The organism is Methylobacterium iners, from assembly GCF_022179305.1.
Classification (GTDB): Bacteria; Pseudomonadota; Alphaproteobacteria; order Rhizobiales; family Beijerinckiaceae; genus Methylobacterium; species Methylobacterium iners.
Genome location: NZ_BPQP01000019.1, coordinates 1 through 55,183, shown reverse-complemented (window position 1 = coordinate 55,183; position 55,183 = coordinate 1). Strand labels below are relative to the sequence as shown.

52 protein-coding genes and 1 tRNA gene are annotated in these 55,183 nt (G+C 69.9%); 26 read left to right on the top strand and 27 right to left on the bottom strand.

Annotation, left to right across the window (positions count from 1 at the left end; genetic code table 11):
* Positions 1–754 precede the first annotated feature (754 nt).
* The 4 genes from MFF55_RS06835 to MFF55_RS06820 are packed head-to-tail and all read left to right on the top strand — an operon-like array spanning position 755 to position 2,308.
* On the top strand, positions 755–1,003 hold the full coding sequence (locus MFF55_RS06835) for a helix-turn-helix domain-containing protein (protein WP_238243332.1): 249 nt from the start codon (positions 755–757) through the stop codon (positions 1,001–1,003).
* Positions 1,004–1,027: 24 nt separating this feature from the next.
* Positions 1,028–1,459, top strand: coding sequence for a hypothetical protein (locus MFF55_RS06830; protein WP_238243331.1), 432 nt, complete (start codon positions 1,028–1,030; stop codon positions 1,457–1,459).
* 36 nt (positions 1,460–1,495) lie between these two features.
* Entirely contained in the window at positions 1,496–1,705 is a 210-nt protein-coding gene (locus MFF55_RS06825) for a hypothetical protein (protein ID WP_238243330.1), read from the top strand.
* 48 nt (positions 1,706–1,753) lie between these two features.
* Positions 1,754–2,308, top strand: a complete 555-nt coding sequence (locus MFF55_RS06820) for a hypothetical protein (protein WP_238243329.1) — start codon at positions 1,754–1,756, stop codon at positions 2,306–2,308.
* Between the two features lie 132 nt (positions 2,309–2,440).
* Here the strand turns inward: MFF55_RS06820 and hyoA are convergent, their stop codons facing one another.
* Both hyoA and MFF55_RS06810 read right to left on the bottom strand, forming a co-directional pair.
* The gene (gene hyoA, locus MFF55_RS06815) at positions 2,441–6,766 is read right to left on the bottom strand and encodes an NACHT domain-containing antiphage protein HyoA (RefSeq protein ID WP_238243328.1); all 4,326 of its coding nucleotides are present in this window, start codon (positions 6,764–6,766) and stop codon (positions 2,441–2,443) included.
* Positions 6,767–6,975: 209 nt separating this feature from the next.
* Entirely contained in the window at positions 6,976–7,203 is a 228-nt protein-coding gene (locus MFF55_RS06810; RefSeq protein ID WP_238243327.1) for a helix-turn-helix domain-containing protein, read from the bottom strand.
* 297 nt (positions 7,204–7,500) lie between these two features.
* Between MFF55_RS06810 and MFF55_RS06805 the strand changes: the two genes are divergently transcribed.
* Both MFF55_RS06805 and MFF55_RS06800 read left to right on the top strand, forming a co-directional pair.
* A complete protein-coding gene (locus MFF55_RS06805; protein ID WP_238243326.1) occupies positions 7,501–8,367 on the top strand; it encodes a hypothetical protein in 867 nt (288 codons plus the stop codon).
* Positions 8,364–8,633 (top strand): hypothetical protein, encoded by a 270-nt coding sequence (locus MFF55_RS06800; protein WP_238243325.1) that lies wholly within the window; start codon positions 8,364–8,366, stop codon positions 8,631–8,633. The genes MFF55_RS06805 and MFF55_RS06800 overlap by 4 nt, the downstream gene beginning before the upstream one ends.
* 93 nt (positions 8,634–8,726) lie before the next feature.
* Here the strand turns inward: MFF55_RS06800 and MFF55_RS06795 are convergent.
* A tRNA-Lys gene (locus MFF55_RS06795) sits at positions 8,727–8,802 on the bottom strand.
* Between the two features lie 114 nt (positions 8,803–8,916).
* Entirely contained in the window at positions 8,917–10,467 is a 1,551-nt protein-coding gene (locus MFF55_RS06790) for a 2-isopropylmalate synthase (protein WP_238243324.1), read from the bottom strand.
* A 543-nt stretch (positions 10,468–11,010) separates the two neighbouring features.
* On the opposite strand from MFF55_RS06790, the gene MFF55_RS06785 reads away from it, so the two are divergent.
* Both MFF55_RS06785 and MFF55_RS06780 read left to right on the top strand, forming a co-directional pair.
* The gene (locus MFF55_RS06785) at positions 11,011–11,496 is read left to right on the top strand and encodes an SRPBCC family protein (protein WP_238243323.1); all 486 of its coding nucleotides are present in this window, start codon (positions 11,011–11,013) and stop codon (positions 11,494–11,496) included.
* Between the two features lie 347 nt (positions 11,497–11,843).
* A complete protein-coding gene (locus tag MFF55_RS06780; RefSeq protein WP_238243322.1) occupies positions 11,844–12,158 on the top strand; it encodes a hypothetical protein in 315 nt (104 codons plus the stop codon).
* A gap of 222 nt (positions 12,159–12,380) precedes the next feature.
* Here the strand turns inward: MFF55_RS06780 and MFF55_RS06775 are convergent, their stop codons facing one another.
* Complete coding sequence (locus tag MFF55_RS06775) at positions 12,381–13,154, bottom strand: Crp/Fnr family transcriptional regulator (RefSeq protein ID WP_238243321.1); 774 nt, start codon at positions 13,152–13,154, stop codon at positions 12,381–12,383.
* 323 nt (positions 13,155–13,477) lie between these two features.
* Between MFF55_RS06775 and MFF55_RS06770 the strand changes: the two genes are divergently transcribed.
* Entirely contained in the window at positions 13,478–13,969 is a 492-nt protein-coding gene (locus tag MFF55_RS06770; RefSeq protein WP_238243320.1) for a response regulator, read from the top strand.
* Positions 13,970–14,310: 341 nt separating this feature from the next.
* Here the strand turns inward: MFF55_RS06770 and MFF55_RS06765 are convergent, their stop codons facing one another.
* The 11 genes from MFF55_RS06765 to MFF55_RS06715 all read right to left on the bottom strand — a co-directional run bounded on the left by MFF55_RS06765 (position 14,311) and on the right by MFF55_RS06715 (position 26,750).
* Complete coding sequence (locus MFF55_RS06765) at positions 14,311–15,603, bottom strand: ATP-binding protein (protein ID WP_238243319.1); 1,293 nt, start codon at positions 15,601–15,603, stop codon at positions 14,311–14,313.
* A 15-nt stretch (positions 15,604–15,618) separates the two neighbouring features.
* Positions 15,619–16,662 (bottom strand): lysylphosphatidylglycerol synthase domain-containing protein, encoded by a 1,044-nt coding sequence (locus tag MFF55_RS06760; protein ID WP_238243318.1) that lies wholly within the window; start codon positions 16,660–16,662, stop codon positions 15,619–15,621.
* Positions 16,663–16,807: 145 nt separating this feature from the next.
* On the bottom strand, positions 16,808–17,437 hold the full coding sequence (locus MFF55_RS06755; RefSeq protein ID WP_238243317.1) for a uracil-DNA glycosylase: 630 nt from the start codon (positions 17,435–17,437) through the stop codon (positions 16,808–16,810).
* The gene (locus MFF55_RS06750) at positions 17,424–18,194 is read right to left on the bottom strand and encodes a PIG-L deacetylase family protein (RefSeq protein WP_238243316.1); all 771 of its coding nucleotides are present in this window, start codon (positions 18,192–18,194) and stop codon (positions 17,424–17,426) included. Before MFF55_RS06750 ends, MFF55_RS06755 begins: the two co-directional genes overlap by 14 nt.
* A 200-nt stretch (positions 18,195–18,394) precedes the next feature.
* Complete coding sequence (locus MFF55_RS06745; protein WP_238243315.1) at positions 18,395–19,621, bottom strand: glycosyltransferase family 4 protein; 1,227 nt, start codon at positions 19,619–19,621, stop codon at positions 18,395–18,397.
* Complete coding sequence (locus tag MFF55_RS06740; protein WP_238243314.1) at positions 19,618–20,448, bottom strand: sugar phosphate isomerase/epimerase family protein; 831 nt, start codon at positions 20,446–20,448, stop codon at positions 19,618–19,620. Before MFF55_RS06740 ends, MFF55_RS06745 begins: the two co-directional genes overlap by 4 nt.
* Before the next feature lie 184 nt (positions 20,449–20,632).
* On the bottom strand, positions 20,633–22,219 hold the full coding sequence (locus MFF55_RS06735; RefSeq protein ID WP_238243313.1) for a YcaO-like family protein: 1,587 nt from the start codon (positions 22,217–22,219) through the stop codon (positions 20,633–20,635).
* Between the two features lie 28 nt (positions 22,220–22,247).
* Entirely contained in the window at positions 22,248–23,252 is a 1,005-nt protein-coding gene (locus MFF55_RS06730) for a Gfo/Idh/MocA family protein (protein ID WP_238243312.1), read from the bottom strand.
* Positions 23,252–24,430, bottom strand: coding sequence for a class I SAM-dependent methyltransferase (locus MFF55_RS06725; protein ID WP_238243311.1), 1,179 nt, complete (start codon positions 24,428–24,430; stop codon positions 23,252–23,254). Before MFF55_RS06725 ends, MFF55_RS06730 begins: the two co-directional genes overlap by 1 nt.
* 25 nt (positions 24,431–24,455) lie before the next feature.
* Positions 24,456–25,334 carry a hypothetical protein gene (locus MFF55_RS06720; RefSeq protein WP_238243364.1) on the bottom strand — a complete coding sequence of 293 codons (879 nt, stop codon included), beginning with the start codon at positions 25,332–25,334 and terminating at the stop codon, positions 24,456–24,458.
* Positions 25,335–25,559: 225 nt separating this feature from the next.
* Complete coding sequence (locus MFF55_RS06715) at positions 25,560–26,750, bottom strand: inositol-3-phosphate synthase (RefSeq protein ID WP_238243310.1); 1,191 nt, start codon at positions 26,748–26,750, stop codon at positions 25,560–25,562.
* 315 nt (positions 26,751–27,065) lie between these two features.
* Here MFF55_RS06715 and MFF55_RS06710 point away from each other — a divergent pair, with 315 nt between their 5' ends.
* From MFF55_RS06710 to MFF55_RS06700, 3 genes are all read left to right on the top strand, one after another.
* Complete coding sequence (locus MFF55_RS06710; protein ID WP_238243309.1) at positions 27,066–28,286, top strand: transglycosylase SLT domain-containing protein; 1,221 nt, start codon at positions 27,066–27,068, stop codon at positions 28,284–28,286.
* Between the two features lie 71 nt (positions 28,287–28,357).
* Positions 28,358–29,008 (top strand): HdeD family acid-resistance protein, encoded by a 651-nt coding sequence (locus MFF55_RS06705; protein WP_373874741.1) that lies wholly within the window; start codon positions 28,358–28,360, stop codon positions 29,006–29,008.
* Between the two features lie 64 nt (positions 29,009–29,072).
* Positions 29,073–31,562: a transglycosylase domain-containing protein gene (locus MFF55_RS06700; protein ID WP_238243308.1), complete on the top strand. Its 2,490-nt coding sequence runs from the start codon at positions 29,073–29,075 to the stop codon at positions 31,560–31,562.
* Positions 31,563–31,572: 10 nt separating this feature from the next.
* On the opposite strand, the gene MFF55_RS06695 is transcribed toward MFF55_RS06700, so the two are convergent.
* Entirely contained in the window at positions 31,573–33,174 is a 1,602-nt protein-coding gene (locus MFF55_RS06695; protein ID WP_306421389.1) for a methyl-accepting chemotaxis protein, read from the bottom strand.
* 268 nt (positions 33,175–33,442) lie between these two features.
* Positions 33,443–34,936, bottom strand: coding sequence for an AMP nucleosidase (locus tag MFF55_RS06690; protein WP_373874740.1), 1,494 nt, complete (start codon positions 34,934–34,936; stop codon positions 33,443–33,445).
* 150 nt (positions 34,937–35,086) lie between these two features.
* Between MFF55_RS06690 and MFF55_RS06685 the strand changes: the two genes are divergently transcribed.
* The 4 genes from MFF55_RS06685 (at position 35,087) to MFF55_RS06670 (ending at position 38,251) form a co-directional block, all read left to right on the top strand.
* Complete coding sequence (locus tag MFF55_RS06685; protein WP_238243307.1) at positions 35,087–35,638, top strand: 2'-5' RNA ligase family protein; 552 nt, start codon at positions 35,087–35,089, stop codon at positions 35,636–35,638.
* A gap of 6 nt (positions 35,639–35,644) precedes the next feature.
* Positions 35,645–36,403 carry a phosphatase PAP2 family protein gene (locus MFF55_RS06680; RefSeq protein WP_238243306.1) on the top strand — a complete coding sequence of 253 codons (759 nt, stop codon included), beginning with the start codon at positions 35,645–35,647 and terminating at the stop codon, positions 36,401–36,403.
* 98 nt (positions 36,404–36,501) lie between these two features.
* Positions 36,502–36,873: a PilZ domain-containing protein gene (locus MFF55_RS06675; RefSeq protein WP_238243305.1), complete on the top strand. Its 372-nt coding sequence runs from the start codon at positions 36,502–36,504 to the stop codon at positions 36,871–36,873.
* A gap of 79 nt (positions 36,874–36,952) precedes the next feature.
* A complete protein-coding gene (locus MFF55_RS06670; RefSeq protein WP_238243304.1) occupies positions 36,953–38,251 on the top strand; it encodes a Gfo/Idh/MocA family protein in 1,299 nt (432 codons plus the stop codon).
* 39 nt (positions 38,252–38,290) lie between these two features.
* Here MFF55_RS06670 and MFF55_RS06665 read toward each other — a convergent pair whose 3' ends face one another.
* The 5 genes from MFF55_RS06665 to MFF55_RS06645 all read right to left on the bottom strand — a co-directional run bounded on the left by MFF55_RS06665 (position 38,291) and on the right by MFF55_RS06645 (position 43,614).
* The gene (locus tag MFF55_RS06665; protein WP_238243303.1) at positions 38,291–39,184 is read right to left on the bottom strand and encodes an NAD(+)/NADH kinase; all 894 of its coding nucleotides are present in this window, start codon (positions 39,182–39,184) and stop codon (positions 38,291–38,293) included.
* Positions 39,185–39,194: 10 nt separating this feature from the next.
* On the bottom strand, positions 39,195–40,178 hold the full coding sequence (locus MFF55_RS06660) for an SPFH domain-containing protein (RefSeq protein ID WP_238243302.1): 984 nt from the start codon (positions 40,176–40,178) through the stop codon (positions 39,195–39,197).
* A gap of 16 nt (positions 40,179–40,194) precedes the next feature.
* On the bottom strand, positions 40,195–40,923 hold the full coding sequence (locus MFF55_RS06655; protein ID WP_238243301.1) for an NUDIX hydrolase: 729 nt from the start codon (positions 40,921–40,923) through the stop codon (positions 40,195–40,197).
* A gap of 118 nt (positions 40,924–41,041) precedes the next feature.
* Complete coding sequence (locus MFF55_RS06650) at positions 41,042–42,577, bottom strand: acyl--CoA ligase (RefSeq protein ID WP_238243300.1); 1,536 nt, start codon at positions 42,575–42,577, stop codon at positions 41,042–41,044.
* Between the two features lie 26 nt (positions 42,578–42,603).
* The gene (locus MFF55_RS06645; protein WP_238243299.1) at positions 42,604–43,614 is read right to left on the bottom strand and encodes a ketopantoate reductase family protein; all 1,011 of its coding nucleotides are present in this window, start codon (positions 43,612–43,614) and stop codon (positions 42,604–42,606) included.
* A 587-nt stretch (positions 43,615–44,201) separates the two neighbouring features.
* On the opposite strand from MFF55_RS06645, the gene MFF55_RS06640 reads away from it, so the two are divergent.
* From MFF55_RS06640 to MFF55_RS06625, 4 genes are all read left to right on the top strand, one after another.
* The gene (locus tag MFF55_RS06640; RefSeq protein WP_238243298.1) at positions 44,202–44,414 is read left to right on the top strand and encodes a CsbD family protein; all 213 of its coding nucleotides are present in this window, start codon (positions 44,202–44,204) and stop codon (positions 44,412–44,414) included.
* A 168-nt stretch (positions 44,415–44,582) separates the two neighbouring features.
* Positions 44,583–45,374: a creatininase family protein gene (locus tag MFF55_RS06635; RefSeq protein WP_238243297.1), complete on the top strand. Its 792-nt coding sequence runs from the start codon at positions 44,583–44,585 to the stop codon at positions 45,372–45,374.
* A 175-nt stretch (positions 45,375–45,549) separates the two neighbouring features.
* Positions 45,550–46,119: an RNA polymerase sigma factor gene (locus tag MFF55_RS06630; RefSeq protein WP_238243296.1), complete on the top strand. Its 570-nt coding sequence runs from the start codon at positions 45,550–45,552 to the stop codon at positions 46,117–46,119.
* Complete coding sequence (locus MFF55_RS06625; protein WP_238243295.1) at positions 46,112–46,789, top strand: NrsF family protein; 678 nt, start codon at positions 46,112–46,114, stop codon at positions 46,787–46,789. Before MFF55_RS06630 ends, MFF55_RS06625 begins: the two co-directional genes overlap by 8 nt.
* On the opposite strand, the gene MFF55_RS06620 is transcribed toward MFF55_RS06625, so the two are convergent.
* On the bottom strand, positions 46,786–47,292 hold the full coding sequence (locus MFF55_RS06620) for a YciE/YciF ferroxidase family protein (RefSeq protein WP_238243294.1): 507 nt from the start codon (positions 47,290–47,292) through the stop codon (positions 46,786–46,788). The two genes, MFF55_RS06625 and MFF55_RS06620, sit on opposite strands and share 4 nt — an antisense overlap.
* 206 nt (positions 47,293–47,498) lie before the next feature.
* Here MFF55_RS06620 and MFF55_RS06615 point away from each other — a divergent pair, with 206 nt between their 5' ends.
* Entirely contained in the window at positions 47,499–47,852 is a 354-nt protein-coding gene (locus tag MFF55_RS06615) for a hypothetical protein (protein WP_238243293.1), read from the top strand.
* 4 nt (positions 47,853–47,856) lie between these two features.
* Here MFF55_RS06615 and MFF55_RS06610 read toward each other — a convergent pair whose 3' ends face one another.
* Positions 47,857–48,393, bottom strand: coding sequence for a YcgN family cysteine cluster protein (locus MFF55_RS06610; RefSeq protein WP_283206707.1), 537 nt, complete (start codon positions 48,391–48,393; stop codon positions 47,857–47,859).
* A 294-nt stretch (positions 48,394–48,687) separates the two neighbouring features.
* On the opposite strand from MFF55_RS06610, the gene MFF55_RS06605 reads away from it, so the two are divergent.
* The 3 genes from MFF55_RS06605 to MFF55_RS06595 are packed head-to-tail and all read left to right on the top strand — an operon-like array spanning position 48,688 to position 52,197.
* Positions 48,688–50,919 (top strand): transglycosylase domain-containing protein, encoded by a 2,232-nt coding sequence (locus MFF55_RS06605; protein ID WP_238243292.1) that lies wholly within the window; start codon positions 48,688–48,690, stop codon positions 50,917–50,919.
* A 4-nt stretch (positions 50,920–50,923) separates the two neighbouring features.
* Entirely contained in the window at positions 50,924–51,601 is a 678-nt protein-coding gene (locus MFF55_RS06600) for a DUF1214 domain-containing protein (protein WP_238243291.1), read from the top strand.
* The gene (locus MFF55_RS06595; RefSeq protein WP_238243290.1) at positions 51,598–52,197 is read left to right on the top strand and encodes a DUF1254 domain-containing protein; all 600 of its coding nucleotides are present in this window, start codon (positions 51,598–51,600) and stop codon (positions 52,195–52,197) included. Before MFF55_RS06600 ends, MFF55_RS06595 begins: the two co-directional genes overlap by 4 nt.
* Positions 52,198–52,204: 7 nt before the next feature.
* Here the strand turns inward: MFF55_RS06595 and MFF55_RS06590 are convergent, their stop codons facing one another.
* Both MFF55_RS06590 and MFF55_RS06585 read right to left on the bottom strand, forming a co-directional pair.
* Positions 52,205–53,011, bottom strand: a complete 807-nt coding sequence (locus tag MFF55_RS06590; protein ID WP_238243289.1) for a hypothetical protein — start codon at positions 53,009–53,011, stop codon at positions 52,205–52,207.
* A gap of 76 nt (positions 53,012–53,087) precedes the next feature.
* Positions 53,088–53,306: a hypothetical protein gene (locus MFF55_RS06585; protein WP_238243288.1), complete on the bottom strand. Its 219-nt coding sequence runs from the start codon at positions 53,304–53,306 to the stop codon at positions 53,088–53,090.
* 455 nt (positions 53,307–53,761) lie between these two features.
* On the opposite strand from MFF55_RS06585, the gene MFF55_RS06580 reads away from it, so the two are divergent.
* Both MFF55_RS06580 and gshB read left to right on the top strand, forming a co-directional pair.
* Positions 53,762–54,076: a hypothetical protein gene (locus tag MFF55_RS06580; protein WP_238243287.1), complete on the top strand. Its 315-nt coding sequence runs from the start codon at positions 53,762–53,764 to the stop codon at positions 54,074–54,076.
* A 39-nt stretch (positions 54,077–54,115) separates the two neighbouring features.
* Complete coding sequence (gshB, locus tag MFF55_RS06575; RefSeq protein WP_238243286.1) at positions 54,116–55,072, top strand: glutathione synthase; 957 nt, start codon at positions 54,116–54,118, stop codon at positions 55,070–55,072.
* The last annotated feature ends 111 nt before the right edge of the window (positions 55,073–55,183 follow it).

The window sequence follows — 55,183 nt, the reverse complement described above, 5'->3', positions numbered from 1 at the left end:
CGCAGGTCAGAAAATTCCAGGCCGGAAGTTTTCAGGGTCCGTCGCGCGCTTGAGTGAGGAACTGACGATTCCGCCGCCATTTTCCCTCCCCCGGCATCCCCAGGGGGCCTTCGCGCAGGATTGGCCGCCGTCTGGATCCGCGCCTGCCCTGATGCTCCCCGGCCGGGCACTGCGCGCCCACCTTCTCGGCTCTCGAGGGAGCTGAGATCCAGCCGATCGCGCTGAGCCACTGAACCGCAATCAGTAGCTACCGGCTGAGCGAGCGAGACGATCCGAAGCGATATCAATGGCTTGCGGCGGTGCTGCAGCCTTGCCCGCTGTCTGGCGCTTCGTTGGGAAGCGTATGGGAGGATCCTGCCCGTTTTCTCCAGTTCTCAAACTGGAGTGGAGGTGGAGTGGAGAGCCGGAGTTCTCCAGTTCTCCAGTTCTCCAGTCCCCTTTAGGGGGACTGGAGTGGTGGAGGTGGAGAACGGGCCGTCTCTGACCGGCCAGGGCAGGCGAGGCTGAGCGCGAATGTCTGGCGCCCCCGCTCTCGCCCTGAACACCACCATTCCCGCCTGATCCTCCCCTGAAACACTTCCCTTGAGCATAAATTGCGTGCGCAGACGGCGGCTTAGCCCTGACGTGGCGCTGGCGTGATCGTGGCGGGGCGGACGGTCATTCAAGCGACCTCCCAAACCGTCACCCGCAGTCGCTCGCAATACCTGTGCGGTGCGGCCCGATCCGCTCTGCGCGAAGCTCCTGAAGTGACCCGATGGAGCGACGGCAGGTGACATCGACCAGGATAATCACAGCACCGCTGGATGGGGCGGAAGCGGCTCAATTCCTCGGCCTCGCGAGGGCGACGCTGCGGAACTGGCGCTCGCGCGGCGTTGGCCCGTCATACCGGAAGCACGGCGGCAAGGTTCTCTACCCGCTTGCCGGCTTGGAGGCGTGGTCCGCCGCCCAACAGCGGCCGGCACCACCGCCGCCGGTTCAGCGGCCCCGCCCCAGCCTCATCTAACCCGACGCGAATAGGAGCCCATCCATGGCCAAGCGGTACTTCCCCCTCGACACCCTGACCAAGTTCACGGAGGACGCCACGCTGACAGCGTCCGGTGTGATCCAGCGCTTTGGATCGGATGTGGTCCTCAAGCTCGGCGCCGGCCGCCAGGACACCAGCCTTGTCCTCGACGTTGAGGCCATCAAGACCACCGCCGGCAATGAGCGGTGTGTGCTGGTCCTTCAGGGCTGCAACAACGACAGCTTCACCTTCGCGCCAATCGAGAACCTGGCTCACATCGAGCTCGGCGCATCCGGCGCGCGCATCGGTGGCGCTAGGACGAGCCCGGACGGCCGCTATGCGCTCGACGTCTCAAACGAACAGGGCGGCACCGAATACACGTTCGTTCGGCTGAACGCGGTCCTCTTCGGGACAGCGCCCTCCATCAAGCTTTCCGCCTACCTCAGCGAACGCTGATCCCATCCCACGCGGGCATGAAGCAGGAGACCAGCAATGCCGAAAAAGGTGATCGCCTATCATGTCAAGGACGGCCCGGTGGAGATGTACTCCATCAACGTCCGTGAAGCCGTGACGACCCATCCCGACGAGTGGTCGATGCGGCCCTTCACCAAGGCGCAAGCGACCGCGCCCGTGACGCGAATGTTCATCGTCGGCGGCACGCTGCCGGCCATTCCCACCAGCGCTTACCCAATCGACCGCTGAGACGGCAGCGTGCCCTCGCTGAAACCTAGCTCGGATGCTCGAGCTCCAGTGCTCATCGAAACGTACGCCGATCTTGTCGCCAACTTCGTCGCGCGGCGGCACCAACTCGGGCTTTCGCAAGCGGCGGTCGATCACATTGCGGGGTGGCCGGACAGCTACTGCAGCAAGGTTGAGATTAGCGCGAAGCCTAATCGAGCTCGAAACGCCCGAGCGATTGGACAGGAGACCCTCCCGCTGATCACAGGAGCTCTTGGGGTCCGCCTCATGCTCGTCGACGACGGCAAGTGTCGATTGCTAACTCATGCCGAGCACGCCCTGTCTCTTGCCACCGGAAATCTGCTGGAGACTGCAATCATGCTGAGCGCTGGTTCAACCAACCTCGAAGCTGAGCCTATCAATGAAATCGAGACCACAGGGGGCGACGAGCTCGCCTGGTCGGACACCCTACGGGCCATCCGCGAGATGGCCGAGGAGACAAAGGCCAATCGAGCGCGTGTTGCGGCGGCTGAGGAACGCGCTAAGCGCGCCGAGAAGCGAGCAGCGCATGCTGAGCATTGGCTGCAGAAGCTACACCAAGCAGTCCTGAAGGATAAGGCGAGCTAGGACACTCGACCCGAGTTCGCTCGGTGTCCGCTCTGCCCTTTTACTCCAATCCCTGGTGCAGGCTTCAGGGTACGAGGTCGTCGCGAAACCGTAACTGCACTCAAGCATTGGTCGCGCCTGATCGCGGAATGTTCAGCCCTCACGACCGAGGCGCGGTCGCAAGTCGAGGCCTTTCGTCATGAGTTTCGCCATGCCCCCAAGCTCCCGCGAAATCGCATCACACTCCTCGTTAAGCAAATCTATCAGTTCAACAAAATCAATTCGGTTGCCTGTATGGGGATGCTGCCATTTCTTATCCGCCGCGAGGGTTATGAGCAGGCAACCCGAGCGGCATTCTTCGGCTGCCATATACTTCGCTAAAAGTTGCTCGCGCACAGTCCTAAAAAGGTCACGTCCAGACCAACCTTGATCGCCAAGCTTCAATTCAATTGTGGCCTGTTGGCCGGAGTTGATTGAGCGAAGTCGAATGTCCGTTTCTTTCTCATCTGCTGTTACAGCCTCTTGATCGGCGGTGTAACTTCCTCGAGCTGCGTCACGCAGCACGCGGGTTAGCTCACGCCGCATGACATGTTCGTCTTTGATGAGCGCCCAGGCTGCGCGCGGTGAAACGTCTTGCAATAAGAGATCATCGATGTCTTCGAGGCGATCCCGCATCAGCGCGAACATCGCATCGCGCGTCGATGGCGGCGCCTCACCATTTCTGTCGAGTGCTACACAGTCGGCTTCCGTGAGCGAGGTGCTGTCGGCCTCCTCAGCGGCTTTTCCTTCTGCCACAGCTCGAGTGCGATCTCTAAGGTGTCCGAATAGGGGATCGCCCGCCATCTCGAGCTTGGCATTCCAGCCCTCGGGGCCCGATGCGGAAAGCAGAGCGCTTAGGACGGCGCTGCGCGCGCGCTCTGCATCGTCGCGCGGTCCAGGAGTGTAGCTGCCTTCGTGCATTTCGTCGTCTTCGCGGCGAATATGCGTGTAAGCGAGGCGCAGCAGGCGTAAGAGCACATTAGGCGTGAAGCCTGCTCCACCCAGGTCGACGCTATAATTTCCATTACGTTCGAATAGATTGCCAAACAACTGCGCGCCGCGCCCGAGTTTTGTTATCTCTACACCGCTGAGACGGAGTTCCAGTAGCTCTACACCTACAGACGCATTGAGGTGAAGCAAAGCTGGAAGCCATAGCTCGGCGCTAGTATCATCAAGGTTTTCGACTAAACGACGCACTGCTTCCGCCTCGACAAAACGGCGGTCGTCCTCGCTGCCGTTCTTCATAAGGATCCAGATGGCCTGGCGCATGTGCCAGCTGAAATGATGATTTGTGCTTGCGTCGCCCTTCGGATCGCACATTGAAAGCCACTCCCGCACTCGCGGAACGAAAAGTTTAGCGAGAATTGCCGAGGCGTAGCCCACATCCTGGAGCGCGATCGAATAGTCATTGAGGCCGGCGGCCTCCAACAGCGATCGGCTAAGCTCTTCACCCAGTACTCTGTCGATGGCGGCAGGGTGCTCAACCGCAAGACCCTCGAGCCATGAAGGAAAGCCATTCAGCTGTATTGGTGCATACCGGCACGCGAGCTCAGCCTCGGCAAGGGTCAAACGTTTTGCCCAGTTGATGTCTTCAGCTTCAGCGACGATGCCAGCGAGGCCAAATTGCCAGTTGACCAGATAGGCGTTTTTCTCGCCCTCCGGTCTTTCGCTCGCTAGGCTCGGCATGTCCTTGCGCCAAGCTGCCATCATCGCGATACGCAGACGGTCTGCGACTTCCTTGCCGAAGTGGTGCTCGATTAGTTGGCGGTTCCATCCAGCCTCTCGGCTTCGTGGGCCGGAGCGCTCCATCGCTCGCCACAGATGCCATGCGGTGGCATGGGCACGGTCAGGATGAAACACTGCTTCCGGATCACGGACGATCTCCTGCCAGAACGCCACCCAACTGGCATGTGCTTTCGCGGCCCGTTGCTCTTTCCTCCACTTTTGCTTGGCGCTTTCTGTCTGCCAACGGCGCATCTGTTCGGTTTCTTCGCGCGGCTTCAGGCGCTCGTCGATAATTGCGACGAGGTGCGGCGCATCCGCGACCAGGAGCTTAAGTTGCTCAAGAAGGGTGCGGTGATCTACAATGCCACGGTTGAGAAAGACCAATTCAGCCCACAGCATCATCTCGCGCTGTTCGAGCGGCTGGGTCGTGTCAGTCAGCCGACGGCGCACCCACGCGCCGTCTGTTTCATCACCCAGACTTATACCTGTCTCGTGCGTCAACTCGTAAACGCGATGGTAGACGTCTTTCATAGGGCGGACGCGGTTGAGGAGAGCAGCTTCTTCCCAGAATGCCCTTTCACGTGCCTCAGCTGGAAGAGCGCTAATGGTTTCCCGCAACTGCTTGACCGGTTGCTCGTCGCCGTATTCCCGTTTTGACGTTCGGATGACGAGCAGGCTCGACTGGATCCACGCGTCGGTTCGCACGCCCTCAGCAGCTTGGCGGAAGCACGCTGCCGTAAGCGCCGGCAGAAGATCAAAGCGCGAGGTACGCAGGTGAGGAAACTGGGCTTCGTTCCACTCAAGGCCTGCGCTGATGAGGTCGCTCAACGCTTCGCGTATCCCATCGAGGTACGCTGCCTCGAGTGGGGCAGCAGCAATCTCGTGGCGAAGTCGATACTTGTATTCGCCTAGGGCGTTGCGGTCGCCCGGGGCGCGATCGGCGATCCGCTTCAGCCGTTCGACTGGCATGTGCTTGGGGAACAACTCAACCATTGCGCGTCGTGCAACGGCAGCCGGCCAGCGCGAGACATCCGTCTCTATGGACGCCGACAACGCATCGAGACGGGCATCATTTAGGCTTATCAGTGCGTTGATCGCCAGAATGCGTTCATGCATTGGCGCATCGCCCCGCAGCGCTACAGCATGAGCGAGGTCAGCGCAGGCGGTCATCCTGCCGGCCGCAATCAGCCGCAGCAACAGCTCGCGCACTTCACTATTCTCGATGGATCGATCCCAAAGGCCTGCCACCGCCCCGGCCAGCTCTGGGCTGGCAAAACGGTGCACTTGGACAGCAGGTGTCTGGAGACCCCGCCAGCCACCGCGGCCGTAACGGTCGACATAGGCCTCAAGCGCTCGGCTGCGCTGGGCAGACGACAGCACCTGCGGATCACCATGATCGAGCAGCACTGTTGGATCCACTCGCACAAGATCATCGAAGACGGTGGCGTGCCACGAGGCGAGCCAAGCCGCGACCGGACGCATCGATGGACGAACGACTATGGCGCCTTGAGCCGTCTCAGCGAACAGCAATCGCTTGATTGCTTTGATGGGTGCGCCGCGCGAGGAGATCAGAACGTCGAGCCGTTTTGCAGCAAGGAACTCCACCACTGAGCGATGATGAAAGCGCACGCGGCCATAGCTCGCGAAGCCGAAAAGGGCGCGTTGCAGCAGGGTGTCTTGCGCGGCGGGCTGCCAATCCACCAGGATCTTCGACACGTCAAGCGCTGGCTCGCTTGCTGACACAAGATCAGACGCGGCGCTGTGTCGGAGGGTGAGCTTGCGCGTCAGCAACGCCGCAAGCGCAAGACGGCTGGCACCCTCGATTGCATCGTCGTGACTAAGACCCGCGCGTTCCTCACGGTCGGCACGCGGCTTGAGCTTTACCTCAACGTTGGCGCAGACCTGCTGACGATGTGAGCGGATACGGTGATGGTCACGCCAGTCGGCACATAACTCGATCAGATCTTGTGGCCGTCCAGCAAACTCACCGGCGTCGCGGGCGTGAATATCGTCCAGCAGCGCGTCGGGATCTGTGATATTTTGACCGACAGCAAGCTGTCGTTGCTGCTCCCGAGACAGAGGCATTAATCCTATGTTTCGCCAAGCCTTTGGCTCGGTGCTATCACTGAGCGTATCTTCAGCTTTATTGCCCTCCAACACCTTGTCAGCAAAATCGCTTGCTGTTGCCGCGGTCTGCACTGGCCTGGGAATTGGCAGGTAAGCCTGGATGAGTTCGCGCTCGAATGGCACAGGTCGCGTGGTAATAATGATGCGTGCCCGCGCCAGCTGCCCAGCAAGCGCTCTGCTGAAGCGCGTGAGCGCAAGCTTGAAATTGCCCTGTGTCAGTTTCAGCTCGTCGATAGAGTCGAGGAAAAATGTGGCCGTTTCCTCTTGCGATCCGAGCCAAATCTCGAAGCGTGCCACCTCGTCTGGACACAGCATATCGATGGGCGCAGTTGTCGCGAGTGTTCCTAGCTCGAGGAAGAAGGCAGCCGCGCCACATGCGCGTAGCCGCGCCATTTGCGCCTTGCATTCGTGGGTCTTGCCCACGCCTGCCTCTGAGATCAGCAGCACCCGCTGAGATCGCAACACTTCGTCCCAGCCGAAACCGCCGCCCCAGCCATACTTCATCAGGGCGGACGCTTTCTCGATGTCCGCCATGTCGGCATCCGACAGGTCGTGGAACGTGCGGGTGATGTCGACGTGATCAGACACTAGTTGAGGCATGCGGTTCCTTGAACGGGCAGCGCCTCCCTATTACCGGCACATCCGGGCGATGTTACGACTTTCGCTTACAATGATGCTGGAAGCATCAGTGGCGAAAAGTGGAGGCTGCTGAGCTCGGATGGGCATCAACGTCGAAAACTTTAGCGTAAGCCCGCACAGACAGGCGATAGACCACAACCACAAGCCGTTAGGTCAAGCTAGGATGGATGCCGGTCACCCTCCGCTTTCCGCAGCCGAACGCCCGGTCCCTCGCCGTTCTGCTCGATGAAGATCACTCCGGCTGCTTCGAGCGCGTGTTGAACAGCAGCTAGCTTCTCCGGATCTCCGGCAAAGCGACCTGTTTCAAAATTTGAGATGGTGTTCCGATGCACGCCGGCCGCCTGAGCGAGTTCCGCTAGGGACCAGTTGAGCGCCGCCCGCGCCATTCTCACTTGTGCAGGCTTCACAACCCAAAAACCTTGTGCTATATACACAAGTGAAGTTAGCACAACGCCTGCCGAACGGCAACGCGCTGGGCAGCTTCTAGAACCAGTCGCTGCGCGATTGCGCAGTCCCATACAGCCCGATCCTCTCAGCCCCGGAGCACCCCGGAATGGCAACGATCCTTCATGCCCTCGACAGGACCAGCGAGCTGCTGGCCGCCCTCGTTCCCACCGCCGGGGCCATCGCCGCCTACGGCTTCCTCCCGTCCCTCTGACCACCCACGATCAAGGAACTTCACTATGACCGCCGCCAAAGCCGCGCAGCACGTCGACAGGGCCGACAAACGCCCACGTGCTGCCCGTGATCGCCTCAATGCTCTGAAGGCCCGTGCGGCACCACCGCCAGCCATTGAGCCAGACGCAGCCCTCATCGACCTCGCGGGAGAATGCCAGCGGGAGTTCACAGCCGTGACCCAGCAATGGGCCCGCCAGGATCTACCTGACGACGCGCTCGATCATGCCACGGAGCTCTACGAACGCCTGACCGAAACGCCTGCCACGACGCTCATCGGCGTCACCGCGAAGGCTCGGGCGCTGCTCACGTGGGCACCGAACGATATGAATATGGCAGGAGGTTCGACAGTCCTCGCCCGAAGGACCGCCGAGGAGCTTGTTGCCCTGGCGGAGAGCGCGAAGGTGCCGCAGCGCCAGCGTCCGAGCATTGCCCCTCCACCTCACAGCGAGAGCGTGGAGGCGCAGCTACTCCGCTACATCTCCGAGTTCGAGGCGTGGAACGCTTTTCAGGACGAAGCCCAGGTCGCGTGCGATGCCGCGCGCCGAGCTGGAAACGAGGAGGCCAAGGAGCGAGCAGACATTGCAGTGGCGACTGCCGTCCGGTGCCGTCACAGGGCGCCCCGGCTCGCTTCCCTGCTCCAGCCAAGCACTCCACGCGAGTTCGGGCTTCTAGCCCGCCTGGTCGCAGACGAAATGGCCGAGTGGTGGGACGACAGCCACGGTGGACCTGACCCAGGCGAGTTCGCCTGCCGGGGTTTGCTCGATAGCCTCATGAACGCCGCAGGCATCGTCCGAGCACCCATCGTCGACAGCACCATCGAGGCCACGCGGCGCGACTATCTCACGCCTGGCGCTGAGCTCGGAGGCCGATGATGTCGGTCGTGATTCCCTTCCCTAGTCGCAGCCACGCGTCCAGCGGGCCGACACTGCGCCGAAGCCTTGAGGACGCGGCCCAAACGGCTCTCGACCTCGCTGAGCAAGTGATCGAATTGCTCGACCTGATGGACGGAGATCCCGACGCGGAGGACGGCGGAGACGCCGAAGGTTCGCTTGGAGCACCTGAGCGGCCGGGCAGTTCGCAGGTGATCTGGTTTCGCGGGGACGATCGAGACCGCGAGCAGGAGGCGCACCCCGCCTAAGGGGAAGCGCACATAGAGCTTCCCGTGCGCTTCCCAATCGCTAGAATTGGGAAGCGGCGATCCGCATCTCTGCCGCTAAGTCTTTGAAGTGATTGGTGGGTGCACAAGGGTTCGAACCTTGGACCCGCTGATTAAGAGTCAGCTGCTCTACCAACTGAGCTATGCACCCATCGCCGTGCGGCGACCGGGCGGCCACCAAGCCCGCCCGTGAGGCGCGGCTGATAGCAAAGCGGCCCGGGGGTGTCCACCCCCGGCGCCGCATGTTTTCGGAGCACCGGTCGCTTTAGGGCGCGGCCGCGTGCTGGGCGTGGAGGCGGACCGCCGTGGCCGAGAGCTTGTTCAGGGCCGAGAGGTAGGCGCGGGCCGAGGCGACGAGGGTGTCGGGGTCGGCGCCCCGCGCCGTGACGCTGCGCTCGCCCTGCTTCAGGCGCACCGAGACCTCGGCCTGGGCATCCGTGCCCTCGGTCACCGCGTGGACCTGGTAGAGCTCCAGCGCGGCCTCGTGGGGCACGAGGGCGTGGATCGCGTTGAAGACCGCGTCCACCGGCCCGTTGCCGTCGGCCTCCTCGGTGAGGACCCGCTCGTCGATGGCGAGCTTGAGGGTCGCGCGCTGCGGCCCCCGCGTGCCGGCGATCACCGAGAGCGAGACGAGGCGGATGCGGTCGTGCGCCGTGGCGAGGTTCTCGTCGACCAGCGCCTCGATGTCCTCGTCGTAGACGTGCTTCTTGCGGTCGGCCAGAGCCTTGAAGCGCTCGAAGGCGTCCTGCATCTGGTTGTCGGCGAGGTGCAGGCCGAGCTCCTCCAGCTTCGAGCGGAAGGCCGCCCGGCCCGAATGCTTGCCCATGACGAGCGAGGTCTTGGCGACGCCGACCGAGGCCGGGGTCATGATCTCGTAGGTCTCGGTGTGCTTGAGCATGCCGTCCTGGTGGATGCCGCTCTCGTGGGCGAAGGCGTTCCGGCCCACGATCGCCTTGTTGTACTGCACGGGGAAGTTCGTGGCGTGGGAGACGAGCTTCGAGGCCCGGGTCAGCATCGTGGTCTCGATGCCGGTCTCGTAGGGCATCACGTCGCCGCGCGTGCGGATCGCCATGACGATCTCTTCGAGCGCCGCGTTGCCCGCCCGCTCGCCGATGCCGTTGATCGTGCACTCGACCTGGCGGGCGCCTCCTTCGACGCCGGCCAGCGAGTTGGCGATGGCCAGCCCGAGATCGTCGTGGCAATGCACGGAGAAGATCGCCTTGTCGGCGTTCGGCACGCGCTCGCGGACCGCGCGGAACATGGCGCGGTACTCGTCGGGCGTGGCGTAGCCCACGGTGTCGGGCAGGTTGATCGTGGTGGCGCCCGCGCCAATCGCCGCCTCGACGCAGCGGCAGAGATAGTCGATCGGCGTGCGGGTCGCGTCCATGGCCGACCATTCGACGTCCTCGACGAGGTCGCGGGCCTGGGCCACGGTACGCAGGATGATCTCGACGACCTCGTCCTCGGTCTTGCGCATCTGGTGGGCGAGGTGGATCGGCGAGGTCGAGACGAAGGTGTGGATGCGGCCCCGTTGCGCGTGGCGCACCGCCTCGCCGGCGCGAGCGATGTCGCCCGGAATCGCGCGGGCGAGCCCGGCGATGGTGGCGCGCCTGGCTCGCCGCGCGATCTCGGCGACCGCCTCGAAATCGCCGTTCGAGGCGATGGGGAAGCCCGCCTCGATGATGTCGACGCCCATCGTGTCGAGGAGTTCGGCGACCGCGAGCTTCTCGTCGAGCGTCATGGTCGCGCCGGGGCATTGCTCGCCGTCGCGCAAGGTGGTGTCGAAGATGAGGACGCGGTCCTTGGCTGTCGTCATGGCTTTGCCTGTCTGAAGGTCGCGGCGCGCGGGCTCCGGGTGTGGGGAGGGCGCCTTTCAATCGTCGGGCCCGCGGAGGCGTTCGACGGCCGGCAAACAGCCGGTCCGGGAAACGCTGGGGACGGGGGCGAACTCGGGAGACGGACCCCTGAGAGCCCAGGCGCCGGCGCCCGGACGGCTCTCAGGGGCGAATAAGCAGGGTGGCGAGAGGCTTCGCAAGACGGGCGCGCGCAAGACGGACGCGCAACCGCGACGCCGCGCAGGCGGCATGGGCGATCGTCTGCGCTGAGCCGGCAGGGGCCAAGGCTCGTCTCTCCCGGGGGTCGCGGCAGGGGCGCCGACGACCATGCATCCTAGCACCGATGTCCTAACCACCGGTACCGGCCTTGACAAGCGCGCCCGGTGGCCCCCCCGCCGAAGGATCAAGATGGCGCGCCATTGCCTTGCGGACAATCCGGTCTAGCTTCGCTTCAGGCCCGCAAGAGGCCGATGCGGCTCGCCCCGGGGCGACCCGTGATTTCCTCATGGATGGAGACACCCGAGATGCTGCGAACCTTCCTGCGAAGCCTCGCCCTGCCGGGGCTCGCCTTGCTGGCCGGCACCGTCCCCGGCTACGCCCTCGACGTCGTGAAGACCCTCGACGTGGTGGCCCCGCCGGCCAAGGTCTGGGCGACGGTCGGCGATTTCTGCGGGATCGGGACTTGGCACCCGGCGATCGAGAAATGCGCGCTGTCCACCAAGGACGGCCAATCGCTGCGCACCCTGAGCCTGAAGGGCGGGGGCACCATCGTGGAATCGCAGGTCTCCCGCGACGAGGCCGGCATGGCCTACACCTACACGATCGTCGACGGCCCGCTGCCGGTCTCCGACTACACCTCGACGCTCTCCGTGGCCCCGAGCGGCTCGGGCGCGAAGCTGACTTGGAAGGGCGGCTTCCAGGCCAAGGGCGTGCCGGACCCGGTGGCGGTCGACGCCATCTCGGGCATCTACGAATCGGGCCTCAAGGCCATCGGCGAGAAGGCGAAGTAAGGGGAGGCTCAGCGCGGGTTCCCTCTCCTGGAAGGAGAGGGACAGGGTGAGGTGTGTGACATCTCCGGATACGGCACACCTCATCCGAAGGCGCGCATTGGGAGCGCCTCGGATCGTCATTCCGGGGCCGTGAAGCGGAGCCCGGAACCCAGAGACATCGGTCGTGCTTCAGCCTGCCTCCCCTGCGGATCTGGGTTCCGGGCTCGCCTGCGGCGCCCCGGAATGACAAGCCTTCGTGCCCTGGCCGCACGCAGTTCAAGTTCCTCCGAGCGAACCTCGGCGATTGACCGTCCAGCTGCGCGGCGGCACAAACTCGGTGCCAAGCTTCGCCGTGGGAGGATCCTGTCGTGTCACCGCTTCATGCAGGCCTTGCCGCCGCGATCCTTCTCCTTGCCGGCGCCTGCAGTTCGAACGCGCCGCCTCCGGCCGTGCCGCAGGCCGCCGCGGTCGCGCCCCTGCCGCAGGGAGGCGGATGCGGTCCGGCGATCGCGCGGACCCAGGCCGTCGTGGACGGCGACGTGGTGACGGGCAACCTCAACAAGCCCGTGGGCGACCGCTTCGGCGCCGATCTCCGCCGGGCGGCGGAGGCCTGCACCGCCGGCCGCGAGCGGGACGCGCTCGGCCTCCTCGCGGCGGCCAAGGCGCGCTACGGCTATCCCTGATCCTGGGCGCAGGACCGATGCGCGTCTCATCGTTCCCGCCGGATCGCGGTCGGGGGCACGGAGCCGCGCTACGCCGCATGCGGGCCTGCCACGGCCCACAAACCACGACGGCCCTTTCCTGGCGGGGTGAGGAGCGAAAGTCCGCGCGTGGCGTGTGGGGAGAGGGACGACCACCACGTACCCGCGAGTCGTCAGGTCGGCGGGCAAGGCCGCTTCGGCCCCTCAATGAGCGGGTCGCAGATAGGGAGGATTAAACTCCGCCAAGGCTCTGACATCGGGCAGATCCCGCAGCTTCAGGCTGCGGCCACGAAGTTCGATCAGGCCCTTGCGCCGCAGCTCCTGGAGCGTGCGGTTCACGTGCACGCTGGAAAGTCCGAGCGTGTCGGCGAGGTCAAGCTGCGTGATCGGCAGCTTGCAGCCGTTCTCCCGCGCCAGCCCCACAGCCTCGAGCCGGGTCAGGAGCTCGCAGAACAGGTGGGCCATGCGCTCGGTCGCCGAGCGAGCGCCCAGATTGATCAGCCACTCGCGAGCCGTGGCTTCCTCGGCCAGTTTGGCGAGGCGCAAGGCCCGTGCAACGGTCGGATGCCGCGCCACGATGGCGGCAAGCGCATCGCGTGAGATCCGGGCGACGAGACAGGCCGAGAGTGTGCCGACGGCATGATCCATCCGGCCGAGATGAGGCGCATCCACGTCACACACGTCGCCGGGCAGCAGGAGGGCCAGGATCTGCCGCTCACCGGTCACCCGATGCTTGTAGCGGCAGGCAAAGCCGTCAAGCACCACCACGGCGTCAGCCGGCCTCTCGCCCACGCGCATCAGATCGGTGTGGGGCTCGATGAGCCGTGCCCCGGCGCTCAGCTGATCCAGGGCGGCGCGGTCCTCCCGCGAGAGACGCACGAGATTCTCGAGCTTGCGGACGAGGGGGCTTTTCGCGTCCGCTTCGTGACTGCCGTCGCGCACGATCGAGGCAGCACCGATGTTCTGTGCGTGGCTCATGATTCAAGCTCCTGTCGAGAACCCGACAGCGCTCAAACCAAGGCGGCGAGCTAACCTATGTCGATGTGAGACCAAAATATGGGAAAGCCAAACGTTGCAGTCAGCCCGGCGTTTGGTGGACGGCAGAGGTAACGCGCGGGCATTTCCGCACAAGCCCGAAGCCCTCGCAAGGTCGAGCGCGTCCGCCCCAAGCCGATCGTGCACGCCTCTCTTTGACGCAACCCATATTGCGGGACGTTAATGCAGGGCGCACGCTCAGAGTGTATGTATTCATACACTCTGGCGCTTTGCCAAGGGTCAGGTTTGCAGGAAGTTCCCCGTCGATGGTCATCCACGCGGCACCGTCAGTCGCCGTCATGGTGGTGGAGGACGACATCCTCGTGCGCATGGTCGCGGCCGACATCCTCGCGGATGCCGGCTTTCGGGTTGTCGAGGCGCGCAACGCACAAGAGGCGCTGACCCTGCTCGACGCTCGCTCCGACGTGCGGGTCGTCTTCACGGACTGCAACATGCCCGGCGCGGTCGATGGGATCGGGCTTGCCCGCCTCATCAACGAGCGCGCGCCCGAGGTCGGTCTTCTCCTCACCTCGGGGAAGGTGCGTCCGGCGGCAACCGAGCTGCCGCCCGGGGCTCGCTTCATCCCGAAACCCTACCGCCGCTCGACGGTGATCGAGGAAGTGGAAGGCCTGCTGGGAGTGGCCGACGAAGGCGCGAAGGGTGCGGCCCTGGTTCCGCAATCCGTGACGGGCAAGCCGTCGCTCGTCGAAGGCGGGGAGATTGCGGCGGCCCCGCTCTCCGAGCCGGACAAGACCTGACGGCATGCCGGCCCCCGAGGTGCCCGTTGCGCTTCCTCGCGGCACGTACGAGATGCAAGGCCGGCCCTGTCGGATTGCTCAGGCACTTGGACCTCGGCGATCCCGAGCAGTCGGGAGGGGTCTGTCGCGCGGATAAGGCGACGTCGGCTCCATCGGCGACCCCGCCTGGAAGCTGACGGGCGGAAACCGACCCGTTCGGGTCGTCCGTCGCCGCCTCACCCGGAGCCCGGGAGCGGACTTTCCCCGGGCCCGCAATGGGTCGGAAGCGGTCCCCCGAATGGGAAAGCGGGTCGGATTTCGGTCCTGATCCCGCGGCGTCGACTGCCGGGAACCCGGACACCTCAGGCGGAGCGAGCCTGCAGGGGCGGCAGCTCGGCGTCCTCGGCCGCGCAATGCTCGGGCAGCAGCGCCCGCACCGTGGTGCCCGCACCCGGCGCGCTCTCGATGACGAGCTTGCCCCGGTGGCGGTTCACGATGTGCTTGACGATGGCGAGGCCCAGGCCCGTGCCGCCCTGCTCCCGGCTCGAGGCGACGTCGACCCGGTAGAAGCGCTCGGTGAGGCGGGGAATGTGCTCGGGGGCGATGCCCGGACCCTCGTCGCTGACGCTCAGCGCGATCTGCCGCTTGCGCACCCCCTGCGCCGCCTGGCGGGCGAGCGACACCGTGACGGTGCCGCCGTCGCCGCCGTACTTCACCGCGTTCTCGACGAGGTTCTCGACGACGCGCAGCAGCTCGTCGCGCTCGCCCAGGACCGGATAGGCGGGCTCCGGCGCCTCGACCGTGATCGTCACCCCGCGGGCGCGGGCAAGCGGCCCTTGCGTGTCGACCATCTGGCGGGCGATCCCGCCGAGATCGACGGCCTGCGTCGGGGCGACGTGCTCGCGCAGCTCGATCCGGGAGAGGGAGAGCAGGTCGTCGATGAGCCGGGTCATGCGCTGCGCCTGCGCCTTCATGATCCCGAGGAAGCGCTCCCGCGCCGGGACGTCGTTGCGGGCCGGCCCCTGCAGGGTCTCGATGAAGCCGAGGAGCGAGGCCAGCGGCGTGCGCAGCTCGTGGCTGGCATTGGCGACGAAATCGACCCGCATCGCCTCAAGGCGACGGGCCGAGGTGAGGTCGTGCAGGAACAGGACGACGTTGGGCTGGCCGCCTGCCGGCCCGTCCGGCATCGGCAGGGCGCCGATCTGGACCTCGAAGGCGCGCTCGGTCGGCACCCGCGTCGTGTAGAGGGTCTTGAGCGGGGCGCCGGTGCGCAGCACCTCCTCGATCCCGTCCAGCACGTCCGGCGAACGCAGGGCGAAGGAGAGCGGGTGGCGCAGCTTCAGGGCGGGCAGGATGGCCCGGGCGGCCGGGTTCGCCTCCAGCACCACGGCCCGCCGGTCGACGAGGATGACGGGATCCGGGATGTTGGCGAGCAGGGCCTCGGCGATCGAGTGCCGCTCGCGGTCGGCCGTCTCGGCCGGGGCGGCCGTCGGCCGGCGTCCCAGCCCGCCCAAGACGCCGCCGAGGACGAGGGCGGCGAGGGCGCCGAGGAGGGCGGGGAGGTCGAGCCGGCCGCGCTCCAGCGCGATCAGCGAGACCGTGGCCGCCGCGATCGCCGCCCCCGTCCAGGCGGATGTCCGCATGCCCCGCGCCATCGATCGGCCCTTCGCTCAGGCGGCCCGGCCTCGCGCCGCCCTGACTCGTCGAAGCACCTCGTAGGCCCCCAGCATGCACAGGGCGATGACGAAGGGCACGAGATAGTAGCAGACCCGGAACAGGAGGAGCGAGCCGAGCACCTGGTCGCGGGGCAGGCTCGAGAGCGCGAGCAGGATCGTCGCCTCGAAGACGCCGAGGCCGCCCGGCGCGTTCGAGGCGATGCCCAGCATGGCGGCGAGCACGTAGATCGCCACGAAGGTGGTGAAGCCGACGCTCAGGCCCGCCGGCAGCAGCACGTAGAGGGTGGCGGCCGCCGCACAGACGTCGCCGATGCCCACCAGCATCTGGCTCAGCGACACCGAGGCGCCGGGCAGCTCGAGGCGCCAGCCCTTCACCTTGACGCTGCGCCGCTTGAACGAGACCCAGGCGAGGTAGGCGACCACCGCCAGGAGCGCGGCGAGGCCCGCGCCCTGGTTGATGCGGATGCTCGTGAAGGTGAGCGCGGCGAGCTGGCCCGCCTCGACGATGAGGCTCAGGCCCAGCACCACGCCCATGCCGAGCCAGAAGGTGAAGCCGGCGATCACGGTGAGCGCCGCGATCTTGGCCGGCTTCAGGCCCTTGCCCGAGTAGATCCAGTAGCGGATCGTCCCCGCCGTGAGCAGCGGGAAGCCGAGGGTGAAGCTGACGGCGTAGCTCGTGAAGGAGGCGAGCGCCGTGGTGCGGTAGGGGATCGCGATCTTGAGCTGGCGCAGGGCCAGCGCGTCGTAGCAGGTCAGGAACAGGTAGCTGACCGCGACGAACAGGAAGGCGAGGCCGAGCTGGCCCGGGGTCGCCGCCGTGAAGGCGGCGTGGAGCTCCGCCCAGGTGACGGTCTCGGCGAGCTTCCAGAGCACGCCGAGCGAGACCGCGAAGATGATGAGGCTCGCCGCCGTGCCGATCCAGGCGTAGCGGCCGCGGAAGGCGCGCTTGGGCTTGATGGGATCGGGAACGGTGTCGGCGGATGCGGGATCGACCGCCTCCGCGTCGGCAAGCTCCTTCTCGCGTCCGGCAAAGTTCATGTGTCGGCGTCCGCCTCCGCCGGTCGCCACGCCCTGCCGCTGCAGGCGGCATGATGCTCCCGGACTTGTCGGACCGCGGCCCGTTCGCCCGCATTTAGGCCGTTTGCCGCCCGAAGGCCAGGGTGAGGCGAGCGGCCCGGCGCAGTCAGGCGCCGTCCGCGAGGATCGCGGCGGCCTCGCCAAGGCCCCGGCGGATGCGCGCCGGCACCTCGGGACTGGTGCAGACATAGGTCGGGCTCGGATGGGGCACCGCCAGCACGGGCAGGTCCGGGCGCAGCCGGGCGAGGCCTGCGCGCGCCTCCCCCGCCACCCGGCCGGCGAGGACCGCGACGCGCAGGGCCGGCAGCAGGGCGAGGAGGGGCGCGAGGTAGGGCTCGGCCGCGCGGATCTCGGCGCGGCGCGGGGCGCGGTTGAGGGCCCCCTCGGCGTGGATCACCCAGGGGATGGCGTTCCAGATCAGGGTGTCGGCCCGCGCGATGCCGGCCTCGCCGAGGAACCGGAACAGGTTCGCCGCGGTGCCCGTTGCGTTGTCGCGCGAGACGAACCCGGTGCGGGCGATCGCCGGACCCGGCGTTTCGAGAAGCAGGAGCAGGCGCGCCGCGACCCCGCCGTCGAGGGGGTCGGGATCGGGCACCGGCGCGCCGCGCTCCGCGGCGATCCGGCGGGCGAGCTCGCGCAGGGGCTGGATCTGCGGCGCATCCGCCAGGGCGCGCCGCGCGGCGAGCACGGCCGGATCGGCGAGGCTCTTCGGGGCCGTGGGCTCAGGGGGCGGCATCGGCGGCGACGAGACCCGCGAGCCCCGGCGGCAGCGTGCCGGTGCGCCGGAAGCGCTCGACGCCGCCCTCCTGCGCCAAGCGTTCGGCGAGCCCCGTGGGGCCGCCGAACTGGAAGCCGAGCTGCGTCGCGTAGGCCCCGCAGGCCTGCGCCTTGCGCGCCTGCGCCTCGCCCTCGAACCCGACCGCGCAGGGCGGCAGAGGCGTGAAATCGGCGCGGAGCGGCTCCTTCGGCACGTCGCTGCGCACCGAATAGGGGAAGTCCCTCCACCACAGGATCGATGCTGCCGGTGCGGCGTCGCGCAGGGCCCGCACCACCTGGACGTGGTCGACATGCCCGCCGACCGCCTGCGGCGCCAGGATCAGGTCGGGAGCGATCTCGGTGACCAACTCTCGGAAGGCGGCGGCGAGCGCGGGGCGGATGCCGTCGTCGGGACGGATCTCCGCGAAGAGCTCCGGCGCCGAGCCGTAGCCGCGATGCGGCGCCTCGCGGAAGGGAAGATGCAGCGGCTCCGCGATGCCGAGCGCGCGGGCGGCCGCGCGATCCTCGTCGCGGCGCAGGGCCATGTAGTCGATCGCGGGCGAGAGGCCCTTGTCGGTCTGGCAGGCGAGGGCGAAACCGGTCGGATCGGGGACCGAACCCGTGAAGACGGTCGCCATCACCACGCGCCAGCCGGCCTCGGCCAGCGTCGCCAGCGTGCCGCCGCAGGAGAAGGCCGCGTCGTCGAGATGGGGCGAGAGGGCGAGCGCAGTGGGCATGGGTCAGGCCGGTGACGTGCGATCGTCGACTTGAGGGCTCGCGCCTCTCCTCCCCCTTGCGGGGAGGAGTTGGAGGTGGGGGTGGCGCAGGAGGCACCGCAGCGCTCGATCCTGCACCACCCCCACCCCCGCCCCTCCCCGCAAGGGGGAGGGGAGACCGTTCAGGTTGGGCAGACGGTGCTGACCGATCGGGCCCGGCATCACAGCAGGTGCGGCTCGGCGCGGAAGCGGCAGGCGGGGTCGTGGGGCAGCTCGCTCGGGAAGCCCGTATCCGGCGCCCGGCCCGCGACCTCGGCATAGACCGCCATGATCTGCGCTCCCACCGCCTCCCAGGAATAGACCCGGCGGCATTCCTCCAGCCCGTCCTGCGCGAGGCGCTGGCGCAGGTCCCCGTCCTCGATGATTCGGGCCAGCGCCTTGGCCAGCGCCGGCACGTCGCCGGGCTGGACGAGGAGGCCGTTCTCGCCGTCGCGCAGGCAGTCCGAGACCCCGACCGAATGGGTCGAGACCACGGCGAGGCCGGAGGCCATGGCCTCCAGGATGGTGTTGGAGAACCCCTCCGCATAGGTCGGCGAGACGAAGACGTCGGCCCGCCGGTAGAGCTCCGGCACGGTGTCGTAATCGGCGTAGCCGGTGAAGGCGACATGCGCCGAGGTGAAGCCGATCTCGTCCGCCCGCGCCTGGGCGGTCTCGACGTCCGGCCCGATGCCGGAGATCGTGGCCTCGAAGGGCAGGCCGGCCTCCCAGACGCGTTCGAGCGCGTCGAGGAAATCGAGCACGCCTTTCCGGCGGTCGACCCGGCCGTGGTAGAGCAGCCGCACCGGGTCCTCGCCCTCGACCGGCTGGCCGGGCGTGAACCGGGCCGTGTCGACGGCGCCGGGCACGATCGTGAAGCGGCCCGGGTCCGACCCCAGTCGGTCGCAGACCTCGGCGACGAAGGAGCGGCCGCCGATGAGCAGCGCGTCGGCATGGGCGAGCACGCGGCACATGGCGAGCCGGTGCGTCTCGCAGCAGGAGCCGACCCAGTGGCCGTCCCCGCCCTGGATCGAGACCACGTTCGGCACGCCGAGGCGCTTGGAGGCCAGCAGCACCGCCCAGCCGGTCGGGTAGCCGTACTGCGCGTGGAGCACGTCGAAGGGCTTCTTCGCGTGCTCGGCGCAGATGGTCTCGACCATCACGTCGATGTCGCGCTCGAAATTCCCCCCGTTCTGCTCGCCGAGCTGCTCGAGGCCGATCACGGTGACGCCGGGCACCGCCGGCGGCGGCCCGCCGCCATAGACCCGGGTGCCGAACGCGTCGCCCCGGTACTGGCTGATCATCGTCACGTCGTGGCGCGCGCGGACGAGCTCGCGCAGCAGGTTCTGCGCGTAGACGCTCATCCCCGAGATCGCGGGGAAGTAGCGCCGGCTGACGAAGCAGATCCTCATGGGCGGCTCCGGCACGCGCGCAGGTAGGCGAGCGCCTGCAGGATCATCACGTCGGCGCGGTGGCTCTCGCGGGAGAGCTCGACGCAGATCAGACCCGCGAAGCCGATCCCGTCGAGGGCGTCGAGGACGCCCGGCACGTCCATGTCGCCCTCGCCGAAGGGCAGGTGGATGTGGACGCCCCGCGCCATGTCCTCGATGGCGACGGTGCCGATGCGGTCGGCGAACTCCCGCACGGCCGCGGTCGGCTCGCGCTCGCCGGTCACGAGGCAGTGGCCGGTGTCGAGCGCCAGACGAAGGCCGGGGATGTCGAGGGCGGCGTAATCGTCGAGGGTCTCGACCAGCATGCCGGGCTCTGGCTCCAGGCAGGCGACGACGCCCTGCGCCTCGGCATAGGCCGCGACCTCCGCGAGACCCTCGCGCAGCCAGCCCCGCGCCGCGTCGTGGTCCACGCCGGGCTTCGGCACGCCGGCCCAGAAGGACACGGCCTCGGAGCCCAGGATGGCGCCGATCTCGATTGCCCGCTTCAGGAAGCCGACGCGGCGGGCGCGGCCGGCGGCGTCCGCCGTGACCAGCGTCGGTTCGTGCTTGGCCCTCGGGTCGAGGAGGAAGCGGGCGCCGGTCTCGATGACGGAGCCGAGCCCCAGGCGCTCCAAGCGGCCCGCCACCCGCTCGGCCTCCCGCGCCCAGCCCTCGGCGAAGGGATCGAGGTGGTGGATGTCGAGCGTCAGCGCGACGCCGTCGTAGCCGGCCGCCGCGATGAGATCGATCGCGTCGTCGAGGCGGTGGTTGGCCGCGCCGTTGGTGTTGTAGGCGAAGCGCAGGGTCATGGATGGCTCCTGACCGGGCTCAACCTTGTCATTCCGGGGCTGCGAAGCAGAGCCCGGAACCCAGAACCGCTGACGCGGCAAGCTGAAGACCGACCTATGGTTCTGGGTTCCGGGCTCGCCTGCGGCGCCCCGGAATGACAGAGGAGGGCGCTACGCAGATGCTTCTGGCGAACGGAAAAAAACCTCACGCCGCCCGTCCCTGCTGCTCCAGGCGGAAGGGCGCGTGGTGCGATTCCGGCTCGCGGTAGAGCGGGTAGTGCGAGCCGACGATCCGGTCGGCGAGGGCGGTGTCGAAGAGCGGCTGGCCGCGGAACCGCTCGATCGCCTCGGGCGTCAGGCGCACCGGGCGCAGGCTGTCGCTCTCCTGCCCGAAGCGGATCAGCGGGTGGTCGCGCTCCACGAGCTTGCGCGCGTTGCGCTCGCCGATGCGGTGGTAGCTCATGGTCTCGACCTCGAGCCCCGGCACGATCGCCTTCACCACGCCTATGCCGCTGCCGGGCGGGCTGCAATCGACGTAGAGGACGTCGAACCCGGCCTCGTCCAGGCGTTCGCGGGCGATGCGGCCGCGCGCGTGGCCATCCGCGGCCGGCGTCGTGGGCAGCTCCGAGAAGGCCTTGGTGCTGCGTTCCGAATAGACCGTGTCCTTCAAGACGTCGTGCAGGCCCTCCGGCGGCAGCACGATCCATTCGAGCATGGCCTTGAGGGCCCGGCTCTCCTCGAGGTCGAGGCTCGGCAGAGCCTTCTCGATGAAGGCGCGGACATAGCCGGGCGGCGTCACGCGCTCGGCGAAGCTCAGGGGGCCGTGGCCGAAGGCCTTGCGCACGCGGGCCGCCTGGAACTCGAGGAGCGCCTTGCGCAGCGCCCGCTCGCGATCCGGGTCGCAGGCCTCGCCGCAGGCGGAGAGCGCGATCGGGGCCGGCGCGTCGGCGGGGTTCCGGTCGTAGCCGACCACGTAGATGTTGGTCAGGCCGAACTGGTCGGTGGCGAATTTCGGCAGCGCCCGGATGCCGAGGGCCTGAAGCCGGTCGAGCATGGCGCGGTTCTCGGGGCCGATCCCGTCGAGGTCGAGCATCACGCCCTGGTCGAGGGCCCGGAACAGGAGGCCGTTGCCGTCCCGCTGCAGGAGTTCGAGGAGGCCGTGGCCCAGCGCGAACTCGACGTCCGGCCCGGCGCCGAGGCCGTTGGTGATGAGGTTCGTGAAGGGCTTGTAGCCCTCCGAGAGCTCGAAATAGTCGGTCGCCGCGATGTCCAGCGGCATCAGCACCGTCTCGCCCGTCCGGGCGCGGATCGTCGGCGTCCATTCGAGGGTCGTGCCGCGGCCGACCGGGCTGCCGGCCGGCAGACAGAGGGTCAGCGGGTCGGCGACCGCGCCCGCGCCGAAGACACGAACAAGATCGTCGTACGAGCCGCGCTCCTTCTTGCGCGGCATCACCGCGAGCGAGGGCATCAAGTTCTCGGCGATCTCGGCCACGGCCCCGATCAGCGCCTCGTCGTCGGTGGCGCCGTAGCCGATGCCGCTCGGCATCGCGCCCACGAAGAAGGGATCGTCGAGGAAGAGCGACACGAACCAGACCGGAACGCCGGTGCGGTCGAGGGGCGCCAGGGGAAAGCCGACGACCCGGCCCGGCGGCAGCACGTCGAGATAGGCGCGTACGGGCTCGGGCAGGCCTGCGGGCAGGCCCTCGATCCGGCGCGGGGCGCCGTAGCGGTAGGGACGCGGCGCAGCGATGCGCGCGTCGCGGGCCCTGCCGTCCTGGTCGTGTTCACTCACGTCTGGCTCACTTCCGCTCGTTCTTGAATCAGGCGCCACTCCCGTACGCCGCCGCCAGGAGGCGCATCGTGTGAAGGTCCCGCTCGGCCGAGTAGGCCGCCCGCTCCTCCGGCCGGCGCAGGGCCGAGCCGAAGGCGCGGACCTGCTCGGTGAAGGGCGAGGCCTGCGCATCGAAGGCGATCTCTTCCGACGCGCCGCTTGTACCGTCGGTGAACGTCAGGGAGCCGCCCGAGACCTGGCCCATCGTGTCGACGGCCACGAGCATACCGCCGGTGCCGACGAGTTCGAGCCGTCGGCGCGGCAGCACGTCCGGGCAATTGTAGGCCACGTGCAGGCTCGCCAGCACGCCGGCTTCCGTGCGGCCGATCAGGAGGGCGCCGTCGTCGACGGCGTAATCCTGGGCGCGGGCCTGCGTCAGCGCAGCGATCTCGGCGATCGGTTCGCCGGCTAAAAAGTCGATCAGGTCGATGCCGTGGGGGGCGAGGTCCATCAGCGCGCCGCCGCCGGCCTTGGCCGGGTCGATGCGCCAGTTGTCCTCCCCCTTCAGCGACGTCCAACCCCGGTCGAGCCAGCAGGCATAGACGATCCGGATCGCGGTCAGGGTGCCGAGGCGGCCCTCGCGAACCATTGCCCGCATGACCCGATGGCCGGGATGATGGCGCTGGTCGAAGGCCGTGCCGTAGAGGATGCCGCTGCGGCTCACGGCTTCCGCCATCGCCTCGGCATCGGCGAGGCCGGCCGCCATCGGCTTCTCGCAGAGCACCGCCTTGCCGGCGGCGGCGAGCGCCTCGACGGCCTCGCGATGGACGTGGTTGGGCGTCGCGACGTAGACGGCCTCGACCTCAGGGTCGGCGATCAGCTCCGGCAGGGTCGCATAGGCGCGGGCGCCGGCATCCTCCGCCGCGCCGCGCGAGGTCTCGCTCGCATCGCAGACCGCCACGAGCCGGTGCCCGGCCTCCCGGATGCCCGGCGCCATGTAGTCCCGGGCGACCCAGCCGAAGCCGACGATCCCCCAGCCGACGGCATCGCCCATCACCAGCGCTCCGGCAGGTCGACGAATTCGCGGCGGCGGACGCGGGCGGCGTCGGCCGAGTCGAGGCCGACCCAGTCGAGCCGTTCGGGCCCGGGCGAGCGGACCGGATAGGTGGCCCGGCCCGCATATTCCGCCTCGTAGCGCTCGGAGGGCCAGGCGATGGCGTAGCCGCTTCCCTGCGGGACGTAGAGGGGATTGAGGCGCAGGAGCGCCCCCTCGCGCGGCAGGGTGATGCCGTCCGCGACGATGCGGGGCGCGGGCCGCATGCCGGCGCCGCACACGATGGAGAAGGCCTCGCATCGCCGAAGCTCCGCCGGCGCCCGCGGGCCCGGGGCCCGGCACTCGACGAGGGCGCGGGTGAGCTCGTCGTCGTCGTAGACGAGCCCGTCGGGAAACAGCTCCTCGATCTCCTCCGCCGAGACCGCGCGGCCGGCCGAGAAGCCGGGGCGCTCGGCATTGTGGATGTGGCTCAGCGCCAGCCAGCCGTCGTCGCCGGCCGTGCGGCGCAGGCATTCGAGGAGGCCGGGCTTGTCGTCGAGGAAGTAGAAGGCGTCGTTGCACACGACGAGGTCGACCGGCGATCCGACGACGGGCCAATGCGGCGAGGCGGCGTCGAAGCAGACGAGCTGCGCCTTTCCGCCCACGACCCAGTGCCGGGCCACCCAGAGCTTGGCGAAGACCACGTCGGCGCCGGCGACCTTGGCGCCGCGCCCGGCGAAGGCGCCGAGGTAATGTCCGATGCCGCAGGCGAACTCGAAGACGCAGGCCGGGTCGTTCCAATGCGCCTCGAGCAGCGTGAGGCCGGCGAGGAAGGTCGGATCGGTCCAGCGATGCAGGAAGTAGTCGCCGACCCGGCCCCAGCCGAGCAGCGCCACGGCGTCCCTCAGCGTGGCGGTATCCCGGTCCTTCACGAGGCGGTGCAGGTCGATCGGGTCGGCCGGCGGGCCGGTCCACCAATCGTCCTGGTCGGCGAGCAGCCCTTCGAGGGCGAGGTCGGGCTTGTCGTCGTCGAGCAGTCGAAGCGTCTGCGCGACGAGATCCCCGCGGTTCGTGCGCAGGTAGGGGATGCCGTCGATCACGGGCCAGCGCGCGCCCGTCTTCGCGTCGCGAAGGGAATGCGCGGTGTCCGGATTCAGGGCGTTGCCCGTCTCGGGCGATTCCAGGGCGAACGGGATCATGAGGGACATCCCTCGCGTCGGGCTTTCACGGGATGCGCATATCCGTCAGCACCCGATCGTGAAATCCCTTTACCGGCCCGGCATGCACAAGTTCCATGTCGTCGAGCACCGTCGCCATGGTCAGCGAGGCCGCGCGCAGGTGCTGGGCGATCTGGAGGACGCGGTCGATGGCGTCCGCGGCGTGGAAGGCGCGGCCCTCGGCCGTGGCGTCGTCCGGCAGCACGGCGCGGGCCCGCTCGACCGTCACGCGCAGGTCCGGGTCGAGCTCGCCCAGCGCCCATTGCGTGGTGCGCTCCATCATGGGCCCGAGATGGTTCCCGAGCAGCATCTCGCCCGTGAAGCCGGCATCCGGCATCGCGGCGTTGTGGAAATGGTGGCTCATGGCCGCGACGAAGACGAGGGTCGGATCGGCGCGGTAGAACGGGCTCAGGGCCACGCCGTAGACGGCGACCATGAGGCAGTGCTCGGCGTGGTTCTCCGGCGGCTCGAGCAGGATGCGGGCCCGGCCCGGACAGGTGACGCCGGCACGCGGCTGCTGGGCCAGCGCGGCGACGAAGCCCGGCAGCGGCCCGGCGGGCAGGGACCGGCGGTGCCGCAGGCGGTCGCGCAGCCGGTCGGCCAGGGTGGAATCGATATGGGACGCCACCGCGTCGAAACCGGCGACGAGCACGTCGCCCACCGCCTCGTCGGAGAGTCCGGCCGCGCCGAGGAAGGCGTCGTCGAGGTCGCAGAGGCGCGCGGCAGCCAGCGCCTTGGCGGTGATCTCGAGGGCGACCTCCTCGGCCGGGCTACCGCCGGTGAGCGCCGCCCACCCTTGCGCGAACAGCCGCTCAGCGATGGAGCCGGCACGGCCGGCGGACCGGACGCGCTTGAGGTCGTTCAGCTCGACGAGGAGCTCGCGCAGTTCAAGAGGGGCAGCAGGCGATATCACGGGATCACCCTGGACTTTCGTCGAGCGGAGCGCGGGTTCCCTCTCCTAGGGGGAGAGGGACAGGGTGAGGGGCGTGCCCTCTCCGGAGAATCTACTCCCCTCACCCCAACCCTCTCCCCCTGGGAGAGGGAGCCCGTCGCGCTCCCCGTGCGCGACGATGCACGTGGGAGGGACGTAGCCACCCGGACGAGACCGGCTTCAGTTCACGCCGAGCCAGTCGAGCAGCATCGTCTCCTGCTTGCCGAAGGCGTGCTCCGGGCCGTGGCCGTTCTTGACCATCGGGGCCTTGAAGAAGGTGGAGAGCTGCTCCTGCACGCCGCCGTCGCCGCGCTTCTTGGCGAGGTCGAGGACGCGGGCGATCTCGATGACGAGCGGCGCGGCCAGGATGGAGTCCTTGCAGAGGAAGTTGACCTTGATCTGCATGCGCTGTCCGAGGAAGCCAGTGACGTCGATGTTGTCCCAGGCTTCCTTGTCGTCGCCGCGGGGGCGGTAATAGTGGATGTGCACGAGGTGGTCCTCGACGGGGTAGCCGAGGATCGAGTCGAGCACCGTGCCCTTAGTGTTGAGCTTGGACTGCAGCGAGTCCTTGTCGTTGAGGGCGAGCCCGTCGCGGTTGCCCAGGATGTTGGTCGAGAACCAGCCGTCGACGTGGAGCGCGCGGGCCTTGAGCGCCGGCGCCAGCACCGTCTTCATCATGGTCTGGCCGGTCTTGCCGTCCTTGCCGGCCACCGGCACGTTGAGCTCGCGGGCGAGCTCGAGGAGCGCGGGCACGTCGGCCGCGAAGCTCGGCGTGAAGTTCGCGTAGGGCACGCCGCTCTTGATCGCCGCGTAGGCGTAGAGCATCGCCGGGCTGATCGACTCGTCGCTGGCGTCGAGACCCTTCTCGAAGGCGGCCGAGGAGTTGAGCACCGGGGCGGAGAGGTCGGGCCAGCGCTCGGTCGAGGCGAGGTTGACGACCACGACCTCGTCGAGGTCGCTCTCGATGCGGAAGCGGCGCAGGTCATTGGCTATGACCGAGACCGCCTCACGGTGGTCGGCCGCCACGATGCGGTTGCCGCCCTCGATGTTCTTGCAGAACTTGGCGCTGCCGACGGCCGGCCAGGGCTTGATGCCCTTCAGGACCTGGGCGCCGTTCTCGATGTCCTGACGGGTGAGCACGCCGTGGCCCGCCGCCGCCTGGGCGAGGTCGTCGTCGTTGAGGTCCCAGCCCCCGAAGACGAGGTCCTTGTAATCCGCCATGCCGGCGACGGAGAGGCCGGCCAGGGGCAGGCCGTCGAGGCGGTTCGACCCGGTTTTGATCATCTCGATGCCGGCGATGGCCGTGGTGGCGACAGCGCCGCCCATGCCGACGAAGGCGACGCCGACGCGGCGACCGGACTGCATGCTCATAGGGAAAGGACTTCCTTGGTTGGGCTCGCGACGGTTTTGGTCCCGGCTCAGATGAGCCCGCCGCGCGTAGCCCTGCTAACTGGGCGCGCCAGGCTTCGTTCCAAGCCCGGCAGGGACGCCTTTTTGCCGCGCTTCGCCTGAACCGCACCCGAACGAAGGGTTAAAATAACGTAAATAGAAGCGCTTAACCCTCTGTTAACGGCGCCACGGTTGGATCACGGCGCTGTCCCATTCTGGTCACAGCCAGCGGCGAGACATCCGCCCGCTGAACGATCGAAGCCGCGCCCGAGAACGCCGCGGCACGAACAAGGATGGATGATGGGGGTTTTCCCGGAGCCGGCGCTCTGCGCCGACGACGTGAGCCGTCTCGTGCCTAACGAGACCGTGACCGAATCTGACACCGCGGCCCGGCCGTCGCGGACCGCGCTGGGCAAGCGCCGCACCAAGGGCCGCACCAAGGGCCGCACCAAGGGCCGCATTCTCTCCAGGCTCACCCGCCGCACCGCCGCGACGCTCGTCGCCGGCCTGGTCCTGGGCTCGACCCTGCCGCAGAACGCGCTGGCGCCCGCGGCCTCGGCCCACGACCGGATCGACGAGCGCGCCTTCACGGCGCAGACGCTCGCCCGGCAGGCCCAGATGCAGCCGGCCGAGACGCAGGCACCCTCTCTCGAGGCGCAGCCGGAGCCCGGCATCGGTTGGGCGGGCGTTCCGCTGATCGAGCAGGAGCCCGCCACCCTGGCCCTGATCGAGACGGACCTCGCCGCTCTCCCTAAGCCCCGCGGCGAGGCCGGCGACGCCCTGCGCTTCGGCGACATGACCGTGCCGCGCGACATCGTCGAGACCATCCTGCGCGCCGCCTCGGAGACCGGGGTCGACCCCGTCTACATGATGGCGCTCGCCGACAAGGAATCGAGCTTCTCGACCAAGGCGAAGGCCGCGACCTCCTCGGCCGAGGGCCTGTTCCAGTTCCTCACCGGCACCTGGCTGGAGCTGATCCGGGCGCACGGCGCCCGCTACGGCCTCGAGGCGGAGGCTGCGGCCGTCACCGGCCGCGGCGGCGCCATCACCATCGCCAACGAGGCGATGCGCACGCGGGTGCTGCGCCTGCGGCGTGACCCCTACACCGCCGCCCTGATGGCGGGCGAGCTGATCAAGCGCGACCGGGCCCGCATCGCCCGGCGCATCGGCCGGGATCTCGACACCTCGGAGCTCTACCTCGCGCATTTCCTCGGCACCGCGAGCGCCGGCCGCTTCCTGACGCTCAGCGCCGAGAAGCCGGACGAGGTCGCCACCCAGGCGTTCCGCTCGGCGGCGCGGGCCAACCGCAACCTCTTCACCCAGAAGACCGGCAAGGGCCGGCGCGGCCTGACCGTGGCCGAGCTCCGGGACCGGATCGACGGCATGATCGACCGTCGCCTGAACCAGTACGAGGGCGTGACGGCGCTGGCCGCCGGCCTCGCGGGCCCGCCGATCGAGACCGCGCCTGCGCTCGCTCCCACGCCCGCGCGCGTGCTGATGACCGAAGCCTTGCCCTAGGCCTCGCGGAACGCGCCCAGCGGGCACGGCGTTCATGGTCCGCGGCCGCCCGGCCGTGGACGGAGAGGCGGATGTCGGCGGGTGGAACCGGGGAGCGGATGAGCGCGCCGCAGGTCGCGACGGCGCCGGCGGGGGCCGAGCGGCTCGACGCGATGAGCACGGTGCTCGCCCGGAACTGGTGGCTGATGGCGCTGCGCGGCGTCTTCGCCATCCTGTTCGGCGCCATCGCCTTCGTGGCGCCCGGCGCCTTCGTGCTCTCCCTCGTCCTGTTCTTCTCGGCCTACATGCTCGTCGATGGGCTCTGCGGCATCGTGGCCGCGGTCCGCGCCGCCCAGAAGCACGAGCGCTGGGGTCTGCTGCTGGCCGAGGGCATCCTCGACATCCTCGTCGGCGTCGCGGCCTTCCTGGTGCCGGCGGCGGCCGTCTGGGCCTTCGTCTACCTCGTCGCCTTCTGGGCGCTCGTCAGCGGCGGGCTAATGCTGGCGGCGGCCTTCAAGCTGCACGCCCATTATGGGCGCTGGTGGCTGGCGCTCGGCGGGCTCGTCTCGGTCCTGTTCGGGATCGCGCTCCTCATCAATCCGGGCCTCTCCGCCCTGGTGCTGACCTGGTGGCTCGGCGGCTACGCCGTCGCCTTCGGCATCATGCTCCTCATCCTCGCGTTCCAGCTTCGCGGCCGCCACGACGCGGCGGGGCGTCCCGCGCCGACGGCACCGGCCGCCTAGGGGTGCCGGGTTACCCCGCGCGGACGGGATTGTGCCGGAGCCGGCTTCCGGCGGACAAGGTGAGATGACCTCCCTCGATCCGGAACGACCCAGCGGCGGGGCGCAGCCCACCGAGACCGCCGCCTCGCCGGCTGCTCCAAAGGGCGCGTCCGGAGACCCGAGCCCGTCGTCGGAGGCGCGGGCCGCCGCGCGCGAGGCCGCCTCGGCGGCGCGCCTGCTCGGGCGCCAACTCGGCATCCTTGCGAGGAGCGGCGGCCGGGGCGCGCTTCGCCGGGCGGGCATTGCCGCGGAGGCGCTCGCCCGCGGGTCGGCCGGCCTGCGCGATCGGGTTCGCCGCGGCCGCGCCCGGACTGGAGGACCCACCGCGTCCTCCGGCTGGAGGGAACGCCTCGGATCGAAACCCTGGCGCGCCGCGATCCTCGCCGTGATCGGCCTGCCCGTCCTCTTGGTCGGCGGCCTCGTCGCCTACAGCGCCGCGACACTTCCGCCGCTCGGCGGCGTCGCGCCCGAATCAGGGCAGCGCGCGCTCACCGTCGAGGCCGATGACGGGCGCGTCTTCGCGACGCGGGGCGCGTTCCAGGGCGAGCGGCTGACAGCAGTCGACCTGCCGCCCCACCTCGCTCAGGCCGTGATCGCCATCGAGGACCGGCGCTTTCACGACCATTGGGGCATCGACCCCCGCGGCATGGCGCGGGCGCTCTGGCGCAACGCGGTCGGCGGCGGCATCCGCGAGGGCGGTTCGACGATCACGCAGCAATATGTCCGCCTCACCTCGCTGACGCAGGAAAAGTCCCTGCGCCGCAAGATCCAGGAGGCGCTCCTCGCCTTCCGGGCGGAGGCGCGGATGTCGAAGGACGAGATCCTGCTCGGCTACCTCAACACCGCCTATTTCGGGGCCGGGGCCTACGGCATCGACGCGGCGGCCCGGCGCTATTTCGGCAAGGGCGCCAAGGCCCTGACCCTGCCCGAAGCCGCGATGCTGGCCGGCCTCGTGCGCGCGCCCTCACAGCTCGCGCCGACCCGCAACTTCGGCGGGGCCAAGGAGCGTGCCGACGTCGTGCTCCAGGCCATGGTCGAGACCGGCGCGATCAGCGCGGCGCAGTCCGACGAGGCCCGCGCCCAGACCGTCACCCTGCGCACGCCGCCGGAGACGCCGCCCGGCACCAACTACTTCCTCGACATGGTCGCGGCCGACGCCAAGCGCCTCGCCGACACGTCCGGCGACGTCACCGTGCGCACCACCCTGAACCTCGACCTGCAGAGCCTCGCCGAGGGCGTCGTCGCCCGCCGCCTCGAAGGGGAGGGCGCCAAGAAGCGGGTCGGCCAGGCGGCCCTCGTGGCGCTGGCCAAGGACGGCGCGATCCTCGCCCTCGTCGGCGGGCGCGACTACGAGGACAGCCAGTTCAACCGGGCGATCCAGGCCAAGCGCCAGGCCGGCTCGCTCTTCAAGCTCTTCGTCTACCTCGCCGCCTTCGAGAAGGGGTTCACGCCCGAATCGGTCCTCGTCGACCGTCCGATCCAGATCGGCGACTGGGAGCCGCAGAACGCGACCGGGCGCTTCCGCGGCGCCGTGCCCCTGCGGACCGCCTTCGCCCAATCGATCAACACGATCGCGGCGCAGCTCGCCGACGAGGTCGGCATCCCGGCCGTGATCGAGACTACGCGCCGGCTCGGCGTGCAGTCGGACCTGCCCGAGGTGCCGAGCCTGGCGCTCGGCTCGGCGGAAGTCACGCTCCTGGAGATGACCCGCGCCTATGCCGGCGTCCTCGCCAGCGCGGCGCCCGTCGAGACCTACGCGGTGCATGCGATCCGCGGGGCGGGGCCCAAGCCCCTGCACCTGCGCGGACCGCCGACCTCCTGGACGGTGCTCAGCACGGCGAGCCGCGCGATGATGCTCGACGCGCTCCAGGCCGTGGTCGACGGCGGCACCGGCAAGGGCGCCCGGGTTCCCGGGCTCGCGGTCGGCGGCAAGACCGGCACGACGCAGGAATATCGCGACGCCTGGTTCGTCGGGGTGACGCCGGACATGGTGGTGGGCGTCTGGGTGGGCAACGACGACAACACGCCGATGGCCAAGGTCAGCGGCGGCGACCTGCCCGCCGGCATCTTCCGCGATTTCGTCCAGCGTGCCGGCGCCCAGATGGCGAGCCGGCGCAAGCGTCCCTCCGCCGCCAGGGCCGAGCCCGTGCCCACCGTCGCGGTGCAGGAGGCGCCGCCCTCCGGCGCTGAGCTGCGCGGCGTGCCGGAGGTCATCGACACGGGCACCCTGGCGATCCGGGGCCGCACCATCCGCCTGCTCGGCGTCGAGGGCGAGCCCGGCGCCTCCGCCCGGCGGCTCGCGCGCTACCTGCGCCGGCGCGAGGTGGTCTGCCTGCCGGCCGCCGGGGAGCCGGACGGCGCCGCCCAGCGCTGCCGGATCGACGGCGACGACCTCGCCTCGCTGATCCTCGCGGCCGGCGGCGCCCGCGCCACCGCCGACGCGCCCGCCGATCTGCTCGCCGCCGAGGAGCAGGCCCGCTCCGAGCGGGCCGGCCTCTGGCGGCGGGGCCGCTGATCCGGCCCGGTCAGGCCGCCCGGACCGTCGCGAGGAACCGCGTCACCTCCGCGCCGTGATGCTCGGATTGCCGGGACAGCTCCGAGGCCGAGACGAGGACCTGCGAGGCGGCCGCCCCCGTTCCGGCGGCCGCGTTCGCGACGCCGGAGATGTTGGCGGTGACCTCGTTGGTGCCCGTGGCGGCCTGGCTGACGTTGCGCACGATCTCCTGGGTGGCCGCGCCCTGCTCCTCGACGGCCGCGGCGATCGTCGCGGCGACGACGCTCATCTCGCGGACCCGGCCGGTGATGCCCTCGATGGCGGCGACGGCCCCCTCCGTCGAGGCCTGGATTTCGCCGATCTGGCGCGAGATCTCGTCGGTAGCCCGGGCGGTCTGGGTCGCGAGCTCCTTCACCTCCGCCGCGACGACCGCGAAGCCGCGCCCCGCCTCGCCGGCGCGCGCGGCCTCGATCGTGGCGTTCAGGGCAAGAAGGTTGGTCTGGCCGGCGATGCTAGAGATGAGGCCCACCACCTCGCCGATCTTGGCCGCGCCCTGGGAGAGCGCCTGCACGAGGGCAGCGGTCTCGCCGGCCTGGGCGACGGCGCCCTCGGCCAGCGTCGCGGCCCCGTCGACCTGCCGGCCGATCTCGTGGACCGAGGCGCCGAGCTCCTTCGCCGCGGTGGCGACCATGGTGACGTTCGTCGCCGCCTCCTCGGCCGCCGCGGCGACGGTGGTCGATTGGCTGCTCGTCTGGGCCGCGTTCGCGCTCATGGACTGCGCCGTCGTCTCCAGCTCGGTGGCCGCGGCGGAGACCGCGCCGACGATGTTGCCGACCGCGCCCTCGAAGGAATCGGCCATCGCGCGCATCGCCGCCTTGCGCTGCGCCTCGATTCCGGCGCGGGCGAGCTCCGCCTCCTGCTCCAGGGCGCCGGTCCGGATCATGTTCGCCTTGAAGATGCCGACGGCGGCGGCCATCGCGCCGACCTCGTCGCCGCGGCCCTCCCCGGGGATAGCCACGCCGAGATCCTTGTCCGCGAGCCGGCTCATGGCGCCGGTCAGCGCGGTGATCGGGCGGGAGATGCCGAGATGCAGCATGAGGAGGCCGAGGGCCGCGACCACGATCATGGCGCCGAGCCCGACGGCGGCCGCCATCCGCGACAGGCTCGCGGCCTCCGCGGCGCTTGCGCTGCGGCGGCCGAGCAGCGCGGCCTCGTCGGCGATGATCTCGTTCGCCTTGGCGCGCAGGGCGTCCATCGCGGCCTTGCCGGCGCCGGAGGCCTCGAGGCGCCGCGCCGCCTCCTGCGTGGAGGGGTCGCGCATCAGGGCGATCTCGCGCTCGGCCACCCCCTCGCGCCATTGCCGGGCGAATCCGTCGAGGGCGGCGAGCCGCCCCTGCTGCACGGCGTTGTCGGCGGTGAGCGTTCGCGCCGCCGCGAAGGCCGCGGCATAGGCCTGCTGGCCGTTCCGATAGGGGTTGAGGAAGGCGTCGTCCGCCGTGATGAGGTAGCCGCGCAGGCCGGTCTCCTGATCGACCATGGCGCCGGTGATGCGCTTCATCTCGGCCAGGACCTTGTGGGTGTGCTCGGTCCAGCCGGCCGTCTCCTCGATCGTCGAGAGGTTGCGCAGCGACACGGCCGAGACGCAGACCGCGACGAGAACGGTCAGAGCAGGGCTAGACCGATCTTCACGGCAATCTTCAGGTCGACGATTCGCGACAGCATCTTCGGTTTTCCCTCGCCGCAAACTCCGTTGCCGAGGCGATCCCGGGCGCGGTGCGACGCGAGCCAGCAGGGCTCAAAAGAGGATAACCGACCCTTAAGGAGCCTCTCAAAAAGGCGGTTTCGAATTTGGTATTCGTAATTTTTCCATTCCCACCGTGACCCTCGGTTGCACGGCTGCCCTATCGGAACGGCGGCTCGTCGAAGCTTCGGAGCTTGCGCGAATGCAGGCCGTGGCGGTCGGCGCGCAGGTTGTCGAGGGCGGCCAGCCCGATCAGCAGGTGCTCGGCGACCGCCTGCTCGTAGAAGGCGTTGGCTGCCCCCGGCAGCTTGATCTCGCCGTGGAGCGGCTTGTCGGAGACGCAGAGCAGGGTGCCGTAGGGGACGCGCAGGCGGTAGCCCTGGGCGGCGATGGTGCCGCTCTCCATGTCCACGGCGATGGCGCGCGAGAGGTTGATGCGCCGCCGCTCCTGGGAGAAGCGCAGCTCCCAGTTGCGGTCGTCGTAGGTGACGACGGTGCCGGTGCGCAGGCGCCGCTTGAGGGCGTCGCTGGTCTCGCCGGTCACGCCGGCCGCGGCCGCCTGGAGCGCGAGCTGAACCTCGGCGAGCGCCGGCACCGGCACGTCGGGCGGCACGAGCTCGTCGAGGATGCGGTCGCGGCGGAAATAGCCGTGGGCCAGCACGTAGTCGCCGATGGTCTGCGACTGGCGCAGGCCGCCGCAATGCCCGACCATCAGCCAGCAATGCGGGCGCAGCACCGCGAGGTGGTCGGTGATCGTCTTCGCGTTGGACGGGCCGACGCCGATATTGACCAGCGTCGTGCCCTGCATGGAGCCGTCGGAGCCCCGGGCGACGAGGTGGTAGGCCGGCATCTGGTACTTGTGCCAGGGCGAGGCCGCGATGAGCGCGGCCGGATCGGCCGAGGCCGCCTCCGCCCGCGTGACCGTGATGCCGCCGGGCAGGATCAGGCGCTCGAAACCGCCCTCGTCGCTCGCCAGACGCTCGAGCCCGTGGCGGACGAAGCCATCGACGTAGCGGTGGTAGTTCGTCAGCAGGATCCAGGGCTGCACGTCGCGCCAGTCGCTGCCGGTGTAGTGGACGAGCCGGCGCAGGGAGTAGTCGACCCGGATGGCGTCGAAGAGGGCCAGCGGACGCGGCTCGCCCGCGTGTTCGAGCCAGAGCCCGTCGGCGATCTCGTCGCCCACCACCGAGAGCAGGGGGACGGGAAACCAGGTGGCGAGGTCGCGCGAGGTGATGCCGGCCCGCGCCAGGCTGGCGCCGGGCTCGACCACGTAGGGGTAGGGGATCTCCTGGGCGCTCAGGCCCACCTCCAGGCTCGCGCCGTAATCGGCGACGAGGGGCCGGAGCTGCTCGAGGAGGTAGGGCCGGAAATGGCCCGCCTGCGTCACCGTGGTACTGTACGTGCCCGGCGCCTGGAACTTCGCGGTAGCGCGGTTGATCCGCGGCATTGGTCCCGTGGGCTGATAGGTGATCCGCAGCTCGGGGTAGCGGAACTGCAGCCGCTCAGCGTGGGTCGGCGGCGGGCCGCCGTCGAGGTAGCGCGCGAGCGCCGCCTGCAGCGCCTGGGTCGCCGCGGCATGCAGGGCCGCCAGCCGGCCGACCGCGATCTCGGGGTCGGCCACGGATTCCATCGGTCGCAGCTCGTCGCGGATCACGCCATCGCCCTCCGGTCGTCTCGGGGTCGACCCTGTGCCGCCTTCGGCCCGCTACCGCAACCGGACGGGCTCCTTCCCGGGTCTCGAAAGCAAGGGGCGAAGCACGCCCGCCCCTAGCGCTGTCCGCTCCGCGCGCCATGTCCTCCCACAATGCACGAGGCGCCGACCCCCGACCCGCTGATCCTGACGCTCCGGATGGAGGCGGAGGCCTTCGCGCATTTCGACGGCCTGCGGCGGCGCCACTTTCCGGAGCGCCTCAACCGCATCCCGGCCCACGCGACCCTGTTCCACCACCTGCCCGGGCCGGACGAGGCCGAGATCGCCGCGACCCTGGCGGAACTGACCCGGGGGCGGGACGCGCCCGAGATCGCGGTCACGGGCCTGCGCTTCACCGGCCGCGGCGTCGCCTACGTTCTCGAATCGGCGGCCCTGTCCGCCCTCCGGGCCGAGCTCGCCCGCCGCTTCGCCGGCGTCCTGACCGCCCAGGACCGCCAGGGCTGGCGCCCGCACGTCACGGTCCAGAACAAGGTGCGGCCGGAGGAGGCGCGGGCCCTCCACGCCGCCCTCGAACAGGGCTTCGTCCCGTTCCGCTTCACCGCGCCGGGGCTGCTGCTCTGGCGCTACCTCGGCGGTCCCTGGGAGGAGCGGGGCGCCTTCGCCTTCGGACGACCCCGTGACCGCGCCGGGACGGCGCCTATCTAGCCCACCATGAAGGTCCCCCTGTCCGCCTACGAGCGTCTTCCCCTGGCCGAGCGGGCCTCGGTCCTGTGGCGGCGCCTGCGCCTCAACGAACTCGGGCCGCTCGCGGCGCTGCTCGCCGTCAGCCTGCTCGGCTACGGCTTCATCGCGCTGGCCGACGAGGTCGGCGAGGGCTCGACCGAGGCCTTCGACCGCAAGATCCTCCTATCCCTGCGCAATCCCACCGACCTGTCGGACCCGATCGGGCCGCGCTGGCTCGAGGAGACCATGCGCGACATCACAGGGCTGGGCAGCATGTTCACGATCACCTTCGTGACGCTGGCGGTCGCCGCCTACCTCGCGCTGACGCGGCGCCGGCGCATCGCCGTGTTCGTCCTCGCGGCGATCGGCGGAGGAACGCTCGCCTCGACGGTGCTCAAGATGTTCTATCAGCGCCCCCGGCCCGACCTCGTGCCCCACGGCATGGACGTGTTCACCGCGAGCTTCCCGAGCGGCCACGCCATGATGTCGGCGATCGCCTACCTGACGCTCGCGAGCCTGCTCGCGCGCGTCGACCGCGAGCCCCGGATCAAGATCCTCGTGCTGCTCCTGGGCGTGCTGATCACGCTGCTGGTCGGGATCAGCCGGGTCTATCTCGGCGTGCACTGGCCGAGCGACGTCCTCGCCGGCTGGTGCGTCGGCGCGGCCTGGGCGGGCCTGTGCTGGTTCGTGGCCCTGCAGCTCCAGCGCCGGGGCGAGGTCGAGGCGCCGGACCCACCGCCCTCGTGAGGCTCGGCCCGTTAGGGTTAAGCCAAGCTTACCGCTTCCCGCCATGCGCGAATCCTGCTTGGTTGCGTTCAACGATGATGCAACCCGCGGATGACCCGATGACCGGAGCGACACCCGAACGCCGACGCGAGCCCCGCCGCCGGGCCCTGCTCGGCGCCGACCTGAGCGTTTCCGCCATGGCCTCCACCACGGCCTGTCTGGTTCGCGACATCACGGGGGACGGCGCCTGCCTCGCGGTGGGCGAGACCATACCGCTTCCCGACACCTTCGACCTCACGATCCCGCACCAGGCCGCCACGCGCCGGGCGAGGCTGATCTGGCGCGAGGGCGACCGGGCCGGCATCAGCTTCATCCGCCCACGGCCGGCGGCCGTGCCGGTTTCCCTCGAAGTCGCCCGGGACCTGCGGGCCTGCCGGGCCGAGAACAGCGCCCTGCGCGCCCGCGTCGCAACGCTCGAGGCGCTGGACTAGACCGGGCTCGGAACCGCGCCTTCCGTGACGGGGTTCCCGGGGTCGACCTCGGACGGCGCGGTTTCAGGACGGGAGCCTCATGGCGGATGACGACCTCACACTCTCCCGACGCAACCTGCTGCGCGCCGGCGGCGCCACGTTGACGGGGGCGGCGCTCGGGATGAACGCGGCCTCCGCCGCCTCGCCCGGCGGGCCTTCCGTGCCGGCCGATACCGGCGCGGTACAGGGCGGCAAGGTCCTGTTTCCGAACTGGCGCGGCCCGGGCGACCGCGAGCCGCCGCCGCCGGGCGCGCCGATGCCGCCGGGCAAGCGCGTGGGCTTCGCCATCGTCGGCCTCGGGCGTCTCAGCCTCGAGGAACTGCTGCCGGCCTTCGGGGAAACGAAAAAGGCCCGCCTCGTCGCCCTGATGTCGGGCACGCCCGACAAGGCGCGGCTCGCGGCCGAGCAATACGGCGTCGCGCCGGACGCGGTCTACGGCTACGGCGAGTGGGAGGGGCTGCGCCAGAACACGGCCGTGCAGGTCGTCTACATCGTGACGCCGAATGGGCTGCACCGCGACCAGGTCCTCGCCGCCGCGGCGGCCGGCAAGCACGTGCTCTGCGAGAAGCCGATGGCCAATTCCTCGGCCGAGGCGCGCGACATGATCGCGGCGTGCGCGAAGGCGAACGTCAAGCTGATGATCGCCTATCGCTGCCAGTACGAGCCCTACAACCGCGAGGTCGCCCGGCTGTCGCGCTCCGGCGAGTTCGGCCGACCGCGCATGATCACGGCCTTCAACGGCCAGACCACGGGGTTGCCGGAGCAATGGCGCCTGAAGAAGGCGCTGGCCGGTGGCGGCGCGCTGCCCGATATCGGCATCTACTGCCTCAACACCATCCGCGCACTCCTGGGCGAGGAGCCGGTCCTGATCCAGGCGCAGATCCATTCCAGCCCGGACGATCCGAAATTCAAGGAGGTGGAGGAGAACGTCGCCTTCACGATGCGCTTCCCCTCCGGCGTCATCGCGCAATGCGGGACGAGCTACGGCGTCCACGAATCGCGCCGGCTGCAGGTCCATACCGAGCGCGGCGACCTCGATCTGCAGAACGCCTTCGCCTACGAGGGCCAGCGCCTCGTCATCTCCTATCCCGACGGCAAGGCCGAGGCCCGGGTGACGCGGGTGCTCGCGCAGAAGAACCAGTTCGCCCTCGAGATCGACCACATGGCGGAATGCGTCCTCAACGATCGCCGCCCGCGCACGCCCGGCGAGGAGGGCCTGCAGGACCATGTCCTCATGGAGGCGATCTACGAATCCGCCCGCACCGGCGCCCCGGTCACCCTGAAACCCGCCGAAGGCCTCGACGCCACCCGCGGCCCGGAGCTGGAGGAGACGGGCTGAGACGGTCTCACATCGACGCGCGCGACGCGTCGAGGCGGGTCAGTCGGTCACGAGGTGGAGGGCGCGGGCGGCCGGCGCGAGCTGGACCCGGCGGCCCCAGCCGAAGCTGAGGAAATCCTGCTCGATGCCGTCGGCGAAGACCACGCCGCCGTCGTTCATCCGCGAGGTGACGCGGAGGGGTTGGTCGGTGAGCTTGCCGGCGCGCATCCGGGCGGAGGTGGCGACGCTGGGGAAGGGCTCGCGCACCCAGTAGCCGACGCCCGGCTCCGACGGGTCGAGGGACAGGCCGAGCCCCGTCGCCTCGGCGATGGAGCGCGCCCAGCCCGTGGCGCCCGTCCCCGAGGCGACGATGAGGCCGCTCGAGGAATGGTCCTCGGCCTGCGCGCCGAGCTCGATCCGGTAGCGGGCGGATTGATGGCTGCGATGGCCGACGAAGATCTCGTTGAGGGCGAACAGGGTCTCGCCGCCATCGAGCACGGCCTGCACCATGGTGCGCCGCTCGATCCGGGCCGCGCCGTGGACGCTCGCCGGCAGGAGCCGGCCGAGCCGGTCGACGGCGATGCGCGCGAGGACACCGTCATAGAGGTCGGGGGCCGGGTTGACCCCGATCACGGGCTGGCTCCCGAGATATTTCGCGACGTTGGCCACCAACCCGTCCTGCCCGACGGCGACGACGACGTCCTCGGCGGCGAAGAGGAAGCGGTCGAGGTCGCCCCGCCGCACAACGGCCTGCCGCCAATCACCCGGGACCGAGGCGCGCGCCTGCGCCAGGACGGCCTGGAAGCGCTCGTGGCGCTCCGCCACCGCCTCGATCCGCTCGCCGCGGCTCTCCAGGAAGAACCGGGCCTGGCCGCGGGTCGCGTGGCGGGCGATCAGCTGCTCGTAATCGGTCTCGCGGATCACGAAGACGGCGCGGGGCGTCACGGCCGGCATGGGGGCGTTCTCAGCGGGCGTCGACCAGGGCGGGGCCCCCGCGGAACTCGCGCAGCATCGTGGCGAAGAGGTCGGGCGTCACGTTGAGGTGCTCGATGCTGGTCAGCTTGCCGGCGAGCTCCTGCGCGGCGAGGCCGAGCGCCACGGCCGGCGGCAGGTCGCGGTAGATGGCCACGCGCTGCGCCTCGGCCTGCGCCCGCGCGCCCTCGACGAGGCGGATGCGCTCGGCCTCGGCGCTCGCCTCGACGCCGCGCGCCTGCGCGAGGCCCGCGGCGCGGCTGCGGGCATTCTCCGCCTCCTCCGCGATGAGCAGCTTCTCGCGCCGTGCCAGCTCGGTCCGGGTCGCGAGCTCGTTCTCGGCGATCGCGCGCTCCTTCTCCACGGCGAGCGCGCGGCGGGAGAAGGTCGCCTCGTCGGCCTTCTGCTGCAGGGCCTCGAAGGTAGGCGTCTGCAGCGCGCGCTCCAATTCGCTGCTGGGCGCGAGATTGGTGAGCCGCACGGTCACCACCGCGATGCCGATCTCGGCCAGGGAGGCATCCGCCGTCAGCGCGGCCCCGAGACGGCCGCGCAGGGGCTCGGGGCCCGCGTCGAGGAGCGCCCGCACAGGGCCCGCACCGAGATATTGCAGCACGGCCTGACTGGCGAGCCCGGCGATGCGCGCCTCGATCTTCTCGATGGGCTCGCCCTGGAGCCGGCCCGTGGCGAGATCGATGGAGAAGTCGACGCGGCTCGCCAGCCGTTCGGGATCGACGACGTGCCAGCCGATCGTCCCCTGCACCGCGACGACCTGGAAGTCCTGGCTGCGGCCCTTCACGAAGAGCGTCATCTCGCGGTCGTCCATGGGGATCTCGGCGATGCTGGCGGTCTCCGGCCGGAACCAGAACACGGGGCCCCGCTCGCTCAGCCGCACCCGGCCCTTGCGGTAGCGGATGACGTGGCTGCTCGCCTCGCTCCTCAGCTGGGCGACCAAACCGATGTTGCGGATCGTGGCCATGATCTCCTCCTCGGGGTCAGCGCGGCCGTTGGAAACGGTAGAGTTCGGCGGGGCGGAAGGACGTGCCGGCCTCGCGAAGGCCGGTGGCGGAGAGCCAGCCCCGGTCGAGCATCCGCCGGCGGAAGGCGGGCTTGTTGAGGGGGGCGCCCAGGATCGCCTCGTGCACGTCCTGCAGCTGGCGCAGGGTGAAGTGCTCGGGCAGCAGGGCGAAGCCGACCTCCGAGTAGTCGAGCTTGCCCCGCAGCCGCAGGACGGCGAGCGCCAGGATCTCGGCGTGGTCGAAGGCGAGCGGGAGTGGCGCGCCACCCGCCGCGCGGGCGGTGACCGGGCCGCCGGCCTCGCCGGCCCAGGGCACGTCGAGGGTGGCGGCGACGAGACCCGACCCGCCCGCCAGCGCCTCGGCGAAGGCGCGCTCGCTCAACAGGGCGAGGTAGGCGACGCTGACGATGCGCATCCGCGGATCGCGGTCGAGGCCGCCGAAGGTGTAGAGCTGTTCGAGATGGGCTTGCGTCAGCCCGGCCTTGTCGCGCAGCACCCGCGCGGCCGCGGCCTCGAGGGGCTCGTCGATGCCCACGAGGCCGCCCGGCAGCGCCCAGCGGCCCGCATGGGGATGGGCCTGCCGCTCCAGGAGGAGCGCCGCGAGGCTCCCGCCGCTCAAGCCCAGGAGGACGAGGTCGACGGCCAGGGTGAGCCGCTCGTAGGCGCTCGGGTCGTAGCCGTCGAGGAACTCCGCTTCGCTCGCCATGACGCCTTATATCCAATCTGCATCTTACTAAGACGCGGATTGGATATAAGTCAAACCTTCGCGCCCCCGAGCGACGGGACACTCGCCGGATCAGGTCCGCCGCTGCGGGCGCGCAGGATCAGGCGAGGCCGAGCTTCTCCGCCAGACCGATGCGCTGGAGCTTGCCGGTGGCGCCCTTCGGAATCTCCTCGAGGAAGACGATCTTGGCCGGCACCTTGAACGGGGCCAGGCGCTCCGAGGCGAAGCCGCGCAGGTCCTTCTCGGGGATGGACTCGCCCTCGCGCAGCACGACGGCCGCGACGACGTCCTCGCCGAGCTTGTCGTGGGGCATCGCGAAGGTGACGCATTGCGACACGGCCGGGTGGTCCATCAGGACCTCGTCGACCTCGCGGGGCGAGATCTTCTCGCCGCCCCGGTTGATGATCTCCTTCAGGCGGCCCGTGATCCGGAGGTAGCCGTCCTCGGACAGGGTTCCCTGGTCGCCGGTCCGGAACCAGCCCTGGCGGGTGAAGGCCGAGGCGTTGGCGGCCTCGTTGTTCTCGTAGCCCGTCATGACGTTGTCGCCGCGGATCACGATCTCGCCGGTCTCGCCGGCGGGCAGGGGCTCGCCGTCCTCGTCGACGATCGCGATCTCGGGGCCGGCCGCGATGCCGACGGAGCCGGCGTAGTGCGGCCGCGGCGGCAGCGGGTTCGAGGCCATCTGGTGGGCGGCCTCGGTCATGCCGTAGGCCTCGATCAGGGGCGCCCCGAACACGGCCTCGATCTCCTGCATCACCTGCGGCGGCATCGAGGACGAGGAGGAGCGGATGAACCGCAAGGGGTTCGCCTTGATGATCTCGGCGTTGCGCGAGGCGCGGCCGAGGATCGCCTGATGCATGGTCGGCACCGCCGTGTACCAGGTCGGCCGGACCTCGCTCATCCAGCCGAAGAACTTGAGCGCGTTGAAGCCCGTCGTGCACGAGACCTGGCCGCCCGCCGCGAGCGGGGCCAGGATGCCCGCGATCAGGCCGTGGATGTGGAACAGCGGCATGATGTTGAGGCCGCGATCCTCGCTGGTAAAGGCGAGCGCCGTGCGGATGTTGCAGGCGGATGCGCAGACGTTGCGCTGGCTGAGCGGCACGATCTTGGGCCGCGAGGTCGTGCCCGAGGTGTGCAGGACGAGGGCGACGTCGTCCGGCTCGGCCGGTCCGCCGCGGGCCGGCGCGCCTCCCGGCATGTCGCCGAAGGACAGGGTGAAGCTGCCGGCCCCCTCCTCGGGCGTGGGGTGCAGCCGCGCCACGGGCAGGCCGAGGCGTTCCGCCACCGCGACGGCGGGCGACCCGTCGCCCTCGGCGACGATGAGCAGCCGGGCGTTGAGGTCGGTGAGGTAGAACGCGAACTCGTCCGCCTTGTAGGCCGGGTTGAGCGGGGCCGAGGTGGTGCCGGCCGCGACCGCGATGAAGGCCGCGGCCATTTCCGGCCCATTGCCGAGCACGATGCCGACCCGGTCGCCGCGGCCGATGCCCTGGGCGTTCAGGGCCACGATCGTCCGCTCCGTCAGGGCGCGCAGGGCGCCGAAGCTGAGGGGCACGCCGCCCGGGCTCGACAGGGCGGTGGCCTCGTCCGAGCCGGCCCGGATCAGGGCGTGGAGGGTGGTTGCTGCCTTCTCGGCCATGGGCGTGGTCCTTGAGGTCTTCGGGGTCAGGCCGGCGTGATGGCGAGGCGCCCGCGGGCCTTGTCGAGGCTCTGCGACAGGAGCCGCATCAGGGCGTAGACCGTGTCGATATGCGGGGTGGGCGTGTCGGTGAGGCGGCCGAGCTCGATGATCGAGCCGACGAGCGCCTCGAGCTCGATGGGGCGGCCGGCCTCGACGTCCTGGAGCATGGAGGTCTTGTGCGCGCCGACCTTCTCAGCCCCGGCGATGCGCTTCTCGATGCCGAGCTTGAAGGTGATGCCGAGCTTGTTGGCGATGGTCTCCGCCTCCCGCATCATGTCGGCGGCGAGCGCCCGGGTCTCCGGGAACTGGCAGATCTCGACGAGGGTGGCGTGAGCGAGCGCCGAGATCGGGTTGAAGCTCAGGTTCCCCCAGAGCTTGAGCCAGATCTCGGCCCGGATGTCGCTGGTCACCGGCGCGCGGAAGCCCGCCTTGATCAGGCGCTGGGCGAGCGCCTGGACGCGGGGGCTCATCGTGCCGTCGAGCTCGCCCAGCCCGAAGCGGTGACCCTCGATCACCTGAACGACCCCCGGTTCGGTCAGCACGGCCGCCGGGTAGACCACCGAGCCGATCACCTGCGCGGGGTCGAGATGCTTGGCGATGAGGCCGCCGGGATCGGCCGTCTCGAGGTGGGTCCCCGCGAGCTCACCGCCGTGCCCGCGCGAGAAGTACCACCACGGGATGCCGTTCTGCATCGTCACGAAGACGGTCTCGGGGCCGACGAGGTGGCGCAGGTCGGCGGCGATTGGGCCGACCTGGTGCGCCTTCACGGTGAGCAGCACGACCTCGTGCGGGCCGGCCTCCTCCATGGATTGCGTCGCCCGGACGTCCCGGGCGTGGATCTCGGAGCCGTCCTCCTCGATCAGCCGCATGCCGCCGGCCTCGATCGCCTTGAGGTTGGCGCCCCGCGCGATGAAGGTCACCCGCTCGCCGACATTGGCGAGCCTGACGCCGAGAAAGCCGCCGATGGCACCGGCGCCGACGATCGCGATACTCATGCTCGTGTTCCTGATGTCCGGCCCGCTGACGGGAGCCCGATGGTCTCGCTCACTGCGTCCTCCGCCCCGGGGTGAGGATCACGGCCGGGAAAGGGTTCGCCCAACGCGCATCCCCGTCAGCCGCGGGAAGAGGCCCGATGCGTCGGCACGGCTTGCCTCCGGCGAAGCGATGCAGGAGCGAGGGAAGGATCAAGACGGGAATGGAGGCGCCCTCGGCCACGCTCACGCCGGTTTCCGCGGGGCTGGCGCAACAGGCGACCTCATAACCTTCTTTTCGAACTCGTCTTGCCACGTCTGTGGTTTTATCCGCCCTTATTTTGAATTCAAGAAGCTTTGCCAGCATTCGACCGGTGGTTGGGCTGAAAAAATTTGACGCTGTTCAACAAAAAATTTGAAGAGTTGCGCGGAGCTGCAGGCGCTGGGTGTGGTGCGCTGCGAGGCGTTCAGGGCCGGTTTCCATGCCGAAAACGTGAGGCGGACGGCGTCAGGCGTGGCGGAACATTCACCGGGGTTCATCGTTCAGTCGGTCCGAGCGCGCCCGAACACATCCTGTGGTCGCAGCGCGCTTCAAGAACGGGAGTTTTCCCATGAGCAGCACGACCGACAAGGTCAAGGGCCTCGCCAACGAAGCGGTCGGCAACATCAAGCAGGGCATCGGCTCGGCGACCGGCAACGAGAAGCTGCAGGCCAAGGGCAAGGCTCAGGAGCTGAAGGGCGACGCGCAGAAGACGGTCGGCGATGCCAAGGACGGCATCAAGAACGCCGCCCAGGGCGCGGCCGACGCCGTCAAGAAGATCTGATCCTCGTGTCGTAGAGCCGCGCGGCATGGGCCGCGGCGGGATTGGTGGGAGCGCCCCTGGAGGGATCCGGGGGCGCCTTCTTGCATTCGGGCGGCCGGCGTGAAGGATCGGCCCGGGTCCGCCGCGCTATGAAGCGGTTCGCGGGCTCGACCTCAGGAGAGCGACAGCATGCCGGCCCGTCCCTGGTCCGACCTGACGACGCGGGACTTCGCCAGCCGCGACATGGCCCGCGCCATCGCGGTCCTGCCCGTCGCGGCGACCGAGCAGCACGGGCCGCACCTGCCGCTCTCGACCGACCTGATCATCGCGGAGGGCTACCTCGCCCGCGTGGCGGCGTGCACGCCCGACGACCTCGACGTGCTGGTCCTGCCCATCCAGAGCCTGGGCAAGTCGGACGAGCACGACGCCTATCCGGGCACGCTCACCCTGACGACGACGACGGCGCTCCGGGCCTGGACGGAGATCGGCGCGAGCGTCCACCGCGCCGGCTGCGAGAAGCTCGTCATCGTCACCTCGCACGGCGGCAACAGTGCGCTGATCGACCTCGTCGCCGGCGATCTGCGCGCGCGGCACGGGTTGCTCGCCGTCACCACGGCCTGGAGCCGTTTCGGCTATCCGGACGGGCTGTTTCCCGAGGACGAGATCCGCCACGGCATCCATGCCGGCGGCATCGAGACCGCCCTCATGCTGGCGCTCAGGCCCGACCTCGTGCGCCGCGAGGCGGTGGCGCTCTTCGAGCCGCGCTCGGTCGCGATGAAGCGGGAGTTCCGCTACCTGCGGGCCGGCCGCCCGGCCGCCTTCGCCTGGAAGGCCGGCGACCTGCATGCCTCGGGCGCCATGGGCGACGCCCGGCTCGGCACCGCCGAGGCGGGGCACGCCGCCCTCGACTACGGCGCCCGCGCCTTCGTCGAGCTGCTGCGCGACGTCGACCGCTTCCGGCTCGGGGACGGCGCGCCGTAACCCCGGCAGGCGGGCCGGCGAAGAGCAGAGACCAGGCCGCGCCGCGGCCCACAGGGCCTGAGCGATGAGCCTTGCCGCCATAAGCCTCCCCATCGCCGCGCCGCGGCCTTCGCCCGCTGCCGCGCAGCCGCTAAGGTCGCGCTCCTTGGCGGGGCGAAGCGGCGACAGGGCAGTCATGGCGCTGGAGGACAGGCTCGCCGCCGCGATGGCGGCGGCGCAGGGCGGGGACGCGGCCGCCTACCGCGCCCTGCTGCGCGACTGCCTGCCGGTCATCGCCGGCATGGCCCGTGCCCAGGGCGTGCGGGCCGACGGGATCGACGACGTGGTGCAGGACACTCTGCTCACCATCCACAAGGCACGCGCCACCTACGATCCGGCCCGCCCGTTCCTGCCCTGGCTGCGCGCCATCGCGCAGCGGCGGGCCATCGACGTCATGCGGCGCGGCGGCCGCCGGCCGCGGGAGGTCCACGATCCGGTCGCCTACGAGGCCCACGCGGACCACGAGCCCGTGCCCGGCCAGGCCCTGGAAACGCGCGAGCGCGACCGCGCCCTTGCGCAGGCCGTCGCCGCCCTGCCGCCGGGGCAGCGGGAGGCGGTCGAGCACCTTGCCTTCCGCGAGCGCTCGCTGGCCGAGGCAGCGATCCTGACCGGACGCAGCAAGGGTGCCCTGAAGGTCAACCTGCACCGCGCGCTGAAGGCGCTGCGCCTGACGCTCACGAGGGACAAGGGAGAGGGGGATGTCTGAGGGCCCGCCCGGCACGAGCGCCCGGCACGACCGCCTGCTCGAAGATCTAGCCGACAACCTGACTCCGGTCCGGCGTCTGCGCACGCCCTGGCTTCGCGGTCTTTCCTGGTTCGTGGGCGCGGTCGCGCTCGGCCTCGCCCTGATGCCCTTGGCCGATGTCGAGGGCCTGCGCATCCGGATGGCACTGCCCGACCTGCGCTACGCGGCGCTCGGCGCGCTGCTCACGGCGTTGACGGCGGCCATCGCCACGTTTCAGACGAGCGTGCCCGGCCGCAGCGCGTCCTGGGCCCTGCTGCCCCTGGCGCCCACCGCCCTCTGGGTCGGCGCGAGCGGCCTCGGCTGCCTGCGCAACTGGGTGGCGCCGGGCACGAACCTGGCCGATGGGGGCGAGACGGGCGGCTGCCTCGTCTTCCTGCTCGCCTTCTCCGTCCCGCTCTCGCTCGCCCTCGTGCTGATGCTGCGGCGGGCCTGCCCGCTCAGGCCCAACCTGACGGCGGCGCTCGGCGGTCTCGCGGCGGCGGCCGGCGCCGCCGCGCTGCTGGTGCCGTTCCATCCCCACGATGCCACGGTGACGGATCTTGCCGCCCACCTCGTCGTCGTCGCCGGGATCATCGCGGCGAACGGCCTCGCCGGCGGGCGTCTCCTCGCCGGCGAGGCCGGCCGGGGCTAGGCCGCGGCCTTGCGGTTGACGCCCTGCTCGGCGAGGCCCGTTAGGGTCTTGTCCGTGGCGCGCTCCTCGTCGAGGCTTTGCTGCAGGAGGCCGACGACGTTGTGGTGGCCTAGCTGCTTGGCGTAGGCGATGATCGTGCCGTAGCGGGTGATCTCGTAATGCTCGACGGCCTGGGCCCCGGCGATCAGCGCCGCATCCATGACCTGCGGGTCGTCGACGTCGCCCATGATCTCCTTGGTCTCGGCGATGATGCCGTCCATGGCCGCGCAATCGACGCCCTTGGCCGGCTTGTCGAGCATCTTGAAGACCTGATCGAGGCGCTCGATCTGGCCTTCCGTCTGGCGCAGGTGCTGCTCGAAGCCCTGCTTGAGCTGCTGGTTGGTCGCCTTGTCGATCATCTTCGGCAGGGCTTTGGTGATCTGCTGCTCGGCGTAGTAGATGTCCTGCAGCATATGCGTGAACAGGTCGTCCAGCGTCTTGATCGGCTTCGAGAAGAGGCCCATGTCGCGCGTCCCTTTGTTTGAGCTTGACGGGCGGCACCGAAGCACACGCGCCCATCCTATGTGGAGAGAACGAAGGGGCGGATCGCGGGGTTCCTGATTCGATCAGGCTCGTCGGCAGATCGCAGGCCTCCTACGGCGTGAGGCCAAGGGACAAAGCCCGCAAACGCGGATAGGATGACGTCTCCCGGGTTGCAATCGGTGCCCGAATGAACGTTCACCCCTCAATCCTTGATGGCAAGGCGCAGGGGCAGGCCACCTTCGGCATGGCGAACCTTCGCACGGAGCGGACCGGGCTTCCCTTCATCGTGTTCATCTCGCAGCGGGGTGGCGCCGAGCATGATGTACGGGTCAAGATCTCGCCGGCGCCGAAAGTCAGGGCCGAGGAAACGAGTACCTACGCTTTGCGTCCCTATCGTTGCACCGATGGACCCGGCCTGACCGCAGGGGAGGAGCAACTGCTGGCCCGCTGGATCGAGCGGAACATGGACGTTCTCGTCGAGTACCGGGATGGGACCATCGCGTTCACGGAGGACGCGATCGACCGGATCAAGCCGATCTAGCGCATCAATCCCTGTCGTCCTCGGTCTCGGGCGTGCGGCCCGGCCAGGTGACGATGCGGTCCAAGAGCTCGTCCTCGGAGAACTCCTCCTCGTTGCCGGAGACGCGCCCGCGCACCGAGATGCCGGCCTCGTGGACGCTGGCGCGACGGCCCGAGACGAGGGGGTGCCACGGATAGAGGTCGCGCCCCTCGTTCAGGAGGCGGTAGGCGCAGGTCGGCGGCAGCCAGGCGATGGTGCGCACGGCCTCCGGCGTCAGGCGCACGCAATCGGGCACCCGCTTCTGACGGTTGGCGTAGTCGCGGCAGCGGCAGCCATGCCCGTCGAGCAGGGTGCAGCCGACATCCGTCGGGAAGACCTCGCCGGTGTCCTCGTCCTCGAGCTTCAGAAGGCAGCAGCGGCCGCAGCCGTCGCAGAGGCTCTCCCACTCGGCGGGCGACATGTCCTCCAGACGCTTCACCCGCCAGAACGGCTGGTCCTCCCCGGCTGCGGGAACACGCGCTTCGGGAATGCGAGGGGCTTGCGCGGACCTGCGGTCCCGCATGATGGGCACCTTGGCGTCTTGAAGGGTTGCGGGGAGTTGTTCCCCCTCCTGCCGCAAGCCGGCCTACCGAGCAAGCGTGGCCGGAGCCGCCACCGCCCCGCCCCATTCCGGCATCAAGGTTAATGACACGTGAAGCACGGACGAGCAGACCTTCGGCGCCCATCGCGCGTTGTCGGGATCAGGCGCGGTGCGCCGTCGGTAGAACCAAGCCTCGCGGACGGGCGCAGGGCTTGGTAGGAGAGGTGGGCGCCGGCCTTCGTTGTCGTGGGCGCCCCAGGGACGAGAGAACAGGCCGTGCGTCTGCCGACCGCCAGCAGCTTCGTGACGCGCATCCGGCGCGCCGCCCTCGGCTTCGACGCCTGGGTGAATGCGAGCCTGTACGACAGCGGCCGCTCGGCCGGCGACTGGTACGAGCGCTTCCAGAAGCGCATGGGCGTCTTCGCGGTCGGCGGCTGGCGCCGCGTCGCCCTCGACCTGACGAGCGAGGCGACGACGCTCGGCACGGTCGGCGCCATCGGGCTGCTTGCGCTGGCCCAGCCCGCCTTCAACCTGACGAGCGAGAACTGGCTGAAGACCCAGGACCTCGCGGTCACCTTCCTCGACCGCTACGGCGTCGAGGTCGGGCGTCGCGGCATCAAGCACGACGATTCGCTCAAACTCGACGACTTCCCCGACATCATGATCAAGGCGCTCGTCGCCACCGAGGACCGGCGCTTCTACGAGCATTGGGGCATCGACCCGATCGGGACGGCCCGCGCGCTCGTCAACAACTCGCGGGGCGGGGGCGGCACGCAGGGCGGCTCGTCGATCACGCAGCAGCTCGCCAAGAACCTCTTCCTGACGAACGAGCGCTCCCTCGAGCGCAAGATCAACGAGGCCTTCCTGGCGCTCTGGCTGGAGACGCACCTCACCAAGAACGAGATCCTGAAGCTCTATCTCGACCGCGCCTATATGGGCGGGGGTACCTTCGGCGCCGTCGCGGCCGCGGATTACTATTTCGGCAAGCCGCTCAAGGACATCAGCCTGGCCGAAGCCGGAATGCTCGCCGGCCTGTTCAAGGCGCCGACGAAATACGCGCCCCACGTCAACCTGCCCGCCGCCCGCGCCCGCGCCGCGGACGTGCTGCACAACATGGTCGAGGCGGGCTTCGTCACCGAGGGTCAGATCCAGACGGCGCTTCGCAACCCGGCGACCCCGGTGACGCGGACCCGCGACATCACGGCCGATTACTACCTCGACTGGGCCTTCAACGAGATCAAGGGCCTGGCCGATGCCGGCAAGCTCCGGAACGACCGCGTGCTGACGGTGAAGACGCCGCTCGACCTCACCATCCAGAAGAGGGCCGATGGGGCGGTCGAGAACATCCTGCGTCAGTACGGCGAGCAGTACGAGGTCGACGAGGCGGCCCTGGTCATCCTCGATCCGGACGGGGCGCTGCGCGCCATGGTCGGCGGGGCCGATTACGGCCAGAGCCAGTTCAACCGCGCCACCGACGCGCTGCGCCAGCCCGGTTCCTCGTTCAAGCCCTACGTCTACGCGGCGGGCCTGGCGGCCGGCCTCTACCGGCCGGACACCAAGGTGGTGGACCGGCCGATCTGCATCGGCAACTGGTGCCCGCAGAACTACGGCCGCTCGTTTGCCGGGGCCACGAACCTGACGGTCGCGGTCGCCAAGTCCATCAACACGATCCCGATCCAGATCTCGATCGCGCTGGGCAAGGCCATGGGCATCTCGCACGAGGCGAGGGCGGCGAAGGCGGGCCGGGCCAAGATCATCGAGACCGCGCGCCAGATGGGCCTGACCCATCCGCTCACCGATTCCGTCTCGCTGCCGATCGGCTCGGCCGAGGTGAGCGTGATCGACCAGGCCGCGGCCTACGCCGTCTTCGCCAATGGCGGGCGCAAGGCCAAGCCCTACGCCGCGATGGAGGTGAAGAACTCGGCCGGCGAGATCATCTATCGCCACGCCGACGAGAAGCCGCCGCAGATCCTCTCGACCCAGGTCGTGGCCGACATGAACTTCATGCTGAACAAGGTGATCGACGAGGGCACGGCGCGGCGCGCGCAGCTCGAAGGCATCAAGGTCGCCGGCAAAACGGGGACCACCAACGAGTACCGGGACGCCTGGTTTGTCGGCTACACGGGCAATTACGTCGGCGCGGTCTGGTTCGGCAACGACGACCACAGCACGACGAACAAGATGACCGGCGGCTCGCTGCCGGCCATGACCTGGCACGACGTCATGGAGACCGCCCACCAGGGCATCGAGCTGACGCCGATGCCGGGCCTCAAGGATGCCGGGCGCCCCGTGGCGCAGGCCGGTCGCGATCCCGGCGCGGCTGCGCCCGTCAACGGGATGGCCAATGGGTCGGGCAAGCTCTCGCGCCGGTCCTTCGAGGTCATCGGCGGCCTGAACGGGCTCTTTCGCGCCGTCGAACCCGCCGCCAAGCAGGCGGCCGTTCCGGGCCTGACCGAAATCGTCGCCGAGGGCTCGCGAACCCCGGGCAACCGGATCGGGACGCCTTAGGGGCATGAGCCAAGCCGACGCGGCCGCCCCGGGGTCGTTCCCCGCCCGCGCGAGAGGCGGCCTCCTGCGCCAGGTCGTGGGCGGAGTCGTCCGCCGCGCCTCCGATGTTAGCCTGGTGATCTATGCCCTGGCGCTCGGCGGCGGTCTCGGCCTGGCCAGCGCCGATTACGCGACCCGGGGCGGCTATCCCTTCGGCGGTGTCGCCGTGGGCGCCTGGACCGCCTGGCCGCGCACCGGCTCGGTGGGGTCCGACCCCTATGCGCGGGCGGTCAACGCCCGCCGGGGCGAGGTGCCGCTGGCAGTGGGCGAGGGCATGCTGCTCACCGCCGCCGAGGACAACACGGGCCGGGCGCTCGACGCGACCTGCAGCTACACGGTGTCCGGCCGGACCCCGCCGGCCCGCGCCTGGACCCTGACCATCGCCGGACGCGGCGCCCGCGATCCGGGGCGGCCGCTGCTTCGCGAAGGCTTCACCTCGACGGAGGTCCTGCGCGAGGCCGACGGCCGCTTCGTCGTCGCGATCAACCCCGAGGTGCAGCCCGGCAATTGGCTGCCGATGCCGCGGCCCACCGGGCCGGTCCGCCTGGCGCTGCGCCTCTACGACACGCCGGTGGCCGCCAGCGCCGGCAGCATCGAGCGCGCGGCCCTGCCGGCGATCACCCGCCTCGGGTGCCGGACATGAGCCCGCGCGGCCGCTTCCTCCTCGCCACGCTCTGCGGGCTGGTCCTCGCCGGGCTGGTGCACATCGCCGTCGTGCTCGCGATCCCGACCTTCTCGGAGGCCGACGCGCTCTCCCGCGCCCGGACCGGCGCGAGCCTCGACCACGCGATGCGCGTCCACACGCTGGCCACCGGCAGCGAGCCCGCGCCGGCGGAGGCCTGGCTGCCCATCCCCGATCCGGCGGTGGCCGTCGGCATCTGCGCCTACGACCTCAACGAGGGACCGCTCAGGGTCTCGGCGCGCACGGGGCCGCTGATGCTCTCGCTCGCCGTCCACGGCCGACGCGGCGCCTTCTACGCGGTGACCGACCAGGCGGCGGTGCGCGGCGGCCTCGACCTCGTCGTCCTCACGCGTGCCCAATACGACGAGGTGCTCGCCAACGAGGACGAGAACGAGGTCAGCCGCGACGTGCGCATCGTCGCGCCGGAGCGGGAGGGCTACGTCGTGGTCCGGGTCATCGCCGGCCTGCCGAGCCAGCGCGCCGGCGCGAACGAGGCGGTCCAGGCCGTGTCCTGCACCGTCGATACCGAGGAGGAAGAGACCAAGCCCGGCGGTTGATCCCGGATCAGTACTTCGCGACGACCGGCCGTGAACCGGTCGCGACCGGCTCGACGAGGCCGCAACGCGCCTCGGCCCCGACCGGCAGCAGGGGATCGAGGAGGGCGCGGCGCGCCTCCAGGAAGCCGAGGCTGCGCTCGGCCGCGACCGCTTCGGCGGTGGGCACCTCGATGAGGAGGTGCTCGAGGGCAAAGCGGTAGCGACCGATCCGGGCGCCCGTCTCCAGCCGCACCCAGGCGATCAGGCAGCGGTTCTCGGCGACCCGCATCGCCGCCTCGCGGACGTCGTCGTCCTCCAGCGTCCGCACGAAGGGCAGGCTGCGCAGCCGAAGCGCATCCGCCCCCGCGACGCGCGCGGCCGCCGCCGCGAAGGGCGGGATCAGGCGGCCGTCGGCCACCACGTCCTCGGACAGCCGGCGATAGCGGGAGACGGGGGAGCGGAACGCCTCCGACATCAGGGTGTCGGAGTAGGAGGCCTCGTCCGCCAGGCGCCAGGTCGGCGGCAGCACGCGGGTCCGCGTCAGGTTCGCGAGCACGTCTGTGAAGGCGTCGCGCCCGGCCGCCGGCATCAGGAAGCGCCAGGCCCGGTCGCGCAGGATGCGCTCGTCGTCGGTGAGCGCGAAGGCGGAGGCCGGCTCCTCGCGGATGCGGGCGGCCAGCGTGCCGGTGCTCTCGACGAGGCCGTTCCAGGCGCTCGGCGCCGGGCGTCCGAAATCGCCCTCCTGCGCGCAGGCGGCGAGCGCGGCCAGGACCAGGAGCGATGCGATCCGGGTGCCGCCTCGTTCGAGGCGATGGCGCATGGCGGCTGGCGACATCGGGGATGCTCGTTCTCCGGACGCGCCCGGCTCGCCCAGGTGCGGGTCTTCTCGGGCGGATATTCTCGGTGTGGCGTCAGGAGCGCCGGCGGCGCCGCGTCGGGCTCGTCTCGGCCTCGGGCATCCGCTCGTAGCGAACCCCCGTGAAGAGCAGGATCTGCCCGCGCTCGGCATCCGGCTCGACCTCGCGCCGGAAGCGCCGGGGCGCGGTTCCGGGAAATGCCACGATCCGGCCGGTCGTGCCGTCCCTCGGCGTGCCGGCAGCGGCCTCGAAGAGCGATCTCTCAGCATTCATCGCTTGCGGTCCGTTCCACCTGTCGCGCGCTCCGCCCCTCGGGTCGGCTCTTCGCCCCCTGGCGTTCCGCGCAGCCGGAGATCATCACGGGGTGGTTAACGGAGCGTTTCCAGCCGCGGCCTTCCTCCGCAGAGCGTGGCGCGGAGGCCGTCGGCGGGCTTTCCGATCGGCCCTCGGCCCGCGCCGGGCGGGGCCGGGCCGCCGCGTCTGCCGGCGAATGGCTCGGATCTTGCGTCGGGATGCCTGCCCATGGCGGGCGTTTCCTCCCTTGCACTCGGCCCCGCTCCTCCCCGAGCGGGGCTTTTTTGTCGCCCTCGACGCGACGCGTGCCCCACCGCCCCGGGCGTCACAACCCTGCCGCCTTTCGGGCCGACCTCCGTCGGACGGCGCTTGCATACCCGCCCGGCTGCCCGATATGCCCACTCAATCCCCATTTTCGCGAAGGACGACGCAGGATGCGTTTGGTTTGGTCACGCCCCGCTACGGCACGCTCGTCGGCCCTGCCGACCGCCGCCCGCGCCCTCAAGCTCGCCCCCTTCGCCCTGCTCCTGGCCGTCGTGCCGGCCCAAGCGCAGCGCGAGGACCAGGGCCTGCAGCTCGGCTGCGCGAACGATTATTTCCGTCTCTGCGCGGGCGTCGATCCCAACAGCTCCGACGCCGAGCGCTGCATGGAGCGCAACCGCAAGCGCCTCTCGCCGGAATGCCGCGGCGCTATCAGCAACTACGACCGGCGCACCGGCGGCCGTTCGATGAAGGGCGACGACGAGTGAGGCGGGCTCCCGGCGCCTGCGGGCGGGGCGCGTGAGGCGATGACCCTGACCGTCGCGGTCCAGATGGACCCGATCCAGGCGATCCGGATCGCCGGGGACACCACCTTCGCGCTGCTGCTCGAAGCGCAGGCGCGCGGGCACCAGCTGCTCCACTACACGCCCGACCGGCTCTCGCAGCAGGGCGGGACCGTGAGCGCCCGCGTCGAGCCGCTGCGCGTGCAGGACGTCGAGGGCGCCCATGCGAGCCTCGGAACGCCGGAGCGCGTCGACCTGTCGAGCGTGGACGTGATCCTGATGCGTCAGGACCCGCCCTTCGACATGGCCTACATCACCGCGACCCACATGCTGGAGCGCATCCACCCGAAGACGCTCGTGGTGAACGCGCCCGCGGAGGTCCGCAACGCGCCGGAAAAGCTCTACGTCCTCGACTATCCGCAGCTGATGCCGCCGACGCTGATCACCCGCGACCGCGCGGAGATCGAGGCGTTCCGGGCCGAGCACGGCACCGTCGTGATGAAGCCGCTCCACGGGCATGGCGGTGCGGCGGTGTTCCGGGTCTCGCCCGACGACCCGAATTTCGGCTCGATGTTCGATCTCTTCGCCGCGACGTTTCGCGAGCAATGGGTGGTCCAGCGCTTCCTCGAGCGCATCACCGAGGGCGACAAGCGCATCATCCTGATCGACGGCGAGGCCATGGGCGCGGTCAACCGGGTGCCAGCCCGCAACGACATCCGCTCGAACCTCGTGCGCGGCGGGGCCGCCAACGCCTCGGAGCTCACCGAGCGCGAGCGCGAGATCTGCGCCACCATCGGCCCGGAGCTGAAGCGGCGCGGCCTCGTCCTGGTAGGTATCGACGTGATCGACGGGCACCTCACCGAGATCAACGTGACCTCGCCCACCGGCATCCGGGCGATCCGGCGGCTCGGCGGGCCCGACCTCGCGGCCGCCTTCTGGGACGCCGTCGAGGCCCGCGTCGGCACGGTGCTGAGCGCCTGAGGCCCGGCGGCCCTCTGCTCTAGGGCTGACACCCGGTCTCTGCTGTTCCTCAAGCGGTCGTGCGCAGATCAGGAATGCGCGTCGGATCCGAGAAGCCTGTCGTACTCGGCC

Coding starts and splice junctions, on each gene's coding strand:
- MFF55_RS06790 (WP_238243324.1), bottom strand. CDS start 10,467: ATGACGACAGCCAAGGACCGCGTCCTCATCTTCGACACCACCTTGCGC.
- MFF55_RS06715 (WP_238243310.1), bottom strand. CDS start 26,750: ATGAGCATGCAGTCCGGTCGCCGCGTCGGCGTCGCCTTCGTCGGCATG.
- MFF55_RS06580 (WP_238243287.1), top strand. CDS start 53,762: ATGCGTTTGGTTTGGTCACGCCCCGCTACGGCACGCTCGTCGGCCCTG.
- MFF55_RS06620 (WP_238243294.1), bottom strand. CDS start 47,292: ATGGGCCTCTTCTCGAAGCCGATCAAGACGCTGGACGACCTGTTCACG.
- MFF55_RS06750 (WP_238243316.1), bottom strand. CDS start 18,194: ATGCCCACTGCGCTCGCCCTCTCGCCCCATCTCGACGACGCGGCCTTC.
- MFF55_RS06830 (WP_238243331.1), top strand. CDS start 1,028: ATGGCCAAGCGGTACTTCCCCCTCGACACCCTGACCAAGTTCACGGAG.
- MFF55_RS06740 (WP_238243314.1), bottom strand. CDS start 20,448: ATGACCCTGCGCTTCGCCTACAACACCAACGGCGCGGCCAACCACCGC.
- MFF55_RS06635 (WP_238243297.1), top strand. CDS start 44,583: ATGCCGGCCCGTCCCTGGTCCGACCTGACGACGCGGGACTTCGCCAGC.
- MFF55_RS06705 (WP_373874741.1), top strand. CDS start 28,358: ATGTCGGCGGGTGGAACCGGGGAGCGGATGAGCGCGCCGCAGGTCGCG.
- MFF55_RS06730 (WP_238243312.1), bottom strand. CDS start 23,252: ATGGGCGATGCCGTCGGCTGGGGGATCGTCGGCTTCGGCTGGGTCGCC.
- MFF55_RS06640 (WP_238243298.1), top strand. CDS start 44,202: ATGAGCAGCACGACCGACAAGGTCAAGGGCCTCGCCAACGAAGCGGTC.
- MFF55_RS06700 (WP_238243308.1), top strand. CDS start 29,073: ATGACCTCCCTCGATCCGGAACGACCCAGCGGCGGGGCGCAGCCCACC.
- MFF55_RS06660 (WP_238243302.1), bottom strand. CDS start 40,178: ATGGCCACGATCCGCAACATCGGTTTGGTCGCCCAGCTGAGGAGCGAG.
- MFF55_RS06655 (WP_238243301.1), bottom strand. CDS start 40,923: ATGGCGAGCGAAGCGGAGTTCCTCGACGGCTACGACCCGAGCGCCTAC.
- MFF55_RS06835 (WP_238243332.1), top strand. CDS start 755: ATGGAGCGACGGCAGGTGACATCGACCAGGATAATCACAGCACCGCTG.
- MFF55_RS06595 (WP_238243290.1), top strand. CDS start 51,598: ATGAGCCCGCGCGGCCGCTTCCTCCTCGCCACGCTCTGCGGGCTGGTC.
- MFF55_RS06680 (WP_238243306.1), top strand. CDS start 35,645: ATGAAGGTCCCCCTGTCCGCCTACGAGCGTCTTCCCCTGGCCGAGCGG.
- MFF55_RS06760 (WP_238243318.1), bottom strand. CDS start 16,662: ATGAACTTTGCCGGACGCGAGAAGGAGCTTGCCGACGCGGAGGCGGTC.
- MFF55_RS06665 (WP_238243303.1), bottom strand. CDS start 39,184: ATGCCGGCCGTGACGCCCCGCGCCGTCTTCGTGATCCGCGAGACCGAT.
- MFF55_RS06630 (WP_238243296.1), top strand. CDS start 45,550: ATGGCGCTGGAGGACAGGCTCGCCGCCGCGATGGCGGCGGCGCAGGGC.
- MFF55_RS06725 (WP_238243311.1), bottom strand. CDS start 24,430: ATGATCCCGTTCGCCCTGGAATCGCCCGAGACGGGCAACGCCCTGAAT.
- MFF55_RS06805 (WP_238243326.1), top strand. CDS start 7,501: ATGACCGCCGCCAAAGCCGCGCAGCACGTCGACAGGGCCGACAAACGC.
- MFF55_RS06675 (WP_238243305.1), top strand. CDS start 36,502: ATGACCGGAGCGACACCCGAACGCCGACGCGAGCCCCGCCGCCGGGCC.
- MFF55_RS06685 (WP_238243307.1), top strand. CDS start 35,087: ATGCACGAGGCGCCGACCCCCGACCCGCTGATCCTGACGCTCCGGATG.
- MFF55_RS06585 (WP_238243288.1), bottom strand. CDS start 53,306: ATGAATGCTGAGAGATCGCTCTTCGAGGCCGCTGCCGGCACGCCGAGG.
- MFF55_RS06765 (WP_238243319.1), bottom strand. CDS start 15,603: ATGGCGCGGGGCATGCGGACATCCGCCTGGACGGGGGCGGCGATCGCG.
- MFF55_RS06625 (WP_238243295.1), top strand. CDS start 46,112: ATGTCTGAGGGCCCGCCCGGCACGAGCGCCCGGCACGACCGCCTGCTC.
- MFF55_RS06710 (WP_238243309.1), top strand. CDS start 27,066: ATGATGGGGGTTTTCCCGGAGCCGGCGCTCTGCGCCGACGACGTGAGC.
- MFF55_RS06650 (WP_238243300.1), bottom strand. CDS start 42,577: ATGGCCGAGAAGGCAGCAACCACCCTCCACGCCCTGATCCGGGCCGGC.
- MFF55_RS06800 (WP_238243325.1), top strand. CDS start 8,364: ATGATGTCGGTCGTGATTCCCTTCCCTAGTCGCAGCCACGCGTCCAGC.
- MFF55_RS06755 (WP_238243317.1), bottom strand. CDS start 17,437: ATGCCGCCCCCTGAGCCCACGGCCCCGAAGAGCCTCGCCGATCCGGCC.
- MFF55_RS06645 (WP_238243299.1), bottom strand. CDS start 43,614: ATGAGTATCGCGATCGTCGGCGCCGGTGCCATCGGCGGCTTTCTCGGC.
- MFF55_RS06600 (WP_238243291.1), top strand. CDS start 50,924: ATGAGCCAAGCCGACGCGGCCGCCCCGGGGTCGTTCCCCGCCCGCGCG.
- MFF55_RS06670 (WP_238243304.1), top strand. CDS start 36,953: ATGGCGGATGACGACCTCACACTCTCCCGACGCAACCTGCTGCGCGCC.
- MFF55_RS06610 (WP_283206707.1), bottom strand. CDS start 48,393: ATGCGGGACCGCAGGTCCGCGCAAGCCCCTCGCATTCCCGAAGCGCGT.
- MFF55_RS06590 (WP_238243289.1), bottom strand. CDS start 53,011: ATGTCGCCAGCCGCCATGCGCCATCGCCTCGAACGAGGCGGCACCCGG.
- MFF55_RS06615 (WP_238243293.1), top strand. CDS start 47,499: ATGAACGTTCACCCCTCAATCCTTGATGGCAAGGCGCAGGGGCAGGCC.
- MFF55_RS06825 (WP_238243330.1), top strand. CDS start 1,496: ATGCCGAAAAAGGTGATCGCCTATCATGTCAAGGACGGCCCGGTGGAG.
- MFF55_RS06785 (WP_238243323.1), top strand. CDS start 11,011: ATGCTGCGAACCTTCCTGCGAAGCCTCGCCCTGCCGGGGCTCGCCTTG.
- MFF55_RS06745 (WP_238243315.1), bottom strand. CDS start 19,621: ATGAGGATCTGCTTCGTCAGCCGGCGCTACTTCCCCGCGATCTCGGGG.
- MFF55_RS06770 (WP_238243320.1), top strand. CDS start 13,478: ATGGTCATCCACGCGGCACCGTCAGTCGCCGTCATGGTGGTGGAGGAC.
- MFF55_RS06775 (WP_238243321.1), bottom strand. CDS start 13,154: ATGAGCCACGCACAGAACATCGGTGCTGCCTCGATCGTGCGCGACGGC.
- MFF55_RS06810 (WP_238243327.1), bottom strand. CDS start 7,203: ATGGCGCGGGCGGCGCTCAACTGGTCCCTAGCGGAACTCGCTCAGGCG.
- gshB (WP_238243286.1), top strand. CDS start 54,116: ATGACCCTGACCGTCGCGGTCCAGATGGACCCGATCCAGGCGATCCGG.